At 33.5% G+C, this 57,671-nt stretch carries 56 protein-coding genes and 2 tRNA genes (1 of these 58 running past the window's edge); 54 read left to right on the forward strand and 4 right to left on the reverse strand.

What is annotated here, in order from left to right:
* Positions 1-209 precede the first annotated feature (209 nt).
* The 36 genes from JOC59_RS04420 (at position 210) to ileS (ending at position 37,421) form a co-directional block, all read left to right on the forward strand.
* Positions 210-728, forward strand: coding sequence for a cell wall elongation regulator TseB-like domain-containing protein (locus JOC59_RS04420; RefSeq protein WP_205143593.1), 519 nt, complete (start codon positions 210-212; stop codon positions 726-728).
* A 112-nt stretch (positions 729-840) separates the two neighbouring features.
* Positions 841-2,136, forward strand: coding sequence for an asparagine--tRNA ligase (gene asnS / locus JOC59_RS04425; protein WP_205143594.1), 1,296 nt, complete (start codon positions 841-843; stop codon positions 2,134-2,136).
* Positions 2,137-2,238: 102 nt separating this feature from the next.
* A complete protein-coding gene (locus tag JOC59_RS04430; protein WP_205143595.1) occupies positions 2,239-2,961 on the forward strand; it encodes a DnaD domain-containing protein in 723 nt (240 codons plus the stop codon).
* A 103-nt stretch (positions 2,962-3,064) separates the two neighbouring features.
* Positions 3,065-3,787 carry an MIP/aquaporin family protein gene (locus tag JOC59_RS04435; RefSeq protein ID WP_205143596.1) on the forward strand — a complete coding sequence of 241 codons (723 nt, stop codon included), beginning with the start codon at positions 3,065-3,067 and terminating at the stop codon, positions 3,785-3,787.
* Between the two features lie 212 nt (positions 3,788-3,999).
* Complete coding sequence (locus tag JOC59_RS04440; protein WP_205143597.1) at positions 4,000-5,202, forward strand: ATP-binding protein; 1,203 nt, start codon at positions 4,000-4,002, stop codon at positions 5,200-5,202.
* Positions 5,203-5,220: 18 nt separating this feature from the next.
* A complete protein-coding gene (locus JOC59_RS04445) occupies positions 5,221-5,802 on the forward strand; it encodes a GNAT family N-acetyltransferase (protein WP_205143598.1) in 582 nt (193 codons plus the stop codon).
* Positions 5,803-5,867: 65 nt separating this feature from the next.
* Complete coding sequence (gene hrcA / locus JOC59_RS04450; protein WP_205143599.1) at positions 5,868-6,923, forward strand: heat-inducible transcriptional repressor HrcA; 1,056 nt, start codon at positions 5,868-5,870, stop codon at positions 6,921-6,923.
* 11 nt (positions 6,924-6,934) lie between these two features.
* Positions 6,935-7,522 carry a nucleotide exchange factor GrpE gene (grpE, locus tag JOC59_RS04455; RefSeq protein WP_205143600.1) on the forward strand — a complete coding sequence of 196 codons (588 nt, stop codon included), beginning with the start codon at positions 6,935-6,937 and terminating at the stop codon, positions 7,520-7,522.
* Between the two features lie 21 nt (positions 7,523-7,543).
* A complete protein-coding gene (gene dnaK / locus JOC59_RS04460; RefSeq protein WP_205143601.1) occupies positions 7,544-9,370 on the forward strand; it encodes a molecular chaperone DnaK in 1,827 nt (608 codons plus the stop codon).
* Between the two features lie 97 nt (positions 9,371-9,467).
* Positions 9,468-10,568 carry a molecular chaperone DnaJ gene (gene dnaJ / locus JOC59_RS04465; protein ID WP_205143602.1) on the forward strand — a complete coding sequence of 367 codons (1,101 nt, stop codon included), beginning with the start codon at positions 9,468-9,470 and terminating at the stop codon, positions 10,566-10,568.
* Positions 10,569-10,878: 310 nt separating this feature from the next.
* Positions 10,879-12,210 carry an amino acid permease gene (locus JOC59_RS04470; protein WP_205143603.1) on the forward strand — a complete coding sequence of 444 codons (1,332 nt, stop codon included), beginning with the start codon at positions 10,879-10,881 and terminating at the stop codon, positions 12,208-12,210.
* Between the two features lie 89 nt (positions 12,211-12,299).
* Positions 12,300-13,577, forward strand: coding sequence for a dicarboxylate/amino acid:cation symporter (locus JOC59_RS04475; protein WP_205143604.1), 1,278 nt, complete (start codon positions 12,300-12,302; stop codon positions 13,575-13,577).
* Between the two features lie 157 nt (positions 13,578-13,734).
* A complete protein-coding gene (locus JOC59_RS04480; protein ID WP_205143605.1) occupies positions 13,735-14,292 on the forward strand; it encodes a 5-formyltetrahydrofolate cyclo-ligase in 558 nt (185 codons plus the stop codon).
* A 2-nt stretch (positions 14,293-14,294) separates the two neighbouring features.
* Entirely contained in the window at positions 14,295-14,969 is a 675-nt protein-coding gene (locus JOC59_RS04485; protein ID WP_239517015.1) for a rhomboid family intramembrane serine protease, read from the forward strand.
* Position 14,970: 1 nt separating this feature from the next.
* Positions 14,971-15,174, forward strand: coding sequence for a YqgQ family protein (locus tag JOC59_RS04490; protein WP_205143606.1), 204 nt, complete (start codon positions 14,971-14,973; stop codon positions 15,172-15,174).
* Positions 15,175-15,188: 14 nt separating this feature from the next.
* Positions 15,189-16,211 (forward strand): zinc-binding alcohol dehydrogenase family protein, encoded by a 1,023-nt coding sequence (locus JOC59_RS04495; RefSeq protein ID WP_205143607.1) that lies wholly within the window; start codon positions 15,189-15,191, stop codon positions 16,209-16,211.
* Positions 16,212-16,233: 22 nt separating this feature from the next.
* Entirely contained in the window at positions 16,234-16,620 is a 387-nt protein-coding gene (locus JOC59_RS04500) for a DUF956 family protein (RefSeq protein ID WP_205143608.1), read from the forward strand.
* 248 nt (positions 16,621-16,868) lie between these two features.
* The gene (locus tag JOC59_RS04505) at positions 16,869-17,840 is read left to right on the forward strand and encodes a mannose/fructose/sorbose PTS transporter subunit IIA (RefSeq protein ID WP_205143609.1); all 972 of its coding nucleotides are present in this window, start codon (positions 16,869-16,871) and stop codon (positions 17,838-17,840) included.
* Positions 17,841-17,870: 30 nt separating this feature from the next.
* Entirely contained in the window at positions 17,871-18,677 is an 807-nt protein-coding gene (locus tag JOC59_RS04510) for a PTS mannose/fructose/sorbose transporter subunit IIC (RefSeq protein ID WP_205143610.1), read from the forward strand.
* An 18-nt stretch (positions 18,678-18,695) separates the two neighbouring features.
* A complete protein-coding gene (locus JOC59_RS04515; protein WP_205143611.1) occupies positions 18,696-19,607 on the forward strand; it encodes a PTS system mannose/fructose/sorbose family transporter subunit IID in 912 nt (303 codons plus the stop codon).
* Between the two features lie 243 nt (positions 19,608-19,850).
* Positions 19,851-20,942, forward strand: a complete 1,092-nt coding sequence (locus JOC59_RS04520; RefSeq protein WP_205143612.1) for a M24 family metallopeptidase — start codon at positions 19,851-19,853, stop codon at positions 20,940-20,942.
* A 123-nt stretch (positions 20,943-21,065) separates the two neighbouring features.
* A complete protein-coding gene (locus JOC59_RS04525; protein ID WP_205143613.1) occupies positions 21,066-23,297 on the forward strand; it encodes a RelA/SpoT family protein in 2,232 nt (743 codons plus the stop codon).
* 89 nt (positions 23,298-23,386) lie between these two features.
* Positions 23,387-23,830, forward strand: coding sequence for a D-aminoacyl-tRNA deacylase (gene dtd, locus JOC59_RS04530; RefSeq protein ID WP_205143614.1), 444 nt, complete (start codon positions 23,387-23,389; stop codon positions 23,828-23,830).
* A gap of 13 nt (positions 23,831-23,843) precedes the next feature.
* Entirely contained in the window at positions 23,844-25,640 is a 1,797-nt protein-coding gene (gene uvrC, locus JOC59_RS04535) for an excinuclease ABC subunit UvrC (protein ID WP_205143615.1), read from the forward strand.
* Between the two features lie 82 nt (positions 25,641-25,722).
* Positions 25,723-26,901, forward strand: coding sequence for an FtsW/RodA/SpoVE family cell cycle protein (locus tag JOC59_RS04540; RefSeq protein WP_205143616.1), 1,179 nt, complete (start codon positions 25,723-25,725; stop codon positions 26,899-26,901).
* Entirely contained in the window at positions 26,888-27,202 is a 315-nt protein-coding gene (locus JOC59_RS04545) for a DUF2129 domain-containing protein (protein ID WP_205143617.1), read from the forward strand. The genes JOC59_RS04540 and JOC59_RS04545 overlap by 14 nt, the downstream gene beginning before the upstream one ends.
* Entirely contained in the window at positions 27,202-27,765 is a 564-nt protein-coding gene (rsmD, locus tag JOC59_RS04550; RefSeq protein ID WP_205143618.1) for a 16S rRNA (guanine(966)-N(2))-methyltransferase RsmD, read from the forward strand. The genes JOC59_RS04545 and rsmD overlap by 1 nt, the downstream gene beginning before the upstream one ends.
* Positions 27,762-28,247 carry a pantetheine-phosphate adenylyltransferase gene (coaD, locus tag JOC59_RS04555; protein ID WP_205143619.1) on the forward strand — a complete coding sequence of 162 codons (486 nt, stop codon included), beginning with the start codon at positions 27,762-27,764 and terminating at the stop codon, positions 28,245-28,247. Before rsmD ends, coaD begins: the two co-directional genes overlap by 4 nt.
* Positions 28,248-28,256: 9 nt before the next feature.
* On the forward strand, positions 28,257-29,294 hold the full coding sequence (locus JOC59_RS04560; protein ID WP_205143620.1) for a SepM family pheromone-processing serine protease: 1,038 nt from the start codon (positions 28,257-28,259) through the stop codon (positions 29,292-29,294).
* A gap of 189 nt (positions 29,295-29,483) precedes the next feature.
* Positions 29,484-30,854, forward strand: coding sequence for a cell division protein FtsA (gene ftsA, locus JOC59_RS04565; protein WP_205143621.1), 1,371 nt, complete (start codon positions 29,484-29,486; stop codon positions 30,852-30,854).
* Positions 30,855-30,871: 17 nt separating this feature from the next.
* Positions 30,872-32,128 (forward strand): cell division protein FtsZ, encoded by a 1,257-nt coding sequence (ftsZ, locus tag JOC59_RS04570; protein ID WP_205143622.1) that lies wholly within the window; start codon positions 30,872-30,874, stop codon positions 32,126-32,128.
* Between the two features lie 22 nt (positions 32,129-32,150).
* Positions 32,151-32,582, forward strand: coding sequence for a cell division protein SepF (locus JOC59_RS04575; protein WP_205143623.1), 432 nt, complete (start codon positions 32,151-32,153; stop codon positions 32,580-32,582).
* A 29-nt stretch (positions 32,583-32,611) separates the two neighbouring features.
* Positions 32,612-32,878, forward strand: coding sequence for a YggT family protein (locus tag JOC59_RS04580; protein ID WP_205143624.1), 267 nt, complete (start codon positions 32,612-32,614; stop codon positions 32,876-32,878).
* Between the two features lie 16 nt (positions 32,879-32,894).
* Positions 32,895-33,686 carry a YlmH/Sll1252 family protein gene (locus JOC59_RS04585; RefSeq protein WP_250966314.1) on the forward strand — a complete coding sequence of 264 codons (792 nt, stop codon included), beginning with the start codon at positions 32,895-32,897 and terminating at the stop codon, positions 33,684-33,686.
* Between the two features lie 9 nt (positions 33,687-33,695).
* Entirely contained in the window at positions 33,696-34,382 is a 687-nt protein-coding gene (locus tag JOC59_RS04590; RefSeq protein ID WP_205143626.1) for a DivIVA domain-containing protein, read from the forward strand.
* 243 nt (positions 34,383-34,625) lie between these two features.
* Entirely contained in the window at positions 34,626-37,421 is a 2,796-nt protein-coding gene (gene ileS, locus JOC59_RS04595; protein ID WP_205143627.1) for an isoleucine--tRNA ligase, read from the forward strand.
* Between the two features lie 435 nt (positions 37,422-37,856).
* Here ileS and JOC59_RS04600 read toward each other — a convergent pair.
* Positions 37,857-37,930 (reverse strand) — tRNA-Arg (locus JOC59_RS04600).
* Positions 37,931-38,087: 157 nt separating this feature from the next.
* Between JOC59_RS04600 and JOC59_RS04605 the strand changes: the two genes are divergently transcribed.
* Entirely contained in the window at positions 38,088-38,597 is a 510-nt protein-coding gene (locus tag JOC59_RS04605) for a hypothetical protein (RefSeq protein WP_205143628.1), read from the forward strand.
* Between the two features lie 270 nt (positions 38,598-38,867).
* On the opposite strand, the gene JOC59_RS04610 is transcribed toward JOC59_RS04605, so the two are convergent.
* Positions 38,868-39,050, reverse strand: a complete 183-nt coding sequence (locus JOC59_RS04610) for a DUF3042 family protein (RefSeq protein ID WP_205143629.1) — start codon at positions 39,048-39,050, stop codon at positions 38,868-38,870.
* 92 nt (positions 39,051-39,142) lie between these two features.
* On the opposite strand from JOC59_RS04610, the gene JOC59_RS04615 reads away from it, so the two are divergent.
* From JOC59_RS04615 to obgE, 5 genes are all read left to right on the forward strand, one after another.
* Positions 39,143-39,880: a glycerophosphodiester phosphodiesterase family protein gene (locus JOC59_RS04615; protein WP_205143630.1), complete on the forward strand. Its 738-nt coding sequence runs from the start codon at positions 39,143-39,145 to the stop codon at positions 39,878-39,880.
* The gene (miaA, locus tag JOC59_RS04620; protein WP_205143631.1) at positions 39,873-40,799 is read left to right on the forward strand and encodes a tRNA (adenosine(37)-N6)-dimethylallyltransferase MiaA; all 927 of its coding nucleotides are present in this window, start codon (positions 39,873-39,875) and stop codon (positions 40,797-40,799) included. Before JOC59_RS04615 ends, miaA begins: the two co-directional genes overlap by 8 nt.
* An 85-nt stretch (positions 40,800-40,884) precedes the next feature.
* Complete coding sequence (locus JOC59_RS04625) at positions 40,885-41,241, forward strand: MerR family transcriptional regulator (RefSeq protein ID WP_205143632.1); 357 nt, start codon at positions 40,885-40,887, stop codon at positions 41,239-41,241.
* 2 nt (positions 41,242-41,243) lie between these two features.
* Positions 41,244-42,590: a type I glutamate--ammonia ligase gene (glnA, locus tag JOC59_RS04630; protein WP_205143633.1), complete on the forward strand. Its 1,347-nt coding sequence runs from the start codon at positions 41,244-41,246 to the stop codon at positions 42,588-42,590.
* 491 nt (positions 42,591-43,081) lie between these two features.
* Positions 43,082-44,392: a GTPase ObgE gene (gene obgE, locus JOC59_RS04635; protein ID WP_205143634.1), complete on the forward strand. Its 1,311-nt coding sequence runs from the start codon at positions 43,082-43,084 to the stop codon at positions 44,390-44,392.
* Positions 44,393-44,756: 364 nt separating this feature from the next.
* On the opposite strand, the gene JOC59_RS09545 is transcribed toward obgE, so the two are convergent.
* Positions 44,757-45,107: a DUF1516 family protein gene (locus JOC59_RS09545; RefSeq protein ID WP_420875266.1), complete on the reverse strand. Its 351-nt coding sequence runs from the start codon at positions 45,105-45,107 to the stop codon at positions 44,757-44,759.
* A 127-nt stretch (positions 45,108-45,234) separates the two neighbouring features.
* On the opposite strand from JOC59_RS09545, the gene JOC59_RS04645 reads away from it, so the two are divergent.
* The 6 genes from JOC59_RS04645 to JOC59_RS04670 all read left to right on the forward strand — a co-directional run bounded on the left by JOC59_RS04645 (position 45,235) and on the right by JOC59_RS04670 (position 50,762).
* Positions 45,235-45,507, forward strand: coding sequence for a hypothetical protein (locus tag JOC59_RS04645; RefSeq protein ID WP_205143636.1), 273 nt, complete (start codon positions 45,235-45,237; stop codon positions 45,505-45,507).
* Between the two features lie 60 nt (positions 45,508-45,567).
* Positions 45,568-45,638, forward strand: a tRNA-Gly gene (locus JOC59_RS04650).
* Between the two features lie 246 nt (positions 45,639-45,884).
* A complete protein-coding gene (argS, locus tag JOC59_RS04655; RefSeq protein ID WP_205143637.1) occupies positions 45,885-47,579 on the forward strand; it encodes an arginine--tRNA ligase in 1,695 nt (564 codons plus the stop codon).
* 110 nt (positions 47,580-47,689) lie between these two features.
* Positions 47,690-48,160: an arginine repressor gene (locus JOC59_RS04660; RefSeq protein WP_205143638.1), complete on the forward strand. Its 471-nt coding sequence runs from the start codon at positions 47,690-47,692 to the stop codon at positions 48,158-48,160.
* Positions 48,161-48,290: 130 nt separating this feature from the next.
* Positions 48,291-50,348 (forward strand): PBP1A family penicillin-binding protein, encoded by a 2,058-nt coding sequence (locus tag JOC59_RS04665; RefSeq protein WP_205143639.1) that lies wholly within the window; start codon positions 48,291-48,293, stop codon positions 50,346-50,348.
* A gap of 72 nt (positions 50,349-50,420) precedes the next feature.
* Entirely contained in the window at positions 50,421-50,762 is a 342-nt protein-coding gene (locus tag JOC59_RS04670; RefSeq protein WP_205143640.1) for a YlbF family regulator, read from the forward strand.
* A 530-nt stretch (positions 50,763-51,292) separates the two neighbouring features.
* Here JOC59_RS04670 and JOC59_RS04675 read toward each other — a convergent pair.
* The gene (locus tag JOC59_RS04675) at positions 51,293-51,934 is read right to left on the reverse strand and encodes a C40 family peptidase (RefSeq protein ID WP_205143641.1); all 642 of its coding nucleotides are present in this window, start codon (positions 51,932-51,934) and stop codon (positions 51,293-51,295) included.
* 286 nt (positions 51,935-52,220) lie between these two features.
* Here JOC59_RS04675 and yidC point away from each other — a divergent pair, with 286 nt between their 5' ends.
* From yidC to pheT, 6 genes are all read left to right on the forward strand, one after another.
* Entirely contained in the window at positions 52,221-53,168 is a 948-nt protein-coding gene (gene yidC, locus JOC59_RS04680) for a membrane protein insertase YidC (protein ID WP_205143642.1), read from the forward strand.
* A gap of 245 nt (positions 53,169-53,413) precedes the next feature.
* On the forward strand, positions 53,414-54,187 hold the full coding sequence (locus JOC59_RS04685) for a TrmH family RNA methyltransferase (protein ID WP_205143643.1): 774 nt from the start codon (positions 53,414-53,416) through the stop codon (positions 54,185-54,187).
* A gap of 197 nt (positions 54,188-54,384) precedes the next feature.
* Complete coding sequence (locus JOC59_RS04690) at positions 54,385-54,807, forward strand: HD domain-containing protein (protein WP_205143667.1); 423 nt, start codon at positions 54,385-54,387, stop codon at positions 54,805-54,807.
* 147 nt (positions 54,808-54,954) lie between these two features.
* Positions 54,955-55,299, forward strand: a complete 345-nt coding sequence (locus JOC59_RS04695; protein ID WP_205143644.1) for a winged helix-turn-helix transcriptional regulator — start codon at positions 54,955-54,957, stop codon at positions 55,297-55,299.
* Between the two features lie 360 nt (positions 55,300-55,659).
* Positions 55,660-56,691: a phenylalanine--tRNA ligase subunit alpha gene (gene pheS, locus JOC59_RS04700; RefSeq protein WP_205143645.1), complete on the forward strand. Its 1,032-nt coding sequence runs from the start codon at positions 55,660-55,662 to the stop codon at positions 56,689-56,691.
* Positions 56,692-56,708: 17 nt separating this feature from the next.
* Positions 56,709-57,671: the 5' end (the start) of a phenylalanine--tRNA ligase subunit beta gene (gene pheT, locus JOC59_RS04705; protein WP_205143646.1), read on the forward strand. Its footprint extends 1,461 nt past the window's final position; the window shows 963 of its 2,424 coding nt (coding positions 1-963); the start codon lies at positions 56,709-56,711; the stop codon falls past the right edge of the window.

Here is a 57,671-nt window from a genome sequence, read left to right on the forward strand (position 1 = left end):
CTCTTTTTTTACACCTTTTTTTACAAAATGCAAGAAAAAAAGATACCGATTAACATGACGACGTCATGTCTATCAGTACCAAAAAGTGTAGACCCTAAAAAACTTTAAATAAGATTTAATTTCCTTGGTTTAGATGTTTAGATGACTAGGTATGTTGTAATTATTTTGTTATAATTATATGTTAGTTGAGAAATAACGAGGGGCTTAAAATGGAATTACGGCAAAATATCTACCATCATCGACGTAAAATAAGACCAATAACATGGCTAATTATTGGCATTATTTTATTTATTGGATTTGGTATCACATTTGTAAACACGGCACTTACGTCTGCTAAAGATGCTGAAGTAAAATATGCGACAATTGCTAAAAATAAAGGCTTAAAAAAACAAACAGACTTTTTAGTATCAAAACGCGCACATACATATTATTCAGTATTTGGCAAAGATAAAAATAATGTAAAAATAGCGTTTATTATGAAGGCTAGCAAGAACGCCAAAAATATTAAACCAATTAAAATATATCTGAAAAAAGGATTAAGCTATCAACAAACAGTTAATTTAGTGTGGGCTAAATATAATCCAAAAAAGGTTTATTCATTAGGATTGACAATGTATAAAGGTGTTCCTGCATGGGATATTTCTTTTAAAACAAAAAAAAATTCATTAAGTTTTGTGACGATACAATTTAGTAATGGTAAGGAATTAAAATTAATCAAAAATTTGTAAACAGATGTTTTACTTATAAATTTGGTGCTATATCAGAACGTCTTTATGATGTAAAATAAATATATGGTTTTTAAATGAAATAATCTATTTACATAGAGATAAGGATAAAACAATGCAAAAAATTAATATTATTGATGCCGCCAGACATGTTGAAGAAGAAGTTGAAATAGGTGCATGGCTTACAAATAAACGATCAAGTGGAAAAATAGCATTTCTTCAATTAAGAGATGGCTCAGCCTTTTTTCAAGGAGTTGTGGTTAAAGCAAAAGTTGGAGAAGAAGTTTTTGAATTAGCTAAAGAGCTAAAACAAGAAGCAGCTATTAAAGTTGTCGGAATAATTCATGAAGATAAGCGTTCACATTTTGGTTATGAAATAGAAGTGACAAAAATCATAGAAATTGGATCTTCTGATGAGTATCCAATAACACCAAAAGAACATGGTACCGACTTTTTGATGGATCATCGTCATTTATATTTACGTCATCAAAAGCCATTTGCTATTATGAAGATACGAAATGAACTTATTAGAGCAACATATGAGTTTTTTAATAAAGAAGGATTTACAAAATTAGATGCACCAATTTTGACTGGTTCAGCGCCAGAAGGAACTACTGAATTGTTTGAAACCGATTATTTTGGACAGTCAGCTTATTTATCGCAAACTGGTCAGTTATATGCTGAAGCAGGCGCTATGGCGTATGGTAAAGTATTTACTTTTGGACCAACTTTTCGAGCTGAAAAATCAAAAACACGACGTCACTTGACTGAGTTTTGGATGATTGAACCTGAAATGGCGTGGACAACGCAGGAAGAAAGTTTAGTAATTCAAGAAAAATATATTGCCTTTTTAGTCCAAAATGTAATTGATCATAATGCCTACGAATTAAAACTTTTAGATCGAGATATTGATATTCTTCGAAAGTATACACAGTTACCTTTTCCTAGATTATCATATGATGATGCAGTTACCTTACTCAAAGATAATGGCTTCGATGTCGAATGGGGAGTCGATTTTGGTTCACCTGAGGAAACATTTTTAGCTAATCATTTTGAAAAACCTGTGTTTATTATTAATTTTCCAAAAGCAATTAAAGCTTTTTATATGAAACGTCATCCATCACGAGATGATGTTGTTGTTTCTGCTGATCTATTAGCACCAGAAGGATATGGAGAAATAATTGGCGGATCTGAGCGTGATACTGATTATGAATATCTAAAAGAACGAATTGAAGAACAAGGATTGAGTTTGGCTGAATACCAGTGGTATTTAGATTTACGGCAATATGGATCAGTTCCGCACAGTGGCTTTGGCCTTGGCCTAGAGCGAGCAGTTACCTGGATTACAGGAACTGAACATATTCGTGAGGCTATTCCATTTCCACGTACGTTAAATAGATTACGACCTTAAAAATAAAAATAAATGGAAAGCGAACTATAATTAGTATGGTTCGTTTTTTCATAGCAGTATATTACTATAATAATAAAAACTTCTAAAAAACGAGGATTAAATTTGAAGATAAATGAAAATAATTTAAATAATTATATACAATCAGGAAATACCGTATTCAGTAATTATCTCTTGATTCATTATTTTGATATTGGAATGAGTAACGAGCAACTACTAATTTATATTCAAGCGAAAAGTGCACTTGATCAAGGTACTAAATTTCCTGATCTTGACATGATAGCTAATAATTTGCATTTTACAAAAAATCAGGTTGCTAATGAATTACAAAAAATGGTTAATGCAAAGCTTGCAGAAATTGAAACGATGCAAATAAATCAACAACATAAAATGGATGTGCTGTCATTTAATGGTTTAACAGAAAAATTATTAACGATGCAAATTAAAAATGATAATGACCAAGCAATACCTAAACCAATCAATACAGCAACTAGTCGTAGTGAAATATTTGCAAATATTGAAAGCGAGTTCAGAAGACCTCTTTCTAGTATAGAATTACAAAAAATTAGTGAATGGTTAGATAGTTATAGTTTTAAACCAGAAATGATTTTATTAGCACTTAAAGAAGCTGTGCTAAATAATGTTTATAATCTTAGATATATTGAGCAGATTTTAATTAATTGGCAACAAAAGAATATTAATACGGCCCATGAAGTAGAAGTAAATCGGCAGGCACGCCAACAATCTATTAATCGTGAAGGTAATTCTAAGCAAAATGTTAGTAATCAAAAATATATCGATATTCCATTTGATAATATTTTTGATTAGCGATAAAAAATTTATTTTAGTAATTTTTAGTTGTTACTTATAATAGTGGATGGTAAACTATATGAGCTACAGAATTATATAATTACCATTTGGAGGAACTATTATGGATTATCCGCTTTTAACGCGTTTAATCGCAGAATTTTTTGGTACGCTATTATTAGTTTTATTAGGAAACGGTGCGGTTGCTAATGTTGATTTAATAAAAAGTAAGGGAAATAAAGGTGGATGGATTTTAATTGCTTTAGGTTATGGGATGGGGGTAATGTTACCTGCCATGATGTTTAGTACGATTTCAGGTAATCATATTAACCCTGCGTTTACAATCGGTTTAGCAATGATTAACTTATTTCCAATGTCGGAAGTTGTGCCATACATTTTAGCACAACTTTTAGGCGCAATTGTTGGTCAAATATTAGTGGTTGGTATTTATAAACCACATTATGATGTCACAGATGATCATGGCGTTGTGCTAGGAACCTTCGCGACTAGTAATGTTTCAAAAAGTTGTCTGAATGGTTTTATTACAGAAGTGATTGGTACTTTTGTGTTGATTTTTTGTGCTCTTGGAATAACATCATCTCAGTCTAATCCTAAATTAGACGCATTAGCATTAGGTTTCTTAGTGATGACCCTAGTTATTTCATTAGGTGGTACGACGGGACCGGCATTAAACCCAGCGCGTGATTTAGGACCACGACTGGTTTATATAGTATTACCTTTAAAACATAAAGGATCGGCTGATTTAAGCTATGCATGGGTTCCAATTTTAGCACCCTTAATTGGTGGAGTAACAGCGGCAGAATGTTGGAAGTTACTATTTTATTAAATAAATTTTCAGGTTTCAAAAATAATGGATGTTAAAGATATAAGTTGATTAATAATATTATCAAATAAAACCCCTCTTACAAAGTAGCAATGTCAAGGTAAGAGGGGTTTAGTCTAGATTCACAATATGTTAAATTATTATCAGTAATAAAAGTATACATTTTATTACTTTAATTTAGATAAGACGCTATTGAATTAATGGAGGAAATTTGATTGACAGAGATAATTTTAAAAAATATAGCACTTAATGCTGAAAATGAACAATTTAAAACAACAGCTAATAGTCTATTAGGAAATCATCTTTTAATTACAGGAACAACTGGTAGTGGAAAATCAACTTCAGCGTTAAGTATTCTGACTGCGTTAAAAAGAAATAATCAAAATACAATTATTATTGATGCAACCGGTGAATATAAAAATATTGAAAATGCGACTGTAGCTAAATTAGGGGAGAATGCCTTTATTGATTATACTAAACTTGATAATAATACTTGGGCGAATCTGTTAACCTTAAATAAACCGAAAGAAATTAAAGTTCTAGCTGCGGCTATTTTAAGTTTAAAAATTCAAAAAAATGTGTATAAAAAAGATGGTATTTACTCAAAAATAAATCGAAAATGGACAGATTTTAAAAAGGATAGCTATCAACTATTTAATTATCCACAACCGTTTAATATCAATTTATTAGGACAACAAATTAGTGAAGAATTAATAAAACCCAAATTAGATGAAACAATGAATTTAGAAGTTATTGGTCAAGAAAGAGATTTTAAAAAGTTAGCTAAGTGGCAGACCAGATTGCAACAAATTAATAATACGTTATCAGATCCAATAATCGCTAACATTTTTCATTTACCTGATCATTTAGCCACGCATAATAACGTAAGGTTTGATATTATGTATCTAATTGCGCTATTTAGTACACACAAAGTAGTGAATAAAACATTAGTTATTGATATATCAAAAGTATTACCAATCGTAAATTTAGATCAAAAAATTGTATCAATCATTGCTAATGAAGTTTTATCGGTCAAAAATAAGAACAATAAAAGACCGGTCGTTTTATTTATAGACGAAGCGCATCGTTATATACCTAATAAAAATAAAAAAATCAGTGAGAATAACGGAGTGTATAAAATATTAAGGGAAGGCCGTAAAGTTGGCACTTATCTATTGTTAACAACGCAAAGCCCATTGGATATACCAACTAAGCTCCTCGGTCAATTTGGGGCAACCTTGACACATAAAATAAAAACAAATACAGAATTAAAACGATTAAAGATTAAAATACCAACTATTATTAGCTATCAACCAGGACAAGCTTTGTTGCAAGGAGACAATTATGCAAAAGTATATGAATTACAAATGATAAAAAGCGATGAACAACATGCTACTAATTCACCTAAGTTTAGTTAAATTAAGAAGGAAAAAATTATGGAAAAATATCAAATAATGGATGCAACCTCACAAATGCAATCACAGATAATAGCACTTTTTAAACGCATTTTTGATCAAATGGAATTACCCCAACTTAAAAAATTAAACAATGATGAGCAAGAGAAGCTATTAAATGAAGCATTTAACATTGTAAAGCTACGTCAGTGGGCAGTTATTAAGGTAATCTTAACACAATCAGATAAAGTCGTAGGAGTTGCATATTCATATAACGGAGTTAACGAAAATAAACTAAAGGAATTACTTTTAGAAAGGACAGCTCCTATTGATTTACATCCTGATGTTGAAACAAAAAGTGGTGAATGGTATTTAGAAATGCTCGTAATTGACCAAGCATATCAAGGACAAGGATTGGGGAAAAAATTACTTGAAGATGTATGGCAAATTGCACAGCAAAACAAGTTAAGTTTAACTTTGAATGTGGACCATACAAATATTAAAGCCAAAAAATTGTATCAAGCACAAGGTTTTATCGATATTTCGTCAATTATGATTGGGCAACATCGATATGTCCATATGCAAAAAAATAAAAAATTGCGACAAATGTTTGACATTCTCTGACTAAGTAGTATTATATTAATTGTTAGCACTTGAGTGTTGTGAGTGCTAAAGTGAGGTGATAGTGAATGTTAACAGATCGGCAAAAGTTGATTCTGCAAGCGATTATTCTGGCTTATACAGAAACTGGACACGCAATAGGATCAAAAGCATTAGCAGATAAACTAAGCATGACTATTAGTTCAGCAACAATTCGAAATGAGATGGCGATTTTAGAGGAAAAAGCGTTAATTCAAAAAGAACATACTAGTTCTGGAAGAATTCCATCTTTAGCAGGCTATCGATATTATGTCGATAATCTTAAAGATATTGATATGCTTGTTAAAAAACAGGATATATTAACAATTAGAGATTCCTTTAATCAAAATTATACGAAGGTTGATGAAATTATAGCACAATCAACTAATATGTTGTCACAGCTTACATCCTATACTGCATTGGCAATTAAACCAGAAACGATAAATACTACATTGTCTGGTTTTAGGCTTGTCCCACTAGGAAGTCACCAAGTGATGGCTATTTTAGTCACTAATAATGGTGATGTTGAGAGCCAACAATTTGCAATTAACAAGGAAGTTACAAGTGAACAGTTAGAGGCCGTTGTTCGAATTGTAAACGACCAACTAATTGGTAAATCTTTAGATGTTGTGGTAAAAAAGTTAGCTAATGAAGTACCAATTTTGATTAATAAATATTTAAGTTCATCAGATGCCTTTTTAGACACATTTGACAATGTTTTAAATAAATTTGGAACAGATCAGTTTTTTGTCGGGGGCCGTTTGAATTTGTTGGATTTTAGCTCAAGTGATAATCCAGCAGCTATTAAACAACTATATGAGCTTCTTAATAGTAAGAAGGATATGCATAATATGATGAACTTTAATGATCAAGAAAATGATCAAACTACTATCTCAGTTAAAATTGGTGACGAAATTGCTAATGATTTATTAAAAGATTATTCATTGTTAACAGCAAGTTATGATGTTGGGGATCACGGGAAAGGAATTATTGCAATTTTGGGGCCAACCCGGATGCCTTATTCAAAGACCATTGGCCTTTTAGGTGCATTTAGGCAAGAACTAACTAGCAAGTTAGTAAATTATTATCACTTTTATGATGAGTAAGGAGGTGCAAAATGGCAGAACAAGAAAATAAAGTAGATGATCAAAATGTTGATGAGCACCAAGCAGAAGCAGAAGCAGAAACAGTAGCCACAACCGAAGAAGCAACTATGGCTGAACAAGCTGAACAAGTAGTAGAAAATACTAGTGATAAGCAAATTGCTGATTTAGAGAATAAGGTTAGTGACATGGAAGACCGCTATTTTAGAGCGCAAGCTGAAATGGACAATATGCAAAAACGTTTTAAAAAAGAACAAGAAGCTCTTCTAAAATATGAGGGAACAAAATTAGCCAAATCAATTTTACCAGCAATCGATAATTTAGAACGTGCTTTAACTGTTGAAGCAGATGATGCGGCCGCTAAACAGTTGAAAACTGGTGTTGAAATGGTATTGAAAACATTAAAACAAGCGTTAAAAGATAACGCGATTGAAGCAGTTGGTGAAATTGGAGATGTTTTTGATCCTAACTATCATCAAGCAATTCAATCAGTTGATGCTGATGAAAAGCATGCAACAGACACGATTGTTGCGGTTATGCAAAAAGGATATGTATTAAAAGATCGTGTTATTCGCCCAGCAATGGTAAGCGTAGCACAATAAAAGAAAGAGGTAAATTTAACAATGGCAAAGATTATTGGAATTGACTTAGGAACAACAAACTCAGCAGTTGCTGTCTTAGAAGGTAATGAACCTAAAATTATTACCAATCCAGATGGTGATCGTACGACTCCTTCAGTTGTTTCATTTAAAAATGGCGAGACAATGGTTGGTAAAACAGCTAAACGTCAAGCAATCACAAACAAAGATACAATTTCTTCAATTAAACGGCATATTGGGGAAGCAGGCTATAAAGTCGATGTTGAAGGTAAGCAATATACGCCTCAAGAAATTTCAGCAATGATTTTACAATACATTAAAAAATACGCAGAGGACTATCTAGGTGAAGAAGTTACCCAAGCGGTTATAACAGTACCGGCTTATTTCAATGATGCACAACGTCAAGCTACAAAAGATGCTGGTAAAATTGCTGGCTTAAAAGTTGAAAGAATTATCAATGAACCAACAGCTGCCGCATTAGCCTATGGTCTAGATAAATTAGATCGTGATGAAAAAATACTGGTTTATGATTTAGGTGGTGGGACTTTTGACGTGTCAGTCTTAGAATTAGGTGATGGGGTATTTGATGTTCTTTCAACTAATGGAGATACACGTCTAGGTGGAGATGATTTTGATCAAAAAATTATTGATTGGCTAGTAGCTGAATTTAAAGCTAATAATGGTGTTGACTTATCAGATGATACATTGGCATTACAACGTTTAAAAGATGCTGCTGAAACTGCGAAAAAGACGCTTTCATCATCAACTGAAGCTCAAATTGATTTACCATTTATTGCCTCAGGTGCGCAAGGCCCATTGCATATTCAAACATCGCTTTCAAGAGCTAAATTTAATCAGTTAACAGTGGATTTAGTTGAACGCGCGAAAGTTCCTGTACAAAATGCCCTTAAAGACGCTGGGTTAACAATGGATGACATTGATCAAGTTATCCTAAATGGTGGTTCAACTCGTATTCCTGCTGTGCAAGAGTCAGTACGTGAAATGACAGGTAAAGAACCATCACATTCAATCAACCCGGATGAAGCTGTTGCTCTTGGTGCAGCTGTTCAAGGTGGTGTGATTACTGGTGATGTTAAAGATGTTGTCTTGCTTGATGTTACACCATTATCATTAGGAATTGAAACAATGGGTGGTGTATTTACTAAGCTAATTGACCGGAATACTACAATTCCAACATCTAAGTCACAAGTTTTTTCAACTGCTGCTGATAATCAACCAGCTGTTGACATTCATGTTCTTCAAGGTGAACGACCAATGGCTGCTGATAATAAAACATTAGGTCGTTTCCAACTAACTGATATTCCAGCAGCACCACGTGGAATTCCACAAATTGAGGTTAAATTTGATATTGATAAAAATGGTATCGTAAATGTTTCTGCGAAGGACTTAGGAACTAATAAGGAACAAAAAATCACCATTAAATCAAATTCTGGTTTATCAGATGAAGAAATTGAACGTATGATGAATGATGCTAAAGCTAATGAAGAAGCAGATTCTAAGCGTAAAGAAGAAGTTGAAGTTCGTAATGAGGTAGACCAATTAATCTTCCAAACTGAAAAGACGATTAAAGAAGTCGGAGATAAGGTTCCTGAAAATGAAGTACAACCAACTAAAGATGCTTTAGAAGAATTGAAAAAAGCACAATCAGATGATAATCTTGAAGAAATGAAAGCTAAAAAGGATGCTTTAAGTGAAAAAGCACAAGAGTTAGCTGTCAAGTTGTATCAACAAGCTCAAGATACTCAAACGACTGATGAAGATTCAAATAAGGGTACTGATGATAACACTGTTGATGGTGATTTTGAAGAAGTTGACCCAAATAAAAAATAATTAGACAATTTAATTATTATTAGTGGGTTTGGGATTTTTCCCAAGCCCGCTTTGTTATAATATTATAATTGCAAGTAAAAATAAATTAAGAGGTAGTATGACAATGGCACAAAATCCATATGAAACACTTGGAGTAGGTCAAGATGCTTCACAAGATGAGATTAAAAAAGCTTATCGTAAGTTATCAAAAAAATATCATCCTGATATTAACCATGAAGCTGGAGCTGAACAAAAGTATAAAGATGTTCAAGACGCTTATGAAACAGTAGGTGATGAACAAAAAAGGCAAAATTATGATCAATATGGTTCTGCTGATGGTGCTCAAGGTTTTGGCGGTTTTGGTGGGCAAGGCTTTGGTGGTTTTGGTGGCCAAGATTTTGGTGATATTTTTAGTCAAATGTTTGGTGGTGGCAGTAGTCGTCGGAATCCAAATGGACCACAACAAGGTAGTGATTTGCAATATCGGATGGACTTAAAATTTGAGGAAGCCATTTTTGGTAAAAAGACAACGATTAAGTATAAACGTGATGCTAATTGTAAAACTTGTGATGGGACGGGTGCTAAGCCAGGAACTAGTCCAATAACATGTCGTAAATGTGGTGGAGCAGGCTATGTTAATGTTGTTCAAAATACACCATTGGGGCGAATGCAAACACAAGCAATGTGTGATGTTTGTCATGGAACTGGAAAAGAAATAACTGATAAGTGTGCGACTTGCGGTGGTAGTGGTCACACACAACAAGATCACGAGGTTAAGGTGACGGTTCCAGCAGGGGTTGAAGATGGCCAACAAATGCGTTTAAATGGCCAAGGTGAAGCTGGTAAAAATGGTGGCCCTTACGGTGATTTATATGTTGTCTTCAGTGTTGCTAGTTCTTCTGATTTTGAACGTGATGGATCAGAAATCTATTACAAATTGCCAATTAGTTTTGTGCAAGCAGCATTAGGTGATGAGGTTTTAGTTAAAACGGTACATGGTGATGTTAATATGAAAATACCGGCTGGAACGCAAACTGGAACTAATTTCCGGTTACGTGGTAAGGGAGCACCTAAACTACGTGGAAATTCAAATGGTGACCAACATGTAACTGTAATTGTACAAGTACCTAAAAATCTAAATAAAGGTCAAAAAGAAGCATTAAAATCATTTGCAAAAGCTAGTGGTGAAAAAAAACATAAAACAGGTTTTTTTAAATAATTAAAAACTTTATTGGTAGTACTAAAAAAGTAAATATTGGTTGAAATAAAAAGCAATTAATTCAAAATATGAGTTAGTTGCTTTTTATTATACATTTGAAAAATAACGGAGCTTATTTTAAGGATAAATTACATAAGTAGGCATGCGTTTAATTTTATTTAAGAGGAAAATTTTAAGAAAGATATTTTTTAATTGAGGGTATCAATGTGTTAGATGAATTAAACTAATGTAAATAATGAATTATAATCTTTTGATTCATGTTAGTTTTTCTACTATACTAATATAGTATGAAAAAGAGAGTAGGTAAGGTATGACTGAAAAAACAGAAATGGCACGAGATTTAAAGAACCGCCATGTCCAGTTGATTGCATTAGGTGGAACAATTGGAACAGGATTATTTATGGGAGCTGGCTCATCAATTAAATTAGCTGGTCCTGGAATTATATTTGTTTATCTAATAACGGGCATATTCGCATTTTTGATTATGCGTGCGTTAGGGGAATTACTAGTTTCTGACACAAGCCAACATAGTTTTGTAAATTTCATCACCAAGTATATAGGACCTAGAGCTGGCTTTATTGTTGGTTGGACTTATTGGATTAGTTGGATAACTATTGCAATGGGGGACTTAACGGCAGTAGGGGTATATATGCAATATTGGTTACCAAATGTACCACAGTGGTTAACGGACTTAATTGTATTATTGCTTTTGTGGGGACTAAATTCAATCACGGTTAAAGCATTTGGGGAAACAGAGTTTTGGTTTTCATTAATTAAGATTGTGGCGATTATTGGGCTAATTTTATTAGGTGCAATTTTAATTGCTATTAAATTTAAAACACCCATGGGGCATGCTAGTTTGGCTAATTTAGTAAATTATGGTGGCTTATTTCCAACGGGCATGAAAAATTTTATCTTAGCTTTTCAAATGGTATTTTTTGCCTTTTTAGGAATTGAAATGGTTGGAGTAACGGCATCAGAAACTAAAAATCCTAAAAAAATTATCCCTAAAGCAATTAATGAGATTCCTACGAGAATTTTACTATTTTATGTTGGTTCTTTAATTGCTATCATGTCAATTTATCCGTGGACCCAATATTCAGGAGCAGCATCACCTTTTGTAAAGGTATTTAGTTCTGCTGGGATTAATTCTGCTGCAAGTATTATAAATTTTGTGGTTTTAACTGCATCATTATCAGCCTTAAACAGTTGCATTTTTACCACTGGCCGCATGATGTATGCCCTAACAGATAATACAAATCCGTTGCATAAATTATCAAGAGCACAAGTTCCTAATCGTGCAATTAACTTGTCTGTGGCTATTATTAGTATCGCAGTCGTTTTAAATGGATTTATGCAAGGTGAAGTATTTGGTTTTATAACAAGTATTGCAACAACAACATTTTTATTTATTTATGGAATGGTAGTTTTAGCACACTTAAGATATAAGCAACAAACTAAAGGTTTAGCTAAAAATGTTTTCCTTATGCCAGGCGCACCATATACTGATTATTTAACGTTGGGTTTCATTATGTTTGTTTTTGTTGTTTTGTTCTTTAGTACAACTACTTTGTATGCGGCGTTGGGTGCTGTCATATGGCTACTTATATTATTTTTTTGGTCGAAGTGGCGAGTTGTATAAAAAGTTTGTTTACAAGATTAACTATCTAAGCTTACAATAGAAAGAGTGATTATTTATTAAATCTTAATATAGTAAGTGAGGAAAAGGTAATGATTCGAACAAAATTACTGCGACTATCATTAGGATGGCGAATTTTATTAGGACTAATCTGTGGAATTATTTTAGGAGTCATTTTTTACAAAAATACGCCTTTTATTAATTTTGCACAAGGGATTGGAACACTATTTATTAACATGATATCAATGATCGTGTTACCGATTGTTGTTTCTAGTTTGACTGTTGGAATTGCTAATATTGGTGATTTAAAGAAATTGGGGCGTGTTGGGGGTAAAACATTAATTTACTTTGAACTTATGTCAACAGTTGCTTTGATATTAGGATTAATTGTTGCTAATCTAACTGACTTGGGTTCTCTAGTTAATTTACATAATTTAAAAGCAACTGACATTTCACAATATGTTGCAACCGCAAAACAAACTGCTAACCATGGAATAGGTGATATATTATTAACAATTGTACCAACAAACATTTTTGCAGCCTTGAGTAGTGGTGATATGCTACCAATTATATTTTTCTCAGTATTTTTTGGCTTAGGCATATCAGCTATTGGTGAACCAGCTAAGATAGTTGTTGACTTTTTACAAGCAGTTGCTGAGGTTATGTTTAAGGTTACTGGTTGGGTAATGCAGTTTGCACCATTTGGGGTGGCTGGCTTAATCGGTGTGACAGTAGCACAATTAGGTTTAGCTTCTTTGAAACCACTGGGATTATTTATTTTAACAGCATATATGACAATGTTAATATTCATAATTGTTATTATGGGTATCGTTGCCAAGTTATATAGATTAAATATTTTCGATATTTTACTGGTACTTAAAGATGAACTAGTTTTAGCATTTTCAACAGCTAGTTCTGAAGTAACGTTACCACGATTAATTGAAAAAACACAAAAAATGGGTGTTTCAAAAGGTGTAGTATCTTTTGTAATTCCAACTGGTTATACTTTTAATTTGGACGGATCGGCAATTTATCAAGCCTTGGCGGCAATATTCTTAGCACAGGCCTATCACATTCATTTAACACTCGGGCAACAATTAACATTGCTATTTGTCCTAATGGTTACTTCAAAGGGGATGGCAGGTGTTCCAGGTGCATCATTTGTGGTGCTATTAGCTACAATTTCAACAATTGGTGTTCCGGCCTCAGGGTTAGCTTTGATTGCTGGAATTGATCGTTTAGTTGACATGGGTCGAACGGTAGTTAATGTTGCCGGTAATGCCTTGGCGACATTAATAATTGGTAAATCAGAAAATGAGTTTGATGCAACACAACACGAAAAGTATATTGCTGAAGTTAAAGCAAAATAACAAAATTTATTTTTAACGAATAAATAATGTATATAAATAGATAAAGGCAGTGGTTAATTTTTTAATAATTAAACATTGCTTTTATTTTATAATAATTTAGAGTAAATTTAGTTAATATGGATGAATTGAATAAAGAAACCTAACAAAGGATAATAAAATGGAGAAAGAGCAGCAACGAATATTAGCCAAAAGATATCTAATGTCACTCAGCAATGACCAAAGACTAAAGATAGCTTATCAGTTTAAAGAGATGTTAGTTAAGTTACCAACTTGGCAACAAGCTAAGACAATTGCAATAACGAAAGCAATGGCACATGAAATACCAACAGATTTACTTATTGAAGCTGCTTGGCACGCAAACAAGCAAGTTGTAATTCCAAAAACGTTTAAGTCAAATAAAATGTCATTTTATGAATATCAACCAAATGATAACTTAGTAAAAACAAATTTTGGTGTTTTAGAACCGGAGAAAACTGCTAAAATGATACCAAAGTCAGCAATTGATTTAGTTATTGTTCCCGGATTAAAATTTGAGATAGCTACAAATTATCGCATTGGTTATGGTGGTGGATTTTATGATAATTATCTGCGTAATTATCAAGGGATGACAATCAGTTTAGCTACAAGCCAAATGATCACTAGTGCTCCCTGTTGGCCAATAGAAGAATTTGATCAACCAGTGAAAAAAATATTAATTGTAAAGATGGAGGGATAATATTGAATAATTTAAAAAATAGAAATTGGGCTACTGAAGGTTTAATTATTATTTGTGTAATTATTTTTAGTTTAATGACACTAGCTGGGGGTACTGAAAATGGTGAAGTACTCATAAACTGGGGTGCAATGACAGGTAGTTTGTTACAAGCAGGTCAGTATTACCGCTTAATTACACCAATGTTTATTCATATTGGATTTGAACATTTATTGATGAATATGTTAACACTATACTTTGTAGGAATATATGTTGAAAAAATTTTTGGTCATACTAAGTTTTTAATAATTTATTTTATAGCAGGATTTGGTGGTAATTTAGCAAGTGCAACATGGCTTAGCAATTCAATTTCAGCAGGAGCTTCAGGTGCAATTTTTGGCCTTTTTGGTGCTTTTTTAATGTTGGGTGAAAATTATCGAAAGGTTCCTTTTTTTAAAGACCAAGCAAGAACTTTTTTAATTTTTATTGGCTTAAATTTAGTATTTGATTTTTTGCCAAACTCTGGAATTGATGTTTTTGGTCATTTAGGTGGTCTACTTTTTGGTTTTTTAAGTGCGTATATTATTGGCGTCAATAGATCTTTAGATTTACCAAAGGTTAGGTTTTTTAAAAAAATAGGAGCTATATTATTGTTACTAACAAGTGTTATCGTAATGTGGTTCATGAGTGGGATGGCTTAAGATGGATAAATTTTATGATGTATTACAAGAATTAAAAAAATATGATATCTATATTCATTTAGGGAAACGATTGTGGGATATCGAATTAGCAGCATTAGAAATTGATAATTTATATAAAGCGGGTTTATTAACACCACAAAAATATAGTAAATTTAAGTTGATTTTAGCTCATGAGCATCGATTAGAAAGTAAACTGATTAGATAATTGGGAGAAAAAGTATGCAAAATGAAACTTACAATGTTATTGGAACGTACGGTGGAACAAATAATAATATGTTGGAATATGGTCAAAGAGTCCTAGTTAAACCAACTGGTCAAGACGTTTTAGTTAAAATTAAAGCAATTTCTGTTAATCCCATTGATACAAAATTACGACAAGCATTACCAAAGCAAAATACGTTAAAAGTATTCGGTTATGATGGTGTTGGTGAAATTATTGAAATGGGCCCAGCGGTAGTTGGCTTTGAAATAGGTGATAATATATTTTATGCTGGTACAACAAGGAGAGATGGGAGTAATGGTGAATATCAACTAGTTAATGCTAAACTAGTGGCTAAAAAGCCAAACACTTTAACGCTTGCACAAAGTGTAGCAATGCCATTGACAAGTTTAACTGCTTACGAATTATTATTTGAAAAATTAGGATTAATACCACGTGCCAATGCTCATAAAGGGCAAACATTACTAATAATTAATGGGGCAGGGGGTGTTGGAGCAATTGCAACACAGCTAGGAAAGTGGATAGGGATGACAGTAATTAGTACCGCTGGAAATGAAACTAGTCGTGATTTTTGTTTTGCAATGGGGGCTGACTTTGTGGTCAATCACTATCAAAATTATCAACGTAAACTTACAGAGTTAGGGTTTAACAATGTTGATTATGTGATTGTTTTGAATGCTTTGGAACAACATTTTAGGAGTGCGGCGGCTTTAATTGCACCATTTGGGCATATTGGATCAATTATTGCAACACCTAAGGATTTACCGCTAACATTATTAAAAAACAAAAGTGCTAGTTTTGATTGGGAGTATATGTTTGCCAAAACTGATTATAATTATCAAATAGATTCGCAAGGAAAATATCTTAACACAATTGCAAAACTATTGGATGAAAAGATATTAAAGACAACAGTAAAAATTGAATTAAAAGGTATTAATTTGCATAATTTAAATAAGGCGCATGCAATGATTGAAAACGGTCATATGATTGGTAAAATTGTGTTAGTGGGTAAGTTTGAATAAACAATGAACGGGGTATTAGTGAATGGTACAGTCAATTAACACGAAGGTTGATTTAGTTATTAGCGCAAATTCCTATATGGGAATGACTGATTACGGTAAAATTATGATTGGTGATAAAGGTTTTGAATTTTATAATGAACGTGATACAAGAAAATTTGTACAAATTCCATGGGATGAGGTCGATGTAGTAATTGCCTCTATTCTATTTAAGGGGAAATGGATTCCACGATATGCTATTAAAACTAAGAAGAATGGGGTATATACATTTTCATCACGGGATGCTAAAAAAGTATTGCGGACGATCCGGATATATGTTGATGAAAATAAAATTGTCCAGTCATTAAGCTTTTTTGATGTTATGAAAAGAGGAATAAAAAATTTGTCAAAAAGAAAAAATAACAAGAAATAAATCGACTAGGCATTGATATACCTTCATTAGTTAGTAAATCATTTATTAAATTTAAGTAAGCGCTTTACTAAAATGTATTGACTATAAGTGAATATTTGCGTATGATAAATTCGAACATATTGGTTAGGTATTTATTTATTATTTTGTAAGTTTAAGTTTTTTTAATTATTTAATTTTTTTTATCCTTTAAGTAAGCGCTTACAAAAAATAAATTCCTTTCAATTTGAAAAAAGAAAAGGAGGCAAGACATGGTAGGAATTATAATTGCTAGTCATGGAGAATTTGCTGACGGAATTAAGCAGTCTGGATCAATGATTTTTGGAGAACAAGAAAACGTTCAAGCTGTAACTTTGATGCCTAGTGAAGGACCCGATGATGTTAAACAAAAAATGTTAGCAGCTGTGGCATCTTTTGATAATCAAGATGAAGTACTATTTTTAGTTGACTTATGGGGTGGAACACCATTTAATCAGGCAAATGGATTGTTTGAACAACATCAAGATAAGTGGGCAATTGTTGCTGGGTTGAATTTACCAATGTTAATTGAGGCATATGCTTCACGTCTTTCAATGGAAAGTGCGCAAGAAATTGCGGCACATATTATTGAAACTGCAAAAGATGGTGTCAAGGTTAAGCCGGAATCATTACAGCCAGTTGAAAGTAAAACAAGTGATTCTAAGCAACCGGGCAACGCTGGTACACCAGGTAAATTTAAATATGTATTAACGCGAATTGATTCACGGTTATTGCATGGGCAAGTTGCAACTGCATGGACGAAAACAACGAATCCAACACGAATCATTGTTGTATCGGATGCTGTTTCTAAAGATGAATTACGGAAGAAATTAATTCAACAAGCAGCTCCAATTGGTGTTAAAGCGCATGTTGTTCCAATCGATAAGATGATTGAATTGGCTAAAGATGATCAACATTTTGGTGGGCAACGAGTACTATTGCTATTTGAAAACCCTGAAGATGTTTTACGAGTGGTTGAAGGTGGTGTACCCCTTGAAACAATTAATGTTGGATCAATGGCGCACTCAGTGGGTAAAGTGCAACCTAATAAGGTTTTAGCATTTAATCAAGAAGATATTGATACTTTCAATAAATTAAAAGCAGCTGGTTTAAGTTTTGATGTGCGTAAGGTTCCTGCAGATTCAAAGGGAAATATGGCTGAAATTTTAACAAAAGCGCAAGAAGAATTAAACAAACAAAAATAATTTAGTAATTAGAACGGAGGATTAATCATCATGGATTTAAACTTTATTCAAGTGATATTAGTCATTATCGTGGCATTCCTTGCTGGTGTTGAAGGAATTTTAGATGAATTTCATTTTCACCAACCAGTTGTGGCATGTACTTTAATTGGTTTAGTAACTGGTAATTTGGCAGCATGTTTGATTTTAGGTGGTAGTTTGCAAATGATTGCTCTTGGTTGGGCAAATATTGGAGCAGCTGTGGCACCAGATGCAGCCTTGGCATCAGTAGCTTCGGCAATTATTTTGGTATTAGGTGGTCAAGGTAAAGCTGGAGTTTCTTCAGCGATTGCAATTGCTGTTCCTCTGGCAGTAGCTGGGTTACTTTTAACCATCATTTGTCGGACTTTAGCAACTGCTTTAGTTCACTTAATGGATGCTGCTGCTAAGGATGGTAATATTCGTAAGATGGAATTTTGGCATCTTTTGGCAATTTGTATGCAAGGACTACGAATTGCGATTCCCGCTGGGCTAATTTTAGCGATTGGTGCTGGACCTGTGCGTAGTCTTTTACATGCAATGCCTGCTTGGTTAACTGATGGCCTTGCAATTGGTGGTGGTATGGTTGTGGCTGTTGGTTATGCAATGGTTATTAATATGATGGCAACACGTGAAGTTTGGCCATTCTTTGCTCTTGGATTTGTGCTAGCAACGGTTTCTGAAATCACATTAATTGGTTTAGGTGCAATTGGTTGTGCAATCGCATTGATTTACTTAGCACTTTCAAAACAAGGTGGTTCCGGTAATGGTGGTGGATCAAATACTGGTGATCCAGTTGGCGATATCATCGATAACTACTAAAAGAGGAGGATAACTATAATGGCAGAAAGAATTTCACTATCTAAAAAAGATCGGTTATCTGTTTGGTGGCGTTCAACTTTTCTACAAGGTTCATGGAATTATGAACGGATGCAAAATGGTGGTTGGGCTTTCTCTTTAGTACCAGCGATTAAGCGGTTATATAAAACAAAAGAGGATCGAGCAGCGGCATTAAAACGGCACCTTGAATTTTTTAACACACATCCGTATATTGCCTCACCAATTATTGGGGTAACTCTAGCCTTAGAAGAAGAACGAGCTAACGGAGCTCCAGTTGATGACGTTGCTATTCAAGGGGTTAAGGTTGGGATGATGGGACCTTTAGCGGGGATTGGTGATCCAGTCTTTTGGTTTACAGTAAAGCCAATCTTAGGAGCGCTAGCTGCCTCTCTTGCGATGAGCGGTAATATTTTAGGCCCAATCATTTATTTTGTGGGTTGGAATGTAATTCGCATGGGGTTCATGTGGTATACTCAAGAATTTGGTTATAAGGCTGGTTCAAAAATTACAGAAGATTTATCAGGTGGTGTTTTACAAGATATTACAAAGGGTGCTTCCATCTTAGGAATGTTTATTCTAGGAGCATTAGTAAATCGATGGGTTTCCGTTAAGTTCACACCAACCGTTTCATCAGTAAAATTGGACAAGGGTGCTTATATTGACTGGAGTAATCTCCCTGCTGGTGCTAAGGGTATTCAAGCGGCCTTACAACAACAAGCTGCTGGATTATCATTGACATCACATAAAGTAACAACCCTGCAAAATAATTTAGACAGTTTGATACCTGGTTTAGCAGGCTTGGCTATTACGTTATTATGTATGTGGTTGCTTAAGAAAAAGGTTTCACCAATTATTATTATTTTAGGACTCTTTGCAGTTGGTATTATTTTCCACCTAATTAATTTAATGTAATTAACTTATATACAATGTTGGTAGGAAAATAGTTACTGAGAACTATCATTGGTTATCATAGATTATAAAAAACCACCAGTATGCTAATGAAATTAGTTTCATTAGCATACTGGTGGTTTTACATATAATTACAGAGGTTTAATGCACAAAATTGTTAATTCTTAATGTGTGATATTATATGCTATGATATAAATACAAAAATTAATTCCTGTAATTTTAAATTATTAAATAAAGAGGTAAAAAATGGCAGAACTTGATGAATATAATCGGACTAATAAATTTAAAAAAATATTAAAAATGAGTCAAATTGATGCACTAATTATTACTAATGGCAATAACATGCGGTATTTAACAACCTTTACTGGTGGAACGGGTGATGGTGTTGTTGTAGGGACACAAGGCAAAATCTATTTAATTACTGATAGCCGCTATGAAGAAGAATTGAAGGCATTAAATCATAAATTATTTGAATTAGTAATCACGCGAGATTACTACCAAACGGCAGCAAATATTATCAAAAAAAATAAATTAAAAACAGTTAGTTTTGAAGATGATATGCAGTTTAAAGTATTTGATTTATTAGATGAAATTGTAATTGCTAATGAATTTATGCCATTGCCAGGACTGATAGAAACGATGCGGGAAATAAAAACGGCTGAGGAATTAACAAAAATTAAAAAAGCATGTGATATTTCAATTGAAGCCTTTAAGCAACTACTTCTAAAAGTGCATGTAGGGATGACAGAAATTGAAGTAGCTAATGAATTGGATTATTTAGCTAGAAAATTGGGTGCTCAAAAGGCATCATTTGATACAATTGTAGCTAGTGGTTATCGAAGTGCGTTACCACATGGGGCAGCTAGTGATAAAAAAATTGAAAAAGGTGATCTAGTAACCATTGATTATGGGTATTATGTTGATGGCTATACGTCTGATATTACACGAACAATTGCATTTGGTGAGATAGATGCTGAGTTACTAAAAATTTACGATATTGTTAAAGTGGCGCAAGCCAAAGTGCTTGAAAAAGTAGCACATGAAAGGCCCTTAGCTATTTTAGATCAAACCGGTCGTGATTATATAACTGCAATGGGATATGGAAAACAATTTAATCATGGCATGGGCCATGGAATAGGTCTAGATATTCATGAAGGACCTAATATTGGCCGACAAAGTGATGATGAAATGTTGGCAAATAATTTATTAACAATCGAACCTGGAATTTATTTACCTACAAAGGGAGGCGTTAGAATTGAAGATGATATTGTTGTTACAAAAGAAGGGTATCTTAATTTAACTGCGGCATTAACAACTGATTTAATTGTTATTAATTAATAAATTTAGTACGGTTATTGATGCACTTTAATCGTAATATACGATATAATTAAAATTAACTCAATATTAAGGTAGTTACCTGCTGATTCGGGAAACTATCTTGCCGAAAGTCAGGTGAAAGTAATGCCAAAACAAAAAAATTTAACAGCCCAAGATGTTCATGCTGCTGTCAGTCAATATATGAATCCAGAACATGTAGCATTTGTCGATAAGGCATATGCATTTGCAGCCCGGTTGCATAAGGAACAAATTCGTAAATCAGGGGAGCCATATATTATCCATCCAATTCAAGTAGCAGGGATTTTAGCACAGTTACATATGGATCCAGAAACAATTGTGGCAGGTTATTTACATGATGTAGTTGAAGACACTGTTGCAACTTTAGATGATCTACAAGAATTATTTGGAGCTAATGTTGCCTTAATTGTCGATGGTGTTACTAAGTTAGGGAAAATTGAATATAAGAGTAGTCAAGAACAATTAGCAGAAAATCATCGTAAATTATTATTGGCAATGTCTAAAGATATTCGTGTAATTATTGTTAAACTAGCAGATCGTTTACATAATATGCGCACCTTACAACATCTCAGACCAGAGAAACAACGAAGAATTGCTTCAGAAACATTAGAAATTTATGCACCGCTTGCTGATCGCTTGGGAATTAGCACAATTAAGTGGGAGTTAGAGGATTCATCGTTACGTTATTTAAATCCAGAGCAATATCATCGAATTGCTCACCTTATGGATAGTCGCCGTGAGGAGCGTATGGCGTATATTAATTCAGCAATCGCTGCCATTCAAAGTGCCGTTGATGATTTAGGTTATACAAACGTAAAAATTTATGGTCGACCTAAACATATTTATTCTGTTTACCGAAAAATGGTTGATAAAAAAAAGCAATTTGACGAAATTTATGATTTATTAGCAATTAGAATCGAAGTTAACACGATTCCAGAAACGTATGCAGTTCTTGGCATTATTCATTCACAGTGGACACCGATTCCAGGAAGGTTTAAAGATTATATTGCTTTACCTAAGGCTAATGGATATCAAAGTTTGCATACTACGGTTGTTGGACCAATGGGGAAACGCGTTGAAATTCAGATTAGAACTCATGAAATGCACCGAATTGCTGAGTATGGGGTAGCTGCTCATTGGGCATATAAAGAAGGTAATTTCAATGGGGCAGATGTACAAAATCAAGATCAAAAGAAGCTTAATATGATCCAAGGAATTATTGAACTACAACATGAAACTAAAGATGCCGATGATTTTATGGACGCTGTTAAAGGAGACTTATTTTCAGATCGAGTATATGCATTTACACCCAAAGGGGATGTCTATGAGTTACCAAAGGGGGCTGGTCCCCTTGATATGGCGTATATCATTCATACTGAAGTTGGCCATAAAACTACTGGAGCACGTGTTAATGGCAAGATGGTGCCTTTAAATTCAGAATTAAAAACAGGTGATATTGTAGAAATAATAACTAGTAATACTGCTCGGCCAAGTAGGGATTGGTTTAATTTGGTTTCAACAAGACGGGCCCGTAATAAAATAAAGCAATATTTTCGTAAACAAAATCGAGAAGAAAATATTGAGGCAGGGAAAACATTAATTATTAATTTCTTACAAGAAGAGGGTTTTGATCCAGATGAAATTTTAACTGAAGAAAATGAAAAACATGCAGTTGGTAAACTACATGTTATGGGAATTGATGATATGTTTGCTTCACTGGGCTATGGTGACTTAGCACCACAAGGAGTTGCTAATAAGTTAACAGAAGCAAAACGGGAGCAACAAGAAAAGGATCGACTAAAGCGACAAGAAAAAGAGTTGCTTGAAGAACATAAAATAATGGACGTTGCTAGTACATTGTCTCAAAGGAAAAAGCATACAGCTTCAGATGGAGTTATAATCGAAGGTGTTGATGGCTTACTGGTTAGATTAAGTCATTGTTGTACACCGATTCCAGGAGATAACATTGTTGGGTATATAACCAAAGGTCGTGGTGTTTCCATTCATCGGGCTGATTGTCCCAATGTACGGGATGCTGAACGACAAGGACAACGATTAATTGATGTTGAATGGCAATTTCCAGAAGGAGAACGACCAAATTATGATGCTGATTTGACAATTAGCGGTAATAATCGGAATGGGCTACTAAATGATGTAATTAAGACCGCTAATGCTAATACTAAATATTTAATGTCCGTGAATGGGCGAGTTGATCATAATGGTTTGGTATTAATTTCATTATCGGTGGGAGTCCGTAATTCAACTCATTTGGATCAATTGATGGCCAGTGTCAATAATATTCCAGATGTATATGATGTTAAACGAGCACTACACTAACCTTTAATCAAAAACAAAAGGGCTGTGACAAATGTAATTTATTGTCGCGCCTTTTTTACTATATACAAGATAAATTAGGAGAACCTATAATGCGAATTGTGATCCAAAGAGTAAAAGCGGCAAATGTTATGGTTAATGAACAAATTATTGGGAAAATTGGTCAAGGGCTAGTATTATTAGTGGGAATTATCAATGAAGATACGCTAGCTGATATTGAGTATCTTGTACGGAAAATAACCAATATGCGTATTTTTGAAGATGAAATCGGTAAGATGAATTTATCTCTGAAGGATATCGGGGGGGAAGTATTATCAATATCACAATTTACGTTGCTAGCAGAAACACGTAAAGGGAATCGACCAAGTTTTACTGGTGCTGGTGCACCGGAATTTTCAAAAAGGATGTATGATCAATTTAATAACTATTTAAGAAAGGAAGTACCGATGACTACAGGTCAGTTTGGTGCAGATATGCAAGTAAGTCTAATTAATGATGGACCAGTGACAATTGTGATTGACTCAAAGCAAAAATAGTGGAGAAAAATTAGTGACATCAGAATTAATCGAAAAAAAATTAGCATTATTACCAAATGAGCCTGGTTCATATCAGATGAAAAATGCTGATGGGAAAATAATCTATGTTGGTAAGGCAAAAAATTTAAAAAATCGAGTGCGTTCCTACTTTAAGGTAGAACATACTGGTAAAACGGCTGAATTAGTAAAGAGTATAGCGGATTTTGATTTTATTGTAACTAGTTCAGATAAAGAAGCTTTTTTACTAGAAATTACATTAATTCAAAAATGGCAACCTTACTACAATATTCGACTTAAACAAGGAACAGGTTATCCATATATAAAAATAACTGCTGAAAAAGATCCACAGTTAGTCTTGGTAAGTGAAGTAAAAAAAGATAATGGTATATACTTCGGCCCATATCCGAATGTTTATGCTGCACAGGAAACATTACATTTATTACAAAAAGTATATCCGTTACGACGGTGTAATGGTTTTCAAGGGCGCCCATGTCTTTATTATCACATGGGGCAGTGTTTAGGCGCGTGTTTTAAAGAAGTCTCTAACGAAAAATATCAAAAACAAATTAATAAAATTCGTTCATTTTTAAATGGTAACACTCAGCAGATCACTAAGAAATTAACCGCAGATATGTACATTGCGGCCAATGAGATGGAATATGAAAGAGCAGGTGAAATACGAGATCAGCTAAAATTTATTGATACAACCGTTGAAAAACAAAAAATAATTATGCATGATAATATTGATCGCGATATTATTAATTTTACTGAGGATCAAGGATGGTTATCAGTACAAATATTTTTTATTCGACAAGCACGGTTAATGAAACGGGAGAAACAAATTTTTACGTATGTTGATAGTGCCATTGATACGATGAATAACTTTATTATTCAATTTTATCGACGAAAAAATCTGACACTACCAAAAGAAATTTTGATTACGAACAAATTAGACAAAGAATTGTTAAGCACGGTATTGCAACTGAACTTTAAGACACCGCAAAAGGGGATAAAGAAGCAATTATTAGATTTAGCAGCCAAAAACGCACAAATAGCCTTAGCGGAAAAGTTAAAATTAATGCTTGATGACTCTAAAAAAACAACAGGTGCGGTTCAGAGCCTAAGTGACTTACTGGCAATACCTTATGCCCAAAATATTGAAATCTTTGATCATTCACACATTCAAGGTTCGGATTTAGTGTCCGCAATGGTTACATTTGTTGATGGTAAAGCGGCTAATAATTTATATCGTAAGTATAAATTAAAAACGGTTAATCATGCAGATGAATATCAAGCCACGCAAGAAGTGGTACGGAGAAGGTATACACGGTTGTTAAAGGAACATAAAAAGATGCCGGACTTAATTCTACTCGATGGTGGGACAATTCAATTGACAGCAGCCAAGGACGTTTTAGAAAATGAACTAAATCTTAAAATACCAATAGCCGCCATGGTTAAAAATGACCAACATAAAACAGCAGGCTTGATTCAAAATACTCAGGTAAAAGAACTCGATAAGCATTCAGGGGTTTTTCACTTATTAGAACGCATGCAAGAAGAGGTTCATCGTTTTGCAATCAGTTTTCATCGACAAGTGCATAGTAAAAAAGCTTTAGCATCACGGCTTGATGAAATTCGTGGTGTTGGGCCAAAAACACGTCAAAAGTTATTAGTAAAGTTTGGTTCGATTAATAAAATTGCACAAGCATCACTTACAGAGATAAAGGCATTAGGTATCTCAGAAACTACGGCACAACAAATAAAACTATCGCTAGAGGCTATTATGAAAGCGGAAAAACTTAAAAAGTAAACTTTGCTTAGGGGTTACTATATTTGTATTAAAAGATGCGGTAGAATTAATTAATATCGCAAAAAAGAAGTGGTGGAAGTTGATGAGTAATAAACGCGTAAAAAATTTGGATTACTATATTTTAGTACCGGCAATAATGTTAATGCTTTTTGGCATAGTTAATGTCTTTTCAGCAAGTTCTAATATGGCATCGGGGTCGCCGTTTACATACTTATTGAAGCAGTGCGTATATGTAACAATTACTTTAGGTGTCAGTATTTTCGTGTATCATGTAAAGTTATCCAAAATATTAAGTGAAAAATTTGCTAAACATTATTTAATGATAGTTGTAATTGGATTAATTATTGCTAGATTATTTATGCCAGCAGTAAATGGTGCACATGGTTGGATTATTTTAGGTGTTGTGAGTATTCAACCGGCAGAATTTGCTAAATTGGGATTAATTATTTATTTTGCAAAATATTTTAGTCAGTATTCTTTTAAGCCAAAACATCTACAGGAAACCATTTTCGTTCCTAATAAATGGATTTTACCAGCGATTATCTTATTTTTAATAGCAATTATGCCTGACATAGGTAATTTGGCAATTAATTTGTTTATCATATTAGTGATGATTTTGGCAAGTGAAATTAGTTGGAAATGGGCTGCGCTAGCTTTTAGTTCGATTGGAACACTGTGGATAGCTTTGCCATTAGTTATTACACAATTAAATATTGGTGCTAGTAATTATGGATTGAAAAGGTTAGTTGCTTTTGTTAATCCTTGGAAATATGAAAAAGGTTCAGGGACCCAATTAATTAATTCATATTATGCTATTAGTAATGGTGGTCTATTTGGGGTTGGATTAGGTAATTCAATTCAAAAAACTGGATACTTACCAGAACCAAATACTGACTTTATTATGGCAGTAGTAGCAGAAGAATGGGGGGCTATTGGAATTTTAGTGGTACTAACCTTATTATTGATCATTATTTACAGAATTATCGTAATCGGTGTTCAGGCGACAAGAACGGATATTCGTATTATGATGTATGGACTAGCAGCATACTTAACAATTCAAATTTTGGTTAACATTGGTGGAGTTTCAGGTGTATTACCAATTACTGGAGTTACTTTTCCATTTATTTCATATGGTGGATCTTCAACGCTCATGATCGGTTTATCGATGGGTATGGCATTAAATGCTAGTTCAGTAGTACAACAAGAAAAATTTAAGAGACAACAAAAAAACTATAAGCGAGGTAATAATGGCAGAATTTAGTATTGAAAAACGCCGAGCAATTTATGTTTACTTACGTAGCTTGCGACAAGTTAAACAGCTTAGAAAATATGGGCAAGTTGAATTTACTTCAAGAAAAATGCACTATATTTTACTATATATGGATGCTGATTTAATTGAGGAAACAAAGGATAAATTGATCAAATTAGGATTTGTAATACGAATTAAGGACGCTATTCGATCAAATTTAAATGCAAATCTTAATGAAAAAAATGAAGATAATGGATTTACAATGGCAAATGATGAGGTAAATGATTTGCTAGATGAAGGAGTAGAGTTATAATGCGAATCGTTGCAGGAGAATTTGGTGGCCGTCCTTTAAAAGCAGTGCCTGGAACAGCGACACGACCAACAACTGATAAAGTTAAAGAAGCAATTTTTAGTATGATTGGCCCATATTTTGATGGTGGTATTAGCTTGGATTTATTCGCTGGCTCAGGTGGTTTATCAATCGAAGGGGTATCGCGAGGAATTGATAAGGCGTATTTAGTTGATAAACAATTTGCGGCAATTAAAACAATCAAAGCTAATATTGAGGTTACAAAGGCAGCTGATAAATTTAGTGTTTCTAAGCAAGATGCTACTGTAGCGTTGGACAATTTTGCTAATGAAAAAATAAAGTTTGATGTTATTTACTTAGATCCACCATATGCTAAACAACAAATTTTGAAAGATTTAGCAATTATGCAAAAGAACAATTTATTGAATGAAGATGCGATTATTGTCACTGAAACAGACCAATCAGCTCAGTTACCTGTTGATATACCAAATTTTGTGCAAACTAATCACAAAAATTATGGAATCACGGTAATAAGTGTGTATAAATATTTGGGGGCAGTTAAATGAAAATAGCATTATTCCCAGGAAGTTTTGATCCCATGACAAATGGTCATTTAGATATTATTAAGCGTGCAAGTGGTTTGTTTGATCATTTGATTGTTGGGGTGGGTACTAATACTAGTAAACAGCCTTTATTTACGATGACTGAAAAAATTAGCCTTATCAAGGCAGCAACAGGCGGGTTTGCGAATATTGATGTTATTCAAATTGATGGTTTAACAGTCGATGTTATGAATAAAATTGGTGCTAAGTATATTATACGTGGTTTGCGAAACGAAAGTGATTATTTATATGAAAGAGATATCGCTGAGATGAATCGCTATTTACGTGATGATATAGAAACTGTCATTTTATTAGCACATCATGAAAATCAAAATGTAGCATCAAGTATGATTAAAGAGCTAGCGTACTTTGGTGGTGATGTTTCAAAACTAGTACCAGCAGTTGTAAATCAAGCATTACAAGCTAAAAAATCATTAGGAAAGTAAGGACGCTTTATGGTGAAAAAACACAAACTTTTAAGATGGGCAGCCTTTTTTTTAGGAATGATGTTCCTAATCATTATTTGTTTTAAACCATTAAATTACTATATTGAATCGCCAGGAGGGGCAACAAATATTACCCCGTTTGTTAAAATTAACCAACAAAAAAAGCATAAAAAGGGTCAATTTATGATTACTTATGTTCAACTTGCACAAGCAACGCCATTATCGTTGATATTAGCAAAGTTCAAGCAGCAAGATACCATTTATACTACAATGCAAATAACAGGTGGGGCTAATAGTAAAACGTATAATCGAGTGCAAAATTTTTATATGCAAAATGCAATTGACGAAGCGATTGCAGTTGCTTATAAAGCTGCTAATAAGCAAGTTTCTGCTAAATATGTTGGTATATTTATTACATCAATTGCTAAAAAATCATATTTCAGTAAACAGTTAAGGGTAGGTGATACAGTAACTAAAATAAATGGGCATCACTTTAAAAATGCACGTGGGTACCAACAATATTTAGCTAAAAAAACGGTTAATAGTAAAGTAACGGTAACCTACATCAGAAATAATGTTACCAAAGTAGTTACTAATAAATTAATTAATTTAGGTAATAGCCGAGCGGGGCTAGGAATTAGTTTAGCTGATAACGTTAAGGTGACTACTACTCCTAAAATTAGTGTCAATCCAGGCCAAATTGGTGGTCCATCTGGTGGCTTGATGTTTTCTTTAGAAATTTACAACCAGTTGATTAACAATAATCTCAAACATAATCAAAAAATTGCCGGAACAGGAACGATTGATTTAGCAGGTAATGTTGGCGAAATTGGCGGTATTGATAAAAAAGTAATTGCTGCTAATAAAGCGGGAGCCGCAATTTTCTTTGCACCATATGTAAAACCTACTAAATTAAATAAAATGATTGATGGTGGGGCTACAAATTATCAGGTAGCTAAAAAAACCATTAAAAAGTATCATTTAAAGTTAAAATTAGTACCGGTGGAAACATTTAATGATGGAATAAATTATTTAGCAAAACATTAGAAAAACAAATAAAAGGCAAATTTTTAAGAGCCTTTTATTTGTTTTATTTTATTTTTTTTGAAAAGGCTATAAAAGGTGATTTATGTATGATTTTATCCCCCAATAAACTGTAATCTATGATAAACTTATTAAGTATATAAAAATTACAAGACTATCGGAAAGTCTTGAACTCAGGGGGGATTACCTCATATGCATAACAATGAAATTCATGTTGGTTTAGATATCGGAACATCAATGATTAAAGTTATTGTCGCAGAAACTCAAAACGGACAAACAAATGTTATCGGCATTGGTAGCGTTAAATCCAAGGGAGTTAAGCGGGGGGTAATTGTTGATATTAACGAAACAGCTAATGCGATTAAAGAAGCTGTTGATCAAGCCGCTATGAAGGCAAATATACAAATTACAGAAGTTGTTGTTGGTTTACCTGCTAATCAATTGAAGATTGAACAAGTACATGGCTTATCCGCTATTACAAGTCAAGATAAGCGTATTTCCAATGACGATGTTAAAGAAGTTGCACGTCAAGCATTAATTCAAAATTTACCACCAGAACGTGAGATAATTGACCTATCACCAACAGAGTTCATTGTTGATGGCTTTGATAGCATTAAAGATCCGGTAGATATGGTCGGGGTACGATTAGAAATGCGTGGTATCGCATTTACTGGTCCAAAGACAATTATCCATAATGTCAAAATGGCAGTTGAAAAAGCCGGTTTTAATTTACGTGAATTTGTTATAATACCATTAGCAATTGGTCGAGCTATTCTCAGTGATGGTGAACAAAATTTTGGAACAGTCTTGATCGATGTTGGGGCAGGTCAAACAACTGTGGCAGTTATTCATGATTACCAATTAAAATTTGCTACGGTTGATCAAGAAGGTGGTAATTATATTACTAAGGATGTTTCTACGGTACTTAATACCTCTTACTCAAGTGCAGAAAAAATTAAGCGTGATTACGGATATGCAGATTCATTATTAGCATCTGAAAACAATGAAATTCAAATTCCAGTTGTTGGTAAGGAACAGCCAGTTAAAATAACTGAAAAATACTTATCAGAAATAATTGAAGCTAGAGTTGATCAAATCTTTGCCAGAATATTTAAAATGCTACAGCCAATTGGAGCATTAGACATGCCAGGGGGGATTGTCTTAACTGGTGGAAGTGCTAATTTAGCAGAAATTAGTAAGTTTGTACAACAAATGTTTGGAATGAATGTCAAAATTGGAATGCCTAATCAAATTGGGCTAAAAAATCCAGCAGTAACGGCGGGATATGCAATTGTAAAATTTGCGGCTGAACAAACTATGACTGAACGAGTTGTTAAAGAGGTTGTTTTTGGCACCCAAATTCAGCAAACACAACAGGATAATATATATTCGGAAAATAAAAAACGTGGCCTTGGCCGGCGAACATACGACAAATTTGATGAAACAGATACAGAAGAAATAATTGATAATTCATTCGAAGAAGATGAAGGAATCTTCAAGAATGATCCTAAAAAGAAAATTACAGACAGAGTCAAGCAAATTTTTAATAGTTTCTTTGACTAGTATTTGGAGGATAAACTATGGACTTCATGGTAGATGAAACCGAGCAATTCGGGGCAAAAATTAAAGTAATAGGTGTTGGTGGTGGTGGTTCAAACGCTGTCAATCGTATGATTGAAGAAGGTGTTTCAGGAGTTGAATTTATTGTTGCTAATACTGATGTACAGGCACTAGAAGCATCTAAAGCAGAAACACGAATTCAATTAGGACCTAAATTAACTAAGGGACTAGGGGCTGGATCAAATCCAGACGTTGGGACAAAGGCAGCTCAGGAGTCAGAGCAAGATATTTCGGAAGCTTTAGCAGGTGCTGATATGGTGTTTGTTACTGCTGGAATGGGTGGCGGTACCGGTAATGGTGCGGCGCCAGTGGTTGCCAAAATTGCTAAAGAACAAGGTGCGTTAACTGTAGGTGTTGTTACACGGCCGTTTACGTTTGAAGGTCCTCGACGTGGCCGTTATGCAGCGGAAGGATTAGCAAATCTTAAAGAAAATGTTGATACGTTAATTGTTATTGCTAATAACCGTCTATTAGAAATTGTTGATAAAAAAGCACCAATGATGGAAGCATTTAAGGAAGCTGATAATGTTTTACGTCAAGGTGTACAAGGTATTTCTGATTTGATCATTAATCCGGGTTTTATTAACTTGGATTTTGCGGATGTTAAGACAGTGATGACTAATCAAGGAACTGCTTTAATGGGAATTGGTTCTGCAAATGGTGAAAATCGGGCATCAGAGGCAACAAAAAAGGCTATTTCATCACCATTGCTAGAAGCAGAAATCACAGGTGCTGAGCAAGTACTATTAAATATAACTGGTGGTCCTGATATGTCGTTGTTTGAAGCGCAAGCAGCTTCTGATGTTGTGGCACAAGCAGCGGGAACGGATGTTAATATTATTTTTGGAACGTCGATTGATATGGAAATGAATGAGGAAATTAGAGTGACAGTTATTGCAACTGGAATTGAAAATGCCCATGCTAAAGCCACGCAACCTCAATCTGCCTTCAATCATCAAACTGTAATGCCCAAACAAGCAAATAATACCGTTGCAGAAACACCAAATACAAATAATATTGGAAATAACCAAGATCGTTTTCAAGGTTGGAATGATATTCAAAATGAGCAACCACGACAAACTAATTTAAATGATAATGATCAATTTAAAGGTATTGAAAAACCCGATTTTAACGTTTTTAATACTGATAGTGATCAAAATGATGATGGGGATGATGGTGATTTAAATACACCAGTGTTCTTTAAACGAAGAAAGTAATGCACGATTGGAGGTAAGGTAAATGGCATTTAGTTTTAAAAATTTCTTTAATATGGATGAAGAATATTTAGAAGATGAACCTGAATATATTAATTCTATGGAGACAATTAATAACCAATCGACCAAGACACCCCGCCAAAATAATAACAATGTACTTTCAATGGCAGAACATCGAAGTGAACCTAAAGTGAATAATAGTAAAATAAGTCTATTTGAACCTAAAAAATATGCCGACGTCAAAGAAGTAGCAAATCGTTTATTGTCTGGACAAGCAACGATTGTTAATTTTTCTTCAATCGAAGATAGTCAAGCAAAACGAATTGTTGATTTTTTAACGGGAACTGTCTATGCAATTGATGGTGAAATTGAACGAATAGGTGATGCTATTTTCTTAGTAACACCACATAATTATGAAATTAGCGGAAGTGTTTCTGCGTCAATAAGCAAGGATTAAATTCCTAACTTTAAGGAGAATTACGAACAATGTCAATTGTTTTATTAGTTATTGCCAAACTTATTCAATTATACATTTGGCTAATTATTGCTAATGCGTTAATGAGTTGGTTCCCGGGGGCGGGACAATCTAGTCTAGGTCGGTGGATAAGTAAAGTCGTCGATCCATATTTAAATGTTTTTAGTTTTATAAAACCAATTGGTGGTGTTGATTTTAGTCCGGTTGTAGCTGTGCTAGCACTTGAAGCAGCACAACTAGGAATTCAAAGAATTTTTATCTTTTTGGGCCTAGTTTAGGTGAAGTATGGTGATCGTGAATAATAATAATATTGCACAACACTTTCGCCCAGATGAGCTAAAATTTATTGAGCAAGTTCAAAGTTGGTTAAAAGTAGCACTTGATGAATATCGACCGGTGTTGAGCCAATTTTTAAATCCTCGACAACAAAGAATTGCAACTACAGTAGTAAACCGTGAGGCAACAGTTAACCATCGATACTATGGCGGCCAAAATGCGGAAATGCAAAGATTGCTAATTTATCCAAGTTATTATGAACCTGAGGTTGCTGATTTTGAAATAAGTTTGTTACAAATTGATTATCCAACCAAATTTGCGATACTTAAACATAATCAAATTTTAGGATCACTTATGGGATTGGGATTAACACGAAATACATTTGGTGATGTAGTAAATGCTGGCGATACTTGGCAATTCTTTGTAAATAAAGATATGGCATCATATGTTATTACTAATTTAACCAAGATTGATAAAATTAAAATTCACTTGCATCCGGTGGCATTAAGTTTAGCAGTCAGAAATGAAGATGAATGGGAAAACACTACAATTACAGTTTCGTCATTACGTCTAGATGTTTTAATTTCAGAAACATTTAATTTATCAAGAAGTCGTGTTAAACAAATGGTTGAGGCAGGAAATGTTAAATTAAATTGGGCAGAAATTTTCAAGCCTGATTATAGCATAACATTAGATGACTGGATTTCAGTTCGTCATTTTGGACGTATACGTTTAGTTGAAGTTTTAGGAACTACCAAAAAAGAAAAATTAAGGGTTAACATTAATAAAATTGAAAATAGCAAGAAATGAGGAATTAAAATGGCACTTACACCAATCGATATTCAAAATAAAGAATTCACTAAAAGTGGTCGTAAAGGATATGATGCAAAGGAAGTCACCGACTATTTAAATCAAATTATTGCAGATTATGCGACCTTAATTGAAATGAATAATCAGTTAAAAACCCAAGTTGCGGACTATGAGGCTCGAGATGCGCAAATTGAAGAAATGAAGCAGTCGGTTACACAGTCAATTTTAGTTGCACAAGAAGCTGCTGATCGTCTTAAAAAAACAGCTGATGAATCAGCTAAAAAAACATTGACACAATCACAAGAAGAAGCGCAAAAGCTACTTGGGGATGCTAAAGAACAATCAGAAACTTTAATACGTGATGCTGAAAATAAATCACAAACCATTTTAAATGATGCGGCAGCAGAAAATGAAAAATTAGTTATCGAAACGAGTATTATTAAAAAGGATACCGTTGAATTTAAAGCTAAGTTAAAAAGTTTATTATTAGCGCAACTAGATTTAGTTGATAGTAATGATTGGGAAAAGGTTTTAAGTGACCGAGGCTTTGAAATCGTGCCTAAAACTAAAGAGTATATACAAAAAAACTCTACCACAGAGGTTGACAATGACACCGAAAATAGCGTAAACTCAGATACATCAACCGAACCAGTAAAGACGTATATTCTTTTACCTGATGAGGAAGGTAAAGCATAATTTTTTAAATAGAGCTTTTAAGCACATAGCAAATTAAAACTCTGTAAAGTGAACTAAGGATAGTGGGAACTTAGGCGGTTATTTGATTTGTTATGATCAATCTATTTGTTTTTACAACTTAATACTTTAATGAGGGCAAATGCCAAATTAGGGTGGTACCACGATATTAAGTCGTCCCTAGCGTTATCTAATAACGCTAGGGGCTTTTTTAATTTAATTTTATTATGATAGGAGAGTAGCAATATGAAAGTTAAAGATACTTTAAATCTTGGAAAAACTAAATTTCCCATGCGTGGTAATTTACCTATAAAAGAACTTGAACGCGAAAATGTTTGGTTTGAAAATAAAGTTTATGAACAACGACTAAAATTAAATGAAGGGAAACCAAGCTTTATTTTACATGATGGGCCTCCATATGCAAATGGTAATATTCATATTGGCCATGCACTGAATAAAATAACGAAAGATATGATTGTTCGTTTTAAATCAATGAGTGGTTTTTATGCACCATATGTTCCCGGATGGGATACTCATGGCCTACCAATTGAACAACAATTGACTAAGGCTGGTCATGACCGTAAAAAGCTTTCAAAAGTGGAATGGCGCAAGCTTGCTGAAAACTTTGCTAAAAAGCAAGTGGATAAGCAACGTGCGGATTTCAAACGATTAGGGGTTAGCGCCGAATGGGATAATCCATACCTAACGTTAAACCCAGATTTCGAGGCAGCTCAGGTACGTACCTTTGGTGAAATGGCTAAAAAGGGGTATATTTATAAAGGTAAAAAACCTGTTTATTGGTCATGGTCGTCAGAGTCAGCATTAGCTGAAGCTGAAATTGAATATCATGATGTGGTATCACCAACTGCTTTTTATGGTGAACAAGTTATTGATGGACTTGGTATCTTAGATAACGATACATATATGGTAGTTTGGACAACGACACCGTGGACTATTCCTGGTTCTCGTGGAATAACAATTGGTGAAAATTTTGAATATTCAGTTGTTAAACCAGTTGGTTCAGATAAAAAATATGTGATAGCAACCGATTTGTTGACTAAGGATGCAGAAAAATTTGGCTGGGTAGACTATACTGTTGAAAAAACAGTACGTGGTGTTGAATTAGAAAACATTTTAGTACAACATCCATTTTATAATGATATTAAGCTGGTTACTATGCTCGGTGATTTTGTTACTCTTGATGCTGGGACCGGGCTTGTTCATACGGCCCCTGGTTTTGGGGAAGATGATTTCTGGGTTGGTCAAAAATATAACTTAGAAGTTGCTGTGCCAGTTAATGATCAAGGGCTTATGACAAAAGAAGCAGGTAGTGATTTTGAAGGTGTCTTTTACGAAGATGCAAACGCTATCTCATTAAAAAAATTAGCTGATTTAGGTTTATTATTAAAGCAAGAAGATATTGAGCATAGCTATCCATTTGATTGGCGCACTAAAAAGCCAATAATTTTTAGAGCTGTACCGCAATGGTTTGCTTCTGTTGAAGCATTCCGGCAACAAATTTTGGATGCGCTTGATGAAGTTACCTTTTTACCAGAATGGGGTAAGGTTCGTTTATATAATATGATTCGAGATCGTGGAGATTGGGTCATTTCACGACAACGTGTTTGGGGTGTTCCACTACCAATTTTTTATGCCGAAGATAAAACACCTATTTTAAATGAAGAAACAATTAATCACGTCGCAGAATTATTTGAAAAATATGGATCAAATGTCTGGTTTGAAAGAGAAGCCAAAGATTTATTACCTGAAGGATACACTTCTGAACACTCACCTAATGGTGAGTTTACTAAAGAAGAAGATATCATGGATGTCTGGTTTGACTCGGGATCTTCTCACCAAGGTGTGTTGGCCACACGGAATTATTTGAGTAATCAAGCTGATTTGTATTTAGAAGGCTCAGATCAGTATCGTGGCTGGTTTAATTCATCATTAATTACATCTGTGGCAGTTACTGGGCGTGCCCCATATAAAAGTATCTTATCACAAGGTTTTGTTTTAGATGGACAAGGACGCAAGATGTCTAAATCTGAGGGAAATTCAATTGTCCCCAATGATGTTATTAAACAAATGGGGGCGGAAATTATTCGCTTATGGGTTGCCTCTGTTGATACGGATAGTGATGTACGAGTTTCAATGGAAATTTTGAAACAAAGTTCAGAAACATATCGGAAAATTAGAAATACAATGCGTTTCTTATTGGCAAATACTTCTGATTATAATGCTAAAACTGATGCAATAGCCTTTAATGATATGCCGCAATCAGATCAATACTTTTATGTGTTAGTTAATGAGTTGACACGTGATATTCTTGACATGTACGATAAATATGATTTTGTTGATTTATTTAAACGAATTGTAAACTTTATTAATGTCGATTTATCAGCATATTATTTAGACTATGCTAAAGATGTTGTGTATGTTGAAGCACCAGATAGTTTAGAACGTCGTTCTATGCAAACAGTTTTCTATAAAACAGTTCTGAATCTAACCAAACTATTATTACCAATACTTCCACATACTAGTGAAGAAATTTGGGAATACTTGCAAGAAGGTGAAGCGTTTGCGTATTTATCAGAAATGCCACAAGTAGAAGAATTAGCAAATAGCAAAGTGTTAGTAGCCAAGTGGCATGAATTTAGAAGTATGCGTGATAGTATTAACAAGGCATTGGAAGAAGCACGTGATGATAAATTAATCGGTAAACCAGCTGAAGCAGCTGTTACACTTTATCTGACAGAAGCACAAACTGAGCTAGTAGCTTCTTTAAATGTGGATATCAGAGTGATGCTTTTAGTATCACAATTACATTTAGCAAACCGTGATGATGCTCCTACTGAAGCACTTGAAATAGATGGTTTGCAGCTAGTGGTTAAGCATGCTGAAGGTGAAGTAAGTCAACGCGATCGTCTTTATCATACAGATTTAGGAGCAGATAGTACTTTCCCAACTTTAAGTAAGCATGAAGCTGCTATTGTAAGAAAGTATTATCCAGAAGCAGTTACAGCAGGTTTTGAAGATTAGCTATAAATAGTTTGTACAATGAAGGCTGATATCTTAAATACTTAAATGAGTAAGTTTCGGCTCTTTGGTAAATGACACTGATAGACTAAATAATTAAATTAATTTATTAAGCAACTAATTCGAAATTTTAATTAGTTGCTTTTTTATTTATGGTAAAACTAAAAGTTTAACAAAAGTTAAATTGTGTAGACTAAGATTTTAAATGTTTCAATTTACGGTCTATAACATGCGTACTACGCTTTCATAATCTGTGTTTGGTAAAAAATTAGCTGTTCTACGCTATATGGGGGTAATTAATAAAAAAAGAATATATATACAAAAGAACACAATTAAAGCGACGATAGTAGCTTTAATGTGTTCTTTTGTATATATAAGGATAGGGTTCAATTATTTTTAATAAAGGGAAGATATAACGCTAAAACTGAAACACTAAAATGTCAAGCATGAGATTCGAACTCATGACCTACGGTTTAGAAGACCGTTGCTCTATCCAACTGAGCTAGCCTGACACAATACTAAAATTATAACTATTTTATTCAAAATAGTCAATAAAGGTTTTTGATAATAATAATGTTAATTGCAGTTAAACAATAATTGCACCAAGTAGAGCATTCTTGTATCATTAATATAAGTAGGGGAACAGTGTTAAGTAAGGAGATGTGAAATATGAAGAGAATAGGGTTAGTGCTAAGTATTATAACTTTAGGAGTAATCTTAGTAGCTTGTGGACAAAAAACATATGCCGGAATTCAAATAAGTGGCGATAAATATACCCAACTAAATGAGGCTAAGGTAAATATAAAAAAATTATTAAGTGATTTGGATGATTTTGATTACCGCAATACTAAAACAGCAGATAAAATATATCGTGATGCTGATGAAATAATGCTAAAGAATGCCAAAGGGTTATCAACTAGCGAGAAAGAAAAATTGGATGTGGCTTTGGATAATTCACAACATGGTGTTAAAGGGATTATAAAAGATGCACAACGTAAAAAATATAATATTGATGGTAGTGTTGCTTCTCAGTTTCATCATAACTTCAAGGTAATTGTTAATATTTCTGCAAAAGCTGTAACTAATTCACAAGTTCAAGCTGATAAAGTTGCAAATAAACTAAATAAAGATTTAAAAATAGAAAAGCAATTATATAACTTAGGATCTAAGCATGAATAGTTAAATTGGGAAAGTGTGTTTACTAAAATTAAAATAAATATGTTATGATAGGGCATAGCAATAATAATTTTATAGTAATTTACTATAAGGGGGATTATTATGATTTCACTAGGTGTAATTATATTGACTTTAGTAATTACCATGATTGTCGAGTTTACATCAAAAGATGACAATACACCTAATAAGCATCAAAGTAATTATTAGGATGTAAATGCAATAAAATACCTAGAAACGTAGCCAGATACATACGTCCTAGGTATTTTTTAATAATTAATATTTTGAACTATGCGCAAAACTTGATTTACGAGCTTTGCGGACATCAGCTTCTTCAAACTTCTTTTCTTCGTCCTTAATTGGTTTGATGACTTTATGATGGAAATGTGCTAAAGCGCTAGCTGAAGCGAGAACTGTACTAGTAACTCCTACTAAGATACCGATGGTAAATTTTTTCATAACAAATCCCTCCATATAAAATATATTTTATAATACTAATACTAACTAAAAAAAGGATATTTTACTAGTAAATAGGTAAAAAAGGTAATGAGATGTTAACAGAAATTGTAGCACATCGTGGTTATCCAAAAAAAGCACCTGAAAACACTTTAGCTTCTTTTAAAAAAGCATTAGCTTTTAGCATTGATATTTTGGAAATCGATGTTCATCTGACTAAGGATCAACAGTTAGTTATTATTCATGACGAAGCAGTAGATAGAACTAGTAATGGACATGGATTTGTTAAAGATAAAACTTTAGAAGAACTTTTAAAGTTAGATTTTGGTTCTTGGTTTTCACCAAAATATAACGATGAAAAAATAATGTGCTTATCTGAACTATTAGTACTACTAAAGAAAATAAATTTCAGTAAAAAACTATTGATTGAAGTAAAAACGGATCATTTTGCTTATCCAGGAATAGAAGCATTGTTAGTTAAAACGATAGCTCAATTTGATACACATAAGTATCAAATAATTTATCAAAGTTTTAATATTGCAACACTTTTAAAAATAGCTAAATTGGATAAAAGTGCCAATTTAGCGGCCCTATTCTTTTATCCAACCTGGCAAATACTATGCTTAAGTAAAAAAAATTTAATTACAGCCATTCATCCCGACAATCGATGGCTAATCAATCGAATTTTTTGGTTAAAACCATCAATGATTCGCCCTTGGAAAGTTAATGATCCTCAAAAAATAAGAAAAATATTAAAATGTCAATTAGCAGGGGTGATTACTGATGAAATTGAACTGGCTCTTGATTTAAGAAAGGAAATTCAAGGTGGATAAAATAATTGTTATTGTAGGTCCAACAGCTGTTGGAAAAACAGCATTGTCTTTAAAACTAGCTAAAAAGTTAAATGGTGAAATCATTTCAGGTGATTCAATGCAGGTTTTTAAAGGATTGGATATAGGAACTGCCAAAGTTTCTAAAGAAGAACAAAATCAAGTACCGCATTTTTTAATCGATACTAAAGAAATAGATGAGGAAATAACAGTTATACAATGGGTTGCGGCTGCTCGCTTGAAGATCGATGAAATTGTTAAGCGAGGGCATATTCCAATTATTGTTGGGGGTACCGGGTTCTACATTGGGGCATTATTGGGTGATGTCGTGTTAGCTAAAAATAATGCGGCGAAGGATCCAAAAATTCGGGCTAAGTGGCAAGAATATGCTAATTTAAATGGAGAAGAAGCATTACATCAACAATTAGCTCAAATAGATTTGGAAGCTGCTAAGGTCATTCCAAAAGGCAATGTACGAAGAGTCATCAGAGCATTAGAGGTATTTGAATTAACAAAGCAACCATTTTCAAAGCAAACAATGCCAGAAGCAAAACGGTACTATGATGCACAAATAGTTGGCCTAAGAACAGAACGACAGCGTTTGTATCAACGAATTAATGCACGTGTTGATGAAATGATTGAGCTTGGCTTGGAAAAAGAAGCGTTTCAATTATATCAAGCGACAAACCTAAAATTACAAAGTGGTCAAGGAATTGGGTATAAAGAATGGCTTGATTATTTTGAACAAAGGAATGATAAATTAGCAATGATAGAATTAATTAAACGTAACTCAAGACGATTTGCCAAACGTCAATTAACTTGGTTTCGTCATCAATTAAAAGGTATTATTTGGTATGATTTGGTTACTAATGAAAATTCAATCGATGAAATTATAAGGGATATTGAGAATAAAAAATGTTAATGTTAGATTATGTGACATAAATCGTTGTATTTAACCATGCTTCTGTTAAACTATGGTTATCTTAAGGAACACGGGAGATTGAAACATGGCTGAAAAAGAATTTAGACGTACCATGTCAATTTTACCGATTGGAACAATACGTGAACTAACAGGATTAAGTGACCGGCAAATAAGATATTATGAAGCCCAAGGATTAATTTTACCAAAGCGTACTGAAACCAATCGACGAATGTATTCGCTAAATGATGTCGACCGATTACTTGAGATTAAGGACTATTTAGAAGTAGGTGATTCAATTGCAAATATTAAACGGATATATGCGAGGGAAGCAGCTAAGGCTAAAGAAGCCGATATATCAGCGCACCAAATGCGTAAAGCACTTCAATCAGAATTTATTAACCTTGCCGGTTTTGCGGTAAATAAAAATAGAAAGGGCTTTTAAAGATGCCAAAGCATGACTATACTAAAGATGATATTCGTAACCTTGTAAAATCAGAAAATGTTGAATTTTTACGTTTGACTTTTACTGATATGTATGGAATTATTAAGAATGTGGAGGTTCCAGTTTCTCAACTTGAAAAGGTTCTTGAGAATAATTTAATGTTTGATGGCTCTTCAATTGATGGGTTTGTCCGCATTGAAGAATCAGATATGTATTTATATCCTGATTTATCAACATTTATGATTTTTCCTTGGGCAACTGATTCACACGGAGGGAAAGTAGCCCGAATAATTGCTAGTGTGTACACTGCTGATCGTAAGCCGTTTGTTGGTGATCCACGTAATGTTTTGATTGCTAATCTAGACAAAATGAAACAGCAAGGATTTGATTCTTTCAATATTGGAACGGAACCAGAATTTTTCTTATTTAAATTAGATGAAAACGGTAAGCCAACTACTAAATTAAATGATTCTGGATCATATTTTGATTTAGAGCCACTTGATATGGGTGAAAATGTTCGTCGGGAAATTGTGTTAACCTTAGAGGAAATGGGCTTTGAGGTTGAAGCTGCCCATCATGAGGTTGCTCCAGGGCAACATGAAGTTGACTTTAAATATGCATCAGCCCTTGAAGCAGCTGATAATATTCAAACGTTTAAGTTGATTGTTAAAACAATTGCACGGAAGTATAATTTATATGCTACTTTTTTACCAAAACCAGTTTCCGGTATTAACGGAAATGGGATGCATACTAATATGTCATTATTTACTGCTGGAAAGAATCAGTTTTTTGCTGAGGATGATGAATTACAACTATCAACGACGGCTTATAATTTCTTAGGTGGAATTTTGAAACACGCAACTAATTTTACCGCAATTACTAACCCCACTGTTAATTCATATAAACGTTTAGTACCAGGATTTGAAGCACCTGTATATGTTGCTTGGTCTGGTTCTAATCGATCTCCAATGGTTCGTGTACCAGCATCGCGGGGACAGTCAACACGCTTGGAATTAAGGTCAGTTGATCCAACTGCCAATCCATATCTTGCACTTGCTGGTATTTTAGCAGCTGGTCTAGATGGTATCAAAGATAAAATTGAACCAGCTGAATCAGTTGATCGTAACATTTATTTAATGGATGAGGCAGAACGTATCAAGGCTGGAATTCATGACTTACCAGATACATTGCTAGCAGCAGTTAGAAATCTTGAAGGTGATCGCATTATTCGAGAAGCAATTGGTATTAATCTATCACAACAGTTTATTGATGCTAAGCTATTAGAATATCGAGCATATCGGCAAGAAGTTTCACAATGGGAATTAGATAGTTATCTAGATATTTATTAAATACTATTGCTAGATTTAAACTTTGAAGATCTTAATTCATGTTATTAATGTTTAGGTGCCAAAAGAAAGTTAAGATTGAAACAAAGTTAGTCATAAAATTTTTTGTCAATTGATATTGATAACTTAAATAATCAAATTAAGCAACTAATTCGCAATGTGAGCTAGTTGCTTTTTTGGCATACATGATGAAAAGTTTAACTATTAAAGATAATTATAAAGTACATTAGCTGAGACGAGGGCATTAGAAGTTTAGGAAAAATATTTTTATAGCGTAATTAGGCGATGACAATGAGTGGTACTTACCTTGATTAATACAATAATTATGATTAGTAACAAAAGATTACTTAATAGCATAAAAATAATTAAAGGCTTTTTATGATTATTGAGAGTCGTAGTCTTTACCTGATTGTTGGAAACTAGTATACTTATAAAAGGAATTTTGCTCGTTAAAAATTAGTAAAATAGTAAACTGATAAAAGAAAGGTAGAGTTATGGCATTTGTAGATCAAGTTAAGATTGAATTAAAAGCTGGTAACGGTGGCGATGGAATTATTTCTTTTCGTCGTGAAAAATTTGTTGATATGGGAGGCCCCTTTGGCGGGGATGGAGGTCGTGGTGGTTCCATCATTTTAAGAGTTGATGAAGGATTGCGAACTTTAATGGACTTTCGCTATAAACGTCACTTTAAAGCTACGCATGGAGCTAAGGGTGGTACAAAAGGGATGACTGGTCGTTCTGCTGAAGATCTTTATATTAAAGTACCACAAGGAACGACGGTTATAGATGCAGAGTCTGGTCGTGTTCTTGGTGATTTAACTGAAAATGGACAAGAATTAAAAGTTGTCAAGGGTGGTCGTGGAGGTCGTGGTAATATGAAATTTGCGACACCTAAGAACCCAGCACCGGAATTAGCTGAAAATGGTGAGCCTGGTGAACAAATGACGATTAAACTTGAATTAAAGGTTTTGGCTGATGTTGGTTTAGTTGGCTTCCCATCAGTTGGTAAGTCAACGCTTTTATCTGTGGTAACTTCGGCCAAACCAAAAATCGCAGCATATCACTTTACAACATTAGTACCAAATCTTGGCATGGTTCGATTAGATGATGGTCGCGATTTTGTTATGGCGGACTTACCTGGCTTAATCGAAGGAGCATCGCAAGGTATTGGATTAGGAATTCAGTTTTTACGGCATGTTGAGCGAACTAAAGTTATTCTTCATTTAATTGACATGAGTGGACTTGATGAGACAGATGCTTATCAAAACTTTGTTAAGATTAATGAAGAGTTGAAAGAATATGATCCGCAGTTATTAGATCGACCACAAATTATTGTGCCTACTAAGATGGATATGCCAAATTCAGCTGATAATTTAGTAGAGTTTAGAGATAAATTAAAGGCGCAACCTTACTTGTCAACGGTACCACAAATAATTCCAATTTCTGCGCTTACTAGAAGCGGAGTTACAGATCTTCTTGGAGCAACGGCTGATTTGTTAGAAGTGACACCAGAATTCCCGATGAAGGATATACCATTTCAGGATGATTCTCACACAACTACCTATGAATTGGAAAATGATGAGCCAGCTTTTGTTATTTCTAAAGGTGAGTATGGAGAATGGGTACTTAGTGGTGCTAAGATTGAAAAATTATTTAAGATGACTAATACTGCTCATGATGAAAGTGTATTACGTTTTGCACGACAATTACGTTCCATGGGTGTGGATGATGCTCTAAGACAAGCTGGAGCTGAAAATGGCGATGAAGTTGCCATTTTAAATTTCCGTTTTGAATTTTCAGAATAACCACAGATGATTGTAAGTTTATTTGATACTAAATATTATTTTGGATAAAATGAAAAGTTTTAAAAACATAATATTCGTTTAAGAGGGGCCTAATTTGAAATAGACATGTAATACTATAATAAATACCATGCATCGAAAATAGCGCCTTAGGGGGATAGGTTGCAAAGGGTAATTTTTGTTATTGCCGTTTTTTAAGTTAGTATACCTGATAATATCTGATGTATGTAAACATTAAAAAGCCGAAGATTTTCTTTCGGCTTTTTTGTTTAAATTTGATAAGAAGTTTGTTGATATTTGTAAATTAAAGAGTTAACGGCTAATTGATTGCTGTTAACACTGGAATCATTTATCAGCAGTTTTTTAGTTAAAATTGATTATGTAAAATAAAACCAGTTACACAAACTAGCATAAATAAGATAAATATTAGGAAGAGGAATTTTTTACTTAAATGAGTTTGTGTTTTACTAGCAGCTAAAATTTCTAAGCAAATGATTAAACCAAAAGCAAGGATGATTTTAAAAATTGTGAGTATAAAATGGTTAGCAAAGGTGTAGCGGGCTAAAAGCAAACCTGTTATTAAAAATATTAAATAAAAGAATCTATTAAACATTGAAAAGGCTTTTACTTTTTTATTAGTTTTCGCAAAAATAATAATTAAAGTGCTACAAAGTAATAGAGCTGAGGTAACTAAATGAAACAATAATGGTGGATACATAGTTTATTGAAATATCCTTTCGCTTTTATGTTAAAGCCATTATAGCATAAAATAGTTGCTATTTTAGATGTAGTTTGTTAATATATACCGATGGTTTTATCAAGTATATCCTTGGAGGTACGACAATATGGCAACTGAAGAAGTAGTTAATGATTCAGGTTTTAATATAGGAGATTTTGTAGCTGCCAAAAAGTTTGCAAATTTCGAACATGATTTTAAAGGAATTGTTGAGAAAATATATGAACATTCATTACTAGTAATGGTGACTGAGTATGATGCAAAAGATCAGGCAACGGTAAATGAGTATAATCATCGTGCTGTTGTGCGCATGAACGAAACCGAAGTTTTAATTGCAGCTGAAGTTCCTGTTGATGATTCAACAGAAGATTCTAAAGCTTAAAACTTAGTATAAGATAGTTATTGCATTTTCACAAAGATGGGCTATAATTATTCTTGTAATGCGAAGTTAGTTTAGTGGTAAAACAATAGCTTCCCAAGCTGTGGTCGCGGGTCCGATTCCCGTACTTCGCTTTTTAGACTAATGTTTATATGATTAGAGGAAAATAATTAAAGTTTACTTAGCAAACCTGGGATGATGGAAGCCAGATTAAACTTACTTATTGGCGCGCTAGTTGTAAAATTTTTATATAATTAGAGTGGAATTTTAATTCAATTAGAGTGGTACCACGGGTGTAACTCGTCTCTTACAATTTATTTGTAGAGACGAGTTTTTTAGTCTAATAAATCCGATGAAAAATTATAAAAGGAGCAAAAGTAATGGACAATAAACAGCAAATAGCAGATGTTTTAAGTCAAGCATTAGGTGACAATATTCTAAGTAATATTGATATTTTAAATAAAATTGAGGTTCCTAAGACTTCTGATTTGGGAGATTTAGCATTTCCAACTTTTATGTTAGCCAAGGTAATGCGTAAAGCACCACAACAAATTGCAACTGATTTAGTAGAAAAAATTGACAAGAATAATTTTGAAAAAGTTGTTGCAATGGGACCATACGTTAACTTCTTTTTGAATAAGGAAAAAGTAGGAGCTCAAATTTTAACCGATATATTGACACAACAAGCAAACTATGGGACAAATAATGATGGTGAAAACGGTAATGTGACAATTGATATGTCATCACCAAATATTGCTAAACCAATGTCGATGGGTCATTTACGTTCAACGGTAATTGGGAATGCGTTAGCAAATATTTTTAGTAAAAATGGATATAATCCAATTAAGATTAATCACTTGGGTGATTGGGGTACGCAATTTGGTAAACTAATGGTTGCTTACAAATTATGGGGATCTGAAGAAGAAGTAAAAAAAGATCCAATTAATACGTTAGTTAAATACTATATTCGTTTTCATGAAGAAGCTAAAGAAAATCTAGCTTTAGATGATGAAGGGCGTGCTTGGTTTAAAAAGCTAGAAGATGGTGATCAAGAGGCTACTAAGTTATGGAAATGGTTTAGAGATGAATCATTAAAAGAATTTTTAACAATTTATGATGAATTAGAAATTAATTTTGATTCATTCAACGGTGAGGCTTTTTACAATGATAAAATGGATCAAGTTGTTAAAATGCTAACAGAAAAAGGATTGTTGGTTGAATCACAAGGGGCTCAAATTGTCAATTTAGAAAAATACAATTTGCCGGTTGCTATGATTAAACGAACGGATGGGGCAACTCTTTATATGACCCGTGATTTAGCTGCCGCTATGTATCGAAAAAATGAATATAATTTTGTTAAAAATCTGTATGTTGTGGGTGGAGAACAACGTGAACATTTTCAACAAATGAAAGCAATTTTTAAAGAAGCAAGTTATGATTGGGCTGATGATATTGAGCATATTCCATTTGGCTTGATTACAGTCAATGGTAAAAAATTATCAACACGTTCAGGAAGGATTATTTTATTACAAGATGTTCTTGATGACGCTATTAGATTAGCCCGTGAACAAATTGAAACTAAAAATCCAGATTTAGCTAATAAAGAAAATGTTGCTAAACAAGTAGGAATTGGTGCCGTTGTTTTTCATGACTTAAAAAATGAAAGAGTTAACAGTTTTGATTTTGCCCTAGAAGAAGTTGTGCGTTTTGAAGGGGATACTGGCCCATATGTACAATACTCACATGCACGAGCACAATCAATTTTACGTAAAGCAGGAAATCCTGATTTAACTACAACAAACTTGGTAATTAGCGATGCTAGTGCTTGGGATACAATTAAAATTTTAGGTGATTTTCCAAATATAGTTCGGCGTGCACTACGTGATCGTGAACCATCTGTAATTGCTAAATATGCGTTGAATTTATCACGAGCATATAATAAATATTATGCAAATTCACGTATTTTAGCTGAGGATAATGAATTATTAGCAAGATTAGGATTAGTTAAAGCAGTAGCAATTGTGCTTACTGAAAGTTTGAGAATGCTTGGAGTACACGCACCAAATGAAATGTAAATAAAGTTAAAGAAAAGATTGAACTTATGCAAGTTCAATCTTTTTAGTATATACTATAGTATAAATTAAACTGAGAATAGTCCATAATGCGTTAATTTTAGGGAGGAATTATGAATAAACAGCAACGATTAGCCGTTCTTAAAAATATATTAGAGACGCAAAATATTAGTAGTCAAAAAGACATTGTTGCCGCTTTTGCTAAAGAAGGTATTATAGTTAAACAGTCATCAATTTCTAGAGATTTAGCCAATTTGAATTATGTTAAAACAACTTCAATTAATGGTAAGACACAATATCAAAAATTAATTGTTAATAATAACAAGGATGTATCACGTCTATACGAAATGTTGAATGAGGTTATGATTTCAATTACTCAAGTTCAATTTATGAATATTATTAAGACGTTACCGGCGAATGGGAATTTATTAGCAGCCTTAATTGACGAAGCAGAGTTACCATCAGTTGTTGGCACATTAGCTGGGCACGATACTATTTACATGACTAGTCCAAGTGAAGATGTGGCTAAACTAGTTCATGATGAATTTATAAATTATTTAAATACCGATAATTTAATGTTATAAATTAGATAAAATTTACAAAATAAATTAACGCAGTTTTAGCTTCATTGAAAATGTTGTGATAAAATATATAGTACTTAATTTTTGAAGAGCATGAATTGATTATAATTTATTTAAAAAATGTGGAGCTACAATGAAAAAAGTGTATACAAAGATGAAGCCGATAGTTAAGTGGATAGATCTAACTATTGGGCCAGTTTGGCGTCGATTTCAAATTGGTCGTTGGTTGATTGTAATATTGTTATCGTTGTTCTTTTGCTTGAGTGCATACCTTACATATGCTGCTAAAACAGCCAATATAGGTGATCTAAAAGCAGAACTTCAAAAAACAACCGTTGTTTACGATAAAGATGGTGATCGCGCAGGAACTTTATATTCTCAAAAGGGAACCTATGTTAATTTAAAGAAAATCTCACCAAAGTTACAAAATGCAGTACTTTCTACAGAGGATCGTAATTTTTATCATGAATATGGATTTTCAATTAAAGGAATTATCCGTGCGGTTGTATTGGCTATAAAAAATAAAATAATGGGTGAAAATTATATTGCTGGTGGTGGTTCGACGATCACGCAACAATTGGTAAAAAATGCGTTACTTTCGCAGCAACAAACCTTGACGCGTAAAGTTCGTGAGTTATTTTTAGCTATTGAAGTTGAGAATGTTTATTCAAAAAAAGAAATTCTGACAATGTATTTGAATAATGCTTATTTTGGTCGTGGTATTTGGGGTGTTGAAGATGCTTCAGAACGTTATTTTGGTGTTCATGCTAGTGAACTTTCTACTAGCCAAGCTGCTATGTTAGCAGGAATGCTTAGATCCGCTGTTATTTATGATCCAATTGCTCATCACAAAAACGCTTTAGCACGACGCAACTTAGTTTTAGATTTAATGGTTGAAAATAAAAAATTAACAACAAGTCAAGCTAAAATTGCTAAAGCACAAGCAATTAAAATTGTTAACAATTATAAACGAGGAGCAACTTATCAATATCCTTGGTTTTTTGATGCAGTTATTAGTGAAGCAATTAGTCGGTATGGTTTAACAGAGTCAGATATAATGAATCGAGGTTATAAAATTTATACAACACTTGGGCAACGAATCCAAACGGCTATGCAAACTCAATTTAATTCAACTTGGAATTATCCGACTAGCGATGTCCAAGCAGCGTCTGTAGCAATCAATCCAAAAACTGGTGGTGTATTGGCCATAATTGGCGGTCGAGGGAAACATGTTTTCAGAGGCTTTAATCGAGCAACCCAAATGAAAAGACAACCAGGGTCAACTATGAAGCCTCTTGCGGTTTATGCACCAGCGATTGAAAATGGCATGAAATATGATGATGAACTAAGTGATAAAAAAACATCTTTTGGTTCAAATAATTACACACCAACTAATGAAAGTGGCTTTTATCAAAATAAAATGCCTATGTATCAAGCATTACAACAAAGTATAAATGTGCCAGCAGTGTGGCTATTGAACAAAATTGGTGTGAGTGAAGGATATGATATGGCACAAAAGTTTGGGATGCAGCTAAATAAAAGTGATAAAAACTTAGCTTTAGCATTAGGTGGAACTCATACAGGGATTTCACCGCTTCAATTAGCACAAGCATACGGTGCATTTGCCAATAACGGAGTAATGAAGCATGCTTATTTTATCCGGAAAATCGTTGATGCATCTGGTAATGTTATTGTTAATAATACAAAGGCAAAGCAAACAAAAGTTATGGCAAGTAGCACAGCTAAAACGATGACTAGTATGATGCAGGGAGTCTTTAGTTATGGAACTGGGGCAACATCGAAGCCAACTGGATATACAATTGCAGGGAAAACTGGAACAACTGAGGCCACAGGTACCAAAGAAACTAGTGGTTCAAATGATAAATGGATTGCTGGCTATACACCTGATATAGTCGTTGCTACTTGGGAAGGGTATGACACAGATAGTAATGGTAAAACTTTATCTGTGAATCCGGTTAACAACGTTGGTCCATTATTTAAAGCCGAGATGAGTGCCATGTTACCTTATACTAAAGGAACTAAATTTAGTGTAGCAGATGCAAATGTATTAGCTGGAAAGGCAACGAATAGTGACGATAAAGATATTTTAGATTCGATAACAGATACTGGGAAATCATTACAAAAAAAAGCTACTAAGTGGTGGCATAATATTACGCAAATGTTTAAATGAGTTCATAAAATTAATTTCCCTTATGTTAATTTCATGTTAGTATATAAGATATAAAGGAAAAAGGAAGAAAAAATGGCTAATATTTACGATACAGCAAATCAATTAGAACGTGATTTACGTGAAACTGAACAATATATGACGCTTGTGAGTGCTTTTGAAAGTATGAAGGCTGATGAAAGTTCATATCAAGTCTTTAAAGAATTTCAAAATGCACAGTTAGAAATTCAAAATTTAATGGGCCAAGGCCAAGCACCTGATGAAACTAAGATGCAAGAATGGCAGACAATAGCTAAGAAATTAGATGATTATCCATTAGTAAAAACGTTAATGGAACACGAACAAGCTATGGATCTTTTAATGCGCGATATCAATGGCATTGTGACTAAACCAATGGCCGATCTATATAAAAATTAAATTTACTACGCAACTAATTCAGAATGTGAGTTAGTTGTTTTTTATAATGTGTGGTAAAAAGATATGTTTGAAAATAAATGTAAGGTTATTGATAATTTTTTAATTGTCTAGACTGTGTTGAAAGATTTTTAAACACATTAATGGTATTAATAGGATGGAAAACAAAAAGTAACTAATTCAAGTGCAAATTAGTTACTTAACAAACTCGGGTCTACGCTTTTTGGTACTGATAGACATGACGTCATCATGTTAATCGGTATCTTTTTTTTCTTGCATTTTTTAAAAAAGGTGTAAAAAAAGAGATAACCCACCACCGCCAAGCAGAAAGGAAATCTCCATGGATAATTATCTCAAAATATCACTCACATTAAAAGACCCAAATTTAAAAATCGATAATACTTTCAAAAGCCCTAATGAAATTGTTCATATTTTGCGATAAATTACAAAAAAACAACTAATTCAAATTATGAATTAGTTGCTTAATAAATTAATTTAATTATTTAGTCTATCAGTACCATTTGACAAAAAGCCTAAATTTCAACACGACCAGCGAAATTTGCCTTGCTAGCCATACCATTGATAACAACGCCATGATTTTGATCAAGGGCATTTACGTAAGTACCATCACCTAAAGAGATAGCGACGTGGTATACGCGTCCAGTACGGTTAGTCCAAAATAATAAATCACCAGCTTGTGCTTTTGATGTCGCAATTCGTGTAGTTGCAGCAGCTAATTGTCCAGACTGATGAGGAAGAGAAACGCCATATTTAGCATATGCATAAGCTACTAGTCCCGAACAATCAAAACCGGCGGGAGTACTACCACCCCAAACATAACGATGCCCGATAAATTTTGTTGCGTATGTTGCTGCTTTACTTGCAATATCTTCAGTTAAAATGGTTGAACCCTTTGAGCTTACTTTGATTGTTTTAATTTTGTTGCTAGATGTTGTTTTTAATTTTTGGCCAACCAATAAATTATTGATATTTTTAATATTGTTAATCGATGCCAATTTTTGTAGTGAAATGTCATTTGTGCGCGCAATACTTGATAAAGTATCACCAGCTTTTACTACTATTGTATCAGCGTTTGCGACTGTTGCACCAAAACCAAATGTTGCAATTGTTGCCATTGAACTCAATAGTAAATCTTTTATTAATTTTTTCTTCATAGTTAATAGTGCTCCCGAAATAAAATTTTACATAAATATTATCAATAACTTTAAATAAATTTAACTTATTCTACACTATTTAATATACATCTAAAAGATAACTAAAAAAAGGTAAAAATTATTAGCGTTATGTTACATATGTTTCATTAATATTTCTCCAAAAAATATTTCTCCAAAAATATTTTTAAATGATTTAAGATAATAATGATTGTCAGTTATTTTGCATTTAGGTAAAATAGGGAGGGACTAGTTTTTAATGAAATGGTAATGAGGAAGAAAAGCGATAATGAAAAAAAGACAAAAGTTAAATTTAATTTTAATGATGACGGTTTTGACACTATTTTTGAGTGGATGTGTACGAACAAAAACCGTTGATGGTAAATTAGTTCCCTTTGGAATGGTTTGGCAGTATCTAGGACAACCTTTGGAACATATTATGAATATGATTGCTGGCCTTTTTGGTGGTGTACATGAAACTAATGCAGTTGGTTGGGCAATTATGATACTAACCATCATTGTACGGTTAGTATTATTACCTATGATGGTGTCGCAACAGCATAAATCAACGATTCAACAAGAAAAAATGAGTATGTTACGACCACAGCTTGAAAAATTACAAGCAGCGGCAAAAAATGCTAAAACACCTGAAATGCAAGCTGCTGCATCACAAGCAACTATGAAAGTATACCGTGAAAATAATGTTTCAATGACAGGTGGAATAGGGTGTTTACCATTATTAATTCAGTTACCTATTTTCTCCGGATTATATGCGGCTATTCGCTATTCAACATCGCTAGCAAATGCTCAATTTTTTGGTATTTCATTGACTAAATCAAGTGCAGTTTTAGCAATATTGGCATTTATTGTATACTTAGTTCAAGGATATTTAATGATGCTAGGAATTCCTGAAGAACAAAAGAAAATGATGCAAACAACCATGTGGCTAAGTCCAATTATGATTCTAATCTTTTCTTGGACAACTAGTGCTGGTTTAGGATTATATTTCTTCATTGGTGGATTATTTGCGATTATCCAGACTTTAATTATTAATATTTTAAGACCGCGAATTAAAGATAACATTGCAAAAAACTTTGTTGTTAAAAATGTTGCTGACGATATTTTAAAAAATTTAGAGACGGAAGATTCTAAACAAACAAGTGAAAGCAAAATAGCAACAAATAAAAATAATGAAAAAAATACGAAGCGTAATGCTGGCAAACAAAATAAACATTAAACTAACAGAACCTAAAGAACTGGGAAACGTCCCAGTTTTTTTATTTATAATTTATTTTTAAAATTAAATATAAATAAGTTTTGTAATTTTGAGAACAGTATTCGTAATTATTATATATCAGTATTTAAAAATAAATTATCAAATCTTAGTAGTAAGATAAATAGTGGTTTTTATTGTTAAATAAGTATTAACAGTTCAGTATTAATGGTACACTAGGATGAAGAAAAAGGACGGTAATTAAAATAATGGAACAAATTGTAAGTAAAAAAAATGAACATGTTAAAGTTTGGGCTAAATTAGCAACTAAAAAGGGAAGGGAGGTTCAAGGGACATATTTGCTTGATGGTTGGCATTTAGTCCAAGAGGCCATTAATAATAAGGCTAAAATGCATGCCATTATGGTTACTGAAGATCAACTAAAAATGCATGAACTTGAATTTCCTGAAGGAGTACCGGTTTATTTAATTACAGCAGAAGTAGCAAAATATATTGGTGGAACTGTTTCTCCACAAGGTATTTTTGCTGAAATAACTTTACCAACTAAAAGTCTAAAACCAAGTTATGTTCATAAAGGAGCTTGGCTACTATTGGATGGTATTCAAGATCCGGGAAATATTGGAACGATGGTTAGAACTGCTGATGCAGCTGGTTTTAAGGGAGTGGTATTGGGCGATGGGTCGGCTGATTTATATAGCCCAAAGGTTGTTCGTGCCATGCAAGGAAGTCAATTTCATATTGAAGTTCTTAAAGGTAACTTACTTGAGTGGACACAGGAATTAGTTAGCAATGATTTACCAGTTTATGGAAGTCAGTTGAATCCACAAGCTAAAAACTATCAAGAAGTTAATGCTTCATTAGATTTTGCCTTGATTATGGGAAATGAAGGTCAAGGGATGGCTGAAGAATTAGCTAAAGCCACAACTGCTAATTTATATGTTCCAATTAATGGTGAGGCAGAATCATTGAATGTTGCTGTTGCTGCTGGTATTTTAATGTTTAATTTAAAATTAGTATTATAGTATTTAATTAATTTAAATATTTTATAAGTTATAAACAAACGGTTGTTACTAAGTTAGTACATCATGTATAATGAAAATAATATGATTTATGTTGCTTAAAGTTAGTGTAGAAATGCGAAAGATGAGGCTTTTTTTTGAAACTTGATAATTGGCAAAATGATTTTGAATATCGTGGTTATGTTGATGAATTATTAGCAATGCCAGAAGTTCAATGCTTACAAAAATATGTTCAGCACCATCACTCTGACCGATTAACACATTCGATTAGAGTTTCTTACTACAGTTTTCTATGGGCAAAAAAGTTTAATTTGGATGCTAGGGCCGTTGCTAGGGCCGGTTTGTTGCATGATTTATTTTATTATGATTGGCGTGTAACTAAATTTGAACTAGGAACACATGCATTTATTCATCCACGAGTATCAGTAAGAAATGCTGAGAAGATAACGATATTATCACCATTAGAAAAAGATATAATCTTGAAACACATGTTTGGAGCAACATTGGAATTACCACAATATTGGGAAAGTTATCTAGTGGATATGGTCGATAACGTTGCAGCTATTCAAGAATATTTTTTACCAAAATGGCAAGCAATCAAAGCACGGTTATTAAAAATCTAAAAGCATTACTAGAAATAACCATTTAAATAAGTATGGGGTATTGTGAGGGGATTATTTCACAATGCCTTATCAGCGTGCTATAATTTAAATTAACAAAAAGTAAGGACTTTTATATAGTTCAGATTACATATTAAATGGAGAATTGTTATGGAAAAAATTGAAGTAAAAACTAATGATAACTTGACCCTTTGTCCTAAGTTTGCAAAAACTTTTGAAATATTGGGACGAAAGTGGAACGGAATGATTATTGAAGTTTTATTAAATAATGGTGTTTCACGATTTAAAGATTTAGCTACTGCTGTTTCAACTTGCTCTGATCGTGTTTTAGTGGAACGGCTAAAAGAACTTGAAGAGGAAGGAATTGTAGAAAGAAGAACTTACGATAATTCTTCGTTAATTCAATATGCACTTACGGAACGTGGTGATGCAATGCGTGACTTGATGGTGGCTATCCATGATTGGGCTGATAATACTTACACAACTAAAGCATAATTGTCTGTTTCAATTATTGTTTAGTATGCTATAATCTAATTACAATAATTTAATTGCTATGATAAGAAGTAGTAGTTATTAAACTAGTAATAGTTTAGGGATTGGACAACTTGACTGAAATTGACCATAGATTACTATAATAACGAATTCACTCTTGGAGCTATTTTTGCAAAATTTTTTTAAACAAAAATCGGGTAGTTAGCGTTATATAACTTTTTAGAGAGATAAATTTAATGATTTATCCAAACATGGGTGGTACCACGTTTAAAATAACGTCCCTGTATCGATTTTCGATACAGGGATTTTTTGTTTATGTTGATGCTATTAATTAGAATATTAGAAGTAAGGAGTGATAACTAAATGTCATTAAAAGACACTTTATTAGAACTAAAACAAACTGTTTTAAATAAAATCTCAGTTGTCGAAGATTTAGATAGTTTAAATCAAATTCGGATTGAAACGCTAGGGAAAAAAGGCCCGATTACTGAAGTATTACGGGGAATGAAAGATTTAACTGCGCAAGAACGACCACAAGTAGGAGCTTTTGCTAATGAAATTCGGGATGTTTTACAAACTGCTGTTGAAGAACGTAAGCGAGTAATTGAGGATAAGGTGTTAACAGCAAAACTATCGGCTGAAACAATTGATGTGACTTTACCGGGTAATCAAATTGCTAAAGGAAATGCCCATGTTATTCAACAAATAATTGAACAATTAGAAGATCAATTCATGGGAATGGGATATCAAATTGCAGAAGGGCCTGAGGTTGAAGAAGATCGCTATAACTTTGAAATGATGAACTTACCAAAAGATCATCCTGCGCGTGATATGCAAGATACTTTTTATATTACAGATGAAATTTTGATGCGAACACAAACATCACCTATGCAAGCAAGGATGATGGAAAAACATGATTTTTCAAAGGGAGCGTTAAAAATGATTTCGCCAGGACGTGTATATCGTCGAGATACTGATGATGCTACGCATTCTCATCAATTTCATCAAGTTGAGGGATTAGTTATTGATAAAAATATAACTATGGCTGATTTAAAAGGTACACTATTAAAAATGGCGCAAGAGTTATTTGGGGAAAAACATCAAATTAGATTACGACCATCATATTTTCCATTTACGGAACCATCTGTTGAAGTCGATGTTTCGTGGGATGAAGTAACTGATAAAACACAGCCGGAAGATATTAAATGGATTGAAGTGTTAGGAGCTGGGATGGTCCATCCCAATGTATTAGCAATGGCGGGGGTTGATCCAGAAATTTATGGTGGCTTTGCTTTTGGTCTAGGACCAGATCGATTTGCAATGCTCAAATATGGTGTTGACGATATCCGGAATTTCTATTTAAATGATGTTCGTTTCTTGGCACAATTCGATTAAGTGTAGGAGGAAAGATTGTGAAAGTTTCATTGGACTGGTTAAAGGAATATATTGATATTGACCTAAAACCAAATGTATTAGCAGAAAAAATTGCTAGAACGGCAGTTGAAATTGAAGAAGTATCTCAATCAGTTGAAGATATGAGTGGCGTTGTTGTTGGAAAAGTATTATCTGTTGAACCACATCCAGACTCAGATCATATGGTAATTACTCAAATTGATATAAATGAAGATGAGCCTGTACAAATTGTTACAGGAGCTCCAAATGTTGCGGTTAATCAATTGGTTATTTTAGCAAAACATAATGCCAAAATTGCTAATGGTAAAAAAATTAAAAAAGGTAAGCTACGGGGAGTGACCTCAAATGGAATGCTAGCGGCATTACAAGAAATTGGCTTTGATGATAAAATTGCGCCTAAAGATTTTGAAGCTGGTATATGGGTTTTTGATGAAAATGAACAGGTTAAACCTGGGGATGATGCATTTAAGGTATTAGGAATGCGTGACTGGATCCTAGAAACAGGAATTACACCTAACCGTGCTGATATGCTTTCAATGAATGGAACAGCGTACGAAGTTGGGGCAATGCTAAAGCAAAAGCCAAGATTGCCAAAAGTGGAAATTAATGAAACTAGTGAGTTAGAAACTAAAAATTTATTAAAAATATCTGCGGATGAAGAACTAGCACCTAAATACATGGTCCGAATTGTTGATAATGTTGAAATTAAGGATTCACCATTATGGTTACAAAAAAAGTTGTGGAATGCTGGCATGCGACCAATTAACAATGTTGTTGATGCAACGAATTATGCAATGCTTGTTTTTGGGCAACCACTGCATGCTTTTGACTATGATCAAATAAAAAGCAATGAGTTGATAGTTCGCTTAAGTAAAGAAGCGGAAACATTAAAGACACTAGATAGTATTGAGCGAGTATTACGACCAAATCAAGATATTGTCGTTACTGATGGTGAAACACCA

The organism is Periweissella beninensis, assembly GCF_016908275.1.
Classification (GTDB): domain Bacteria; phylum Bacillota; class Bacilli; order Lactobacillales; family Lactobacillaceae; genus Periweissella; species Periweissella beninensis.

What these genes read in the sequence shown, in the direction of transcription:
- JOC59_RS04420 (WP_205143593.1), top strand. Translation starts at nt 210, where the DNA reads ATGGAATTACGGCAAAATATCTACCATCATCGACGTAAAATAAGACCA.
- asnS (WP_205143594.1), top strand. Translation starts at nt 841, where the DNA reads ATGCAAAAAATTAATATTATTGATGCCGCCAGACATGTTGAAGAAGAA.
- JOC59_RS04435 (WP_205143596.1), top strand. Translation starts at nt 3,065, where the DNA reads ATGGATTATCCGCTTTTAACGCGTTTAATCGCAGAATTTTTTGGTACG.
- JOC59_RS04445 (WP_205143598.1), top strand. Translation starts at nt 5,221, where the DNA reads ATGGAAAAATATCAAATAATGGATGCAACCTCACAAATGCAATCACAG.
- hrcA (WP_205143599.1), top strand. Translation starts at nt 5,868, where the DNA reads ATGTTAACAGATCGGCAAAAGTTGATTCTGCAAGCGATTATTCTGGCT.
- grpE (WP_205143600.1), top strand. Translation starts at nt 6,935, where the DNA reads ATGGCAGAACAAGAAAATAAAGTAGATGATCAAAATGTTGATGAGCAC.
- dnaK (WP_205143601.1), top strand. Translation starts at nt 7,544, where the DNA reads ATGGCAAAGATTATTGGAATTGACTTAGGAACAACAAACTCAGCAGTT.
- dnaJ (WP_205143602.1), top strand. Translation starts at nt 9,468, where the DNA reads ATGACAATGGCACAAAATCCATATGAAACACTTGGAGTAGGTCAAGAT.
- JOC59_RS04470 (WP_205143603.1), top strand. Translation starts at nt 10,879, where the DNA reads ATGACTGAAAAAACAGAAATGGCACGAGATTTAAAGAACCGCCATGTC.
- JOC59_RS04475 (WP_205143604.1), top strand. Translation starts at nt 12,300, where the DNA reads ATGATTCGAACAAAATTACTGCGACTATCATTAGGATGGCGAATTTTA.
- JOC59_RS04480 (WP_205143605.1), top strand. Translation starts at nt 13,735, where the DNA reads ATGGAGAAAGAGCAGCAACGAATATTAGCCAAAAGATATCTAATGTCA.
- JOC59_RS04490 (WP_205143606.1), top strand. Translation starts at nt 14,971, where the DNA reads ATGGATAAATTTTATGATGTATTACAAGAATTAAAAAAATATGATATC.
- JOC59_RS04495 (WP_205143607.1), top strand. Translation starts at nt 15,189, where the DNA reads ATGCAAAATGAAACTTACAATGTTATTGGAACGTACGGTGGAACAAAT.
- JOC59_RS04500 (WP_205143608.1), top strand. Translation starts at nt 16,234, where the DNA reads ATGGTACAGTCAATTAACACGAAGGTTGATTTAGTTATTAGCGCAAAT.
- JOC59_RS04505 (WP_205143609.1), top strand. Translation starts at nt 16,869, where the DNA reads ATGGTAGGAATTATAATTGCTAGTCATGGAGAATTTGCTGACGGAATT.
- JOC59_RS04510 (WP_205143610.1), top strand. Translation starts at nt 17,871, where the DNA reads ATGGATTTAAACTTTATTCAAGTGATATTAGTCATTATCGTGGCATTC.
- JOC59_RS04515 (WP_205143611.1), top strand. Translation starts at nt 18,696, where the DNA reads ATGGCAGAAAGAATTTCACTATCTAAAAAAGATCGGTTATCTGTTTGG.
- JOC59_RS04520 (WP_205143612.1), top strand. Translation starts at nt 19,851, where the DNA reads ATGGCAGAACTTGATGAATATAATCGGACTAATAAATTTAAAAAAATA.
- JOC59_RS04525 (WP_205143613.1), top strand. Translation starts at nt 21,066, where the DNA reads ATGCCAAAACAAAAAAATTTAACAGCCCAAGATGTTCATGCTGCTGTC.
- dtd (WP_205143614.1), top strand. Translation starts at nt 23,387, where the DNA reads ATGCGAATTGTGATCCAAAGAGTAAAAGCGGCAAATGTTATGGTTAAT.
- JOC59_RS04540 (WP_205143616.1), top strand. Translation starts at nt 25,723, where the DNA reads ATGAGTAATAAACGCGTAAAAAATTTGGATTACTATATTTTAGTACCG.
- JOC59_RS04545 (WP_205143617.1), top strand. Translation starts at nt 26,888, where the DNA reads ATGGCAGAATTTAGTATTGAAAAACGCCGAGCAATTTATGTTTACTTA.
- rsmD (WP_205143618.1), top strand. Translation starts at nt 27,202, where the DNA reads ATGCGAATCGTTGCAGGAGAATTTGGTGGCCGTCCTTTAAAAGCAGTG.
- coaD (WP_205143619.1), top strand. Translation starts at nt 27,762, where the DNA reads ATGAAAATAGCATTATTCCCAGGAAGTTTTGATCCCATGACAAATGGT.
- JOC59_RS04560 (WP_205143620.1), top strand. Translation starts at nt 28,257, where the DNA reads ATGGTGAAAAAACACAAACTTTTAAGATGGGCAGCCTTTTTTTTAGGA.
- ftsA (WP_205143621.1), top strand. Translation starts at nt 29,484, where the DNA reads ATGCATAACAATGAAATTCATGTTGGTTTAGATATCGGAACATCAATG.
- ftsZ (WP_205143622.1), top strand. Translation starts at nt 30,872, where the DNA reads ATGGACTTCATGGTAGATGAAACCGAGCAATTCGGGGCAAAAATTAAA.
- JOC59_RS04575 (WP_205143623.1), top strand. Translation starts at nt 32,151, where the DNA reads ATGGCATTTAGTTTTAAAAATTTCTTTAATATGGATGAAGAATATTTA.
- JOC59_RS04580 (WP_205143624.1), top strand. Translation starts at nt 32,612, where the DNA reads ATGTCAATTGTTTTATTAGTTATTGCCAAACTTATTCAATTATACATT.
- JOC59_RS04590 (WP_205143626.1), top strand. Translation starts at nt 33,696, where the DNA reads ATGGCACTTACACCAATCGATATTCAAAATAAAGAATTCACTAAAAGT.
- ileS (WP_205143627.1), top strand. Translation starts at nt 34,626, where the DNA reads ATGAAAGTTAAAGATACTTTAAATCTTGGAAAAACTAAATTTCCCATG.
- JOC59_RS04605 (WP_205143628.1), top strand. Translation starts at nt 38,088, where the DNA reads ATGAAGAGAATAGGGTTAGTGCTAAGTATTATAACTTTAGGAGTAATC.
- JOC59_RS04610 (WP_205143629.1), bottom strand. Translation starts at nt 39,050, where the DNA reads ATGAAAAAATTTACCATCGGTATCTTAGTAGGAGTTACTAGTACAGTT.
- JOC59_RS04615 (WP_205143630.1), top strand. Translation starts at nt 39,143, where the DNA reads ATGTTAACAGAAATTGTAGCACATCGTGGTTATCCAAAAAAAGCACCT.
- JOC59_RS04625 (WP_205143632.1), top strand. Translation starts at nt 40,885, where the DNA reads ATGGCTGAAAAAGAATTTAGACGTACCATGTCAATTTTACCGATTGGA.
- glnA (WP_205143633.1), top strand. Translation starts at nt 41,244, where the DNA reads ATGCCAAAGCATGACTATACTAAAGATGATATTCGTAACCTTGTAAAA.
- obgE (WP_205143634.1), top strand. Translation starts at nt 43,082, where the DNA reads ATGGCATTTGTAGATCAAGTTAAGATTGAATTAAAAGCTGGTAACGGT.
- JOC59_RS09545 (WP_420875266.1), bottom strand. Translation starts at nt 45,107, where the DNA reads ATGTATCCACCATTATTGTTTCATTTAGTTACCTCAGCTCTATTACTT.
- JOC59_RS04645 (WP_205143636.1), top strand. Translation starts at nt 45,235, where the DNA reads ATGGCAACTGAAGAAGTAGTTAATGATTCAGGTTTTAATATAGGAGAT.
- argS (WP_205143637.1), top strand. Translation starts at nt 45,885, where the DNA reads ATGGACAATAAACAGCAAATAGCAGATGTTTTAAGTCAAGCATTAGGT.
- JOC59_RS04660 (WP_205143638.1), top strand. Translation starts at nt 47,690, where the DNA reads ATGAATAAACAGCAACGATTAGCCGTTCTTAAAAATATATTAGAGACG.
- JOC59_RS04665 (WP_205143639.1), top strand. Translation starts at nt 48,291, where the DNA reads ATGAAAAAAGTGTATACAAAGATGAAGCCGATAGTTAAGTGGATAGAT.
- JOC59_RS04670 (WP_205143640.1), top strand. Translation starts at nt 50,421, where the DNA reads ATGGCTAATATTTACGATACAGCAAATCAATTAGAACGTGATTTACGT.
- JOC59_RS04675 (WP_205143641.1), bottom strand. Translation starts at nt 51,934, where the DNA reads ATGAAGAAAAAATTAATAAAAGATTTACTATTGAGTTCAATGGCAACA.
- yidC (WP_205143642.1), top strand. Translation starts at nt 52,221, where the DNA reads ATGAAAAAAAGACAAAAGTTAAATTTAATTTTAATGATGACGGTTTTG.
- JOC59_RS04685 (WP_205143643.1), top strand. Translation starts at nt 53,414, where the DNA reads ATGGAACAAATTGTAAGTAAAAAAAATGAACATGTTAAAGTTTGGGCT.
- JOC59_RS04690 (WP_205143667.1), top strand. Translation starts at nt 54,385, where the DNA reads ATGCCAGAAGTTCAATGCTTACAAAAATATGTTCAGCACCATCACTCT.
- JOC59_RS04695 (WP_205143644.1), top strand. Translation starts at nt 54,955, where the DNA reads ATGGAAAAAATTGAAGTAAAAACTAATGATAACTTGACCCTTTGTCCT.
- pheS (WP_205143645.1), top strand. Translation starts at nt 55,660, where the DNA reads ATGTCATTAAAAGACACTTTATTAGAACTAAAACAAACTGTTTTAAAT.